Below are 57671 nucleotides of genomic sequence, written 5' to 3' on the forward strand. Positions count from 1 at the left end.
CTCGACGTCGAGGCCGGCGCGGAGGTCGAGTCCGTGGCCCAGGCGCATGGCGCGTTTGGCGGCGCGCAGGCCGACCGGGGAGTTCGACGCGATGCGGGCCGCGAGGGCCAGAGCGGCGGGGCGGGCGGTCTCGGGCTCGGGGGCCAGGTGGTCGACGAGGCCCAGGGCGAGGGCCTCGGGGGCGGGGACGCGGCGGGCGGTGAAGACGAGTTCGGCCGCGCGGGCGGCGCCGACGCGGCGCGGGAGGAGCTGGGTGCCGCCGCCGCCGGGGATGACGCCGACGGAGACCTCGGGCAGGCCGAGCACGGCCGTGGCGTCGGCGACGATCAGGTCGCAGGCGAGGGCCAGCTCGTAGCCGCCGCCGAGGGCGTAGCCGTGGACGGCGGCGATGGCGGGCATCGGCAGGTCGAGCACACCGGTGTACGCGGCGCGGGCGTAAGGCCGCTGGCGGCCCAGCTCGGCGTCGGTCAGGGAGTTGCGCTCCTTGAGGTCGGCGCCGACGCAGAAGGCCTTCTCGCTGGAGGAGCTGAGGACGGTGACGCTCACCGTCCGGTCGGCCGCGAGCGCGGCGCACGCGGCGGCGATGGCCTCGGCCATGGCCGTCGAGACGGCGTTCATGGCGGCGGGCCGGTCGAGCACCAGCTCGGCCACCCGGTCGCCGTGGCGCTCGACCCGCACCCACTCGCCGTACCGCACCTCACCCATCGGACCGCCTCCCGGTTAACGACCGTGAACCGGGCCATCCTCGCACGGGCTTCCCGCCACCGGGTCACTGCGGGGGCGCGGGGACCTCACGGGGTGCCAGGATGCCGTTGACGGCGAGCGACATCAGGCGGTCGAAGGTCTTCCTGTCCTCGGGGTTCTTCTCGGCGCACAGCACGATCGCCGAGGTCAGCTTGAGCAGGTCGGCCATCTCGATGCCGTCGCGGACCGCGCCGGACTCCTGCGCGCGGCTGAGCAGCGCGCCCCCGGATTCGCGCAGCTGCGTCTTGCACTGGAGCATCCGGCCGTCGGACTGGGCGAGGATCGCCGAGGACAGGCCGCGGTACATGGCGGAGTGCGCGCCCACCGCGCGCAGCCAGGAGAAGAGCGCGCCCGCGGGGTCGTCCGCGGTGATGAGGTCGTCGGCCCGCTCGCTGAGCGATTCCAGCTCGCGGATGAAGACCGCGTTCATCAGGGAGTAGCGGTCGGGGAAGTGCCGGTAGAGCGTGCCGATGCCGACGCCTGCGTGGCGGGCGATGTCTTCGAGGGCGACGTCCGTGCCGTGCACGATGAAGGCCTGCTTGGCCTCCTCCAGCAACCGGTCGTAGTTGCGCTGTGCGTCTGCCCGCATTTCCGTCCCGCCTCCCGGGTGCCGGGGATCGCTTCCCCGAATCCGATTGTAGAACCGGAGGAAGGCTCCGTATAGTTACCGGAGACGACCTCCGTTTGTCTTTCTCCGCTGGAGGCTTAGCAGCCATGTCCACGCACGCCGTGCGCGACCAGAGCTCGACCACAACCACCACCCGCGAGCCGGCCCCCTCCGGCATGCACGCATTCTTCGCCCTCGCCGCGATCCTCGGTACCCAGCTGATGCTGCTTCTCGACGCGACCGTGGTGAATGTCGCCCTGCCCGGCATCGGCACCCATCTGGGCTTCTCGCCCACCGGCATGTCCTGGGTGCTCAACGTCTACACCCTCGCCTTCGGCGGGCTGCTGCTGCTCGGCAGCCGGATCGGCGACCTGATCGGCCGGCGTACGGCGCTGGTCTGGGGCGTCGCGGCCTTCACCGTCGCCTCGATAGCCGGCGGTGTCGCCAACGACTCGACCACCCTGCTGATCGCCCGCGGCTTCCAGGGCGCCGCCGCCGCACTGGCCGCGCCCAGCACCCTCGCGCTGATCGCCACGTCCTTCCGCGAGGGCAGCGAGCGCAACCGCGCGCTCAGCGTCTTCTCGGCGATCTCCGGCGCGGGCTCCGCGGTCGGGCTGACCGTCGGCGGCATGCTCACCGACTGGGGGTCGTGGCGCTGGGTCTTCTTCGTCAACATCCCGGTCGGCATCGCCATCGTGCTGCTCGCGCCGCGCTTCATCAAGGAGACCGAGCGGCACCGCGGCGGCCGCTTCGACATCGCCGGCGCCCTGACCGGCACCCTCGGCATGGCCTCGCTGGTCTACGCCTTCATCCGGGTCGGCGAGAGCAGCTGGGGCGACACCCGGGCGGTGACCACCTTCGTGATCGCCGTCGCACTGCTCGCGGCCTTCCTGGTCAACGAGACGCGGGTGGAGCGGCCGCTGGTGGTGCTGCGGCTGTTCGCCAACCGCAACCGGGCGCTGGCCTACGCGGTGATGCTGCTGATGGTGGCCGGGATGTTCGGCACCTTCTACTTCTCGACGCAGTATCTGCAGACCTACCTCGGCTACAGCCCGCTCAAGACCGGCTTCGCCTTCCTGCCGCTGGCCGGGCCGCTCTTCGTGGCCGCCAGGATCGCCCCGCACGCGCTGGCCCGCTTCGGCGCCAAGCGGGTGGCGTCCGTCGGCTCGACGCTCACCCTCGCGGGCGCCGTCTGGATCACCCAGCTGAGCGCGTCGGACGGCTATGCGCAGGGCATCCTGCCGACGCTGATCCTGATGGGCGTCGGCATGGGCTGGACGGTGATGCCGCTGAACACCTTCATCCTGTCCGGTGTCGAGCCCAAGGACGCCGGGTCCGCGTCCGGTCTGCTGCAGACCATGCAGCAGGTCGGCGGCAGCCTCGGCCTGTCGGTGCTGGTCACGGTCTTCGGCACGGTGTCGCGGCGGCACACCCAGGACCCGTTCATCCACGGCGCCACGGCAGCCTTCACCCTGTCGGCGGTCTTCACCGGCATCGCGCTGGCACTGGTGCTCTCGCTCAGGCAGCCGCGCGCGCACGTCCTGAACTGAGCCCCGCGGGCGGCTACGACGCGGCGCGGCACCCCGGACCGGGGTGCCGCGCCGCGTCGTGCCCCACGGGTCAGTCCTTGATCTCGCAGATGACCGCGCCGGAGGAGACCGACGAGCCGACCTCCGCCTTGAGGCCGATGATCGTGCCCGAGCGGTGCGCGTTGAGCGGCTGCTCCATCTTCATCGCCTCCAGGACCACGATCAGGTCGCCCTCGGTGACCTGCTGGTTCTCCTCGACGGCGACCTTGACGATGGTGCCCTGCATCGGCGAGGCGAGCGAGTCGCCGGACGCCGCCACCCCGGCCTTGGTCGCGGCCCGCCGCTTGGGCTTGGCGCCCGCGGCAAGCCCGGTGCGGGCCAGCGTCATGCCCAGCGACGCGGGCAGCGACACTTCGAGGCGCTTGCCGCCGACCTCGACCACGACCGTCTCGCGGCCCTGGGCCTCCTCCTCGTCCACGGCGGGACCGGAGAAGGGCGGGATCGTGTTGACGAACTCGGTCTCGATCCACCGGGTGTGGATGGTGAAGGGGCCCTGCGGCGGCGCGAACGCCGTGTCCTTGACCACCGCGCGGTGGAAGGGGATCGCGGTGGCCATGCCCTCGACGTGGAACTCGCCCAGCGCGCGGGCCGCCCGCTGGAGCGCCTGCTCCCGGGTGGCGCCGGTGACGATCAGCTTGGCCAGCAGCGAGTCCCAGGCCGGGCCGATGACGCTGCCCGCCTCGACGCCCGCGTCCAGCCGCACACCGGGTCCGGTGGGCGCGCTGAAGCGGGTCACGGTGCCGGGCGCGGGCAGGAAGTTGCGGCCCGGGTCCTCGCCGTTGATGCGGAACTCGAAGGAGTGGCCGCGCAGCGGCGGGTCGTCGTAGCCCAGCTCCTCGCCGTCGGCGATCCGGAACATCTCCCGCACCAGGTCGATGCCGGAGACCTCCTCGGTGACCGGGTGCTCGACCTGGAGGCGGGTGTTGACCTCGAGGAAGGAGATCGTGCCGTCCTGGCCGACGAGGAATTCGCAGGTGCCCGCGCCGGCGTAGCCCGCCTCGCGCAGGATCGCCTTGGACGCGGCATACAGCTGCGCGTTCTGCTCCTCGGTCAGATAGGGGGCCGGGGCCTCCTCGACGAGCTTCTGGTGGCGGCGCTGGAGCGAGCAGTCGCGGGTGGAGACCACCACGACATTGCCGTGGGTGTCGGCCAGGCACTGCGTCTCGACATGCCGCGGGCGGTCCAGGTAGCGCTCCACGAAGCACTCGCCGCGCCCGAAGGCGGCGACCGCCTCGCGCACCGCCGAGTCGTACAGCTCGGGGACCTCCTCCAGGGTGCGGGCGACCTTCAGGCCGCGCCCGCCACCGCCGAAGGCGGCCTTGATGGCGATCGGCAGGCCGTGCTCCTCGGCGAAGGCCACGACCTCCTCGGCACCCGACACCGGGTCGGGTGTGCCGGCGACCAGCGGCGCACCGGCCCGCTGGGCGATGTGCCGCGCGGCGACCTTGTCGCCCAGGTCGCGGATCGCCTGCGGCGGCGGGCCGATCCAGGTCAGACCGGCGTCGAGCACCGCCTGCGCGAACTCGGCGTTCTCCGACAGGAAGCCGTAGCCGGGGTGCACGGCATCGGCCCCCGACTCGGCCGCCGCCGAGAGCACCTTCGCGACGTCCAGATAACTGGTGGCTGGTGTGTCGCCGCCCAGTGCGTACGCCTCGTCGGCCGCGCGGACATGCAGCGCGTCCCGATCGGGGTCCGCGTAGACGGCTACGCTGGCGATCCCGGCATCCCGGCAGGCACGGGCGACGCGTACTGCGATTTCACCGCGGTTGGCGATGAGCACCTTGCGCACGATGGCTCCCTCCATGAAACAAGCCGAGTTTAGGTACTGGCCACACTTGGTGCCGAGGCACCCCTGCACGTGAGCTTGCCCACACGGAGGGTGATCCACGGGCCACAACAACCCGTGAACGCCTGCTCAGTCCACGGTACGGCCCCGCTCCCGCCGATGTCCCGCACTACCGGGCGTGGGGGACAACTCGCTCGAAGTCCCCGCACGGAGCTGACGTTCTTTTGTGGAAACCCCACGAATAGTGCGGGGAAAGTTTGCGGCCGGCTTCCCCGGATGAGTGACGCCGCGCCCGCCGACGGCCGGCGTTCGACCGACTGGCGGGCGCCCGATCGGCGGCCGACGCGCGGCCGGTGACCCCCTGTCGGCGGCCGGCCGGTGCGAGAACCCTTGCCCGCGCTCTTACTCGTGAGTAGCCTGCGACGCGCAGGATCGGGCCGCGGAGGGGGACGAGTGTGCGCAGAGGTATAGCCGTCGGCACCGCCGTGGTCCTGGTGCTCGAAGCCCTCACGATCGGCTTCGTGAACTGGATCCTGGGCCTGGCCGTACGGCACCAGAAGATGTCGCTCGGCGGGCTCGACCCGGACGCCATGGCCGCCGGCTCGTGGGTGGGCGGCGGGCTGTTCGCCCTCTTCCTGATCGCCTGCGCGGTCCTGGTGGCCAGAATCGCGGCGCGCGACCGGATGACCGGCCGGGTGGGCCGCATCGTGCTCATCGTCTGCGCGGTGGTCCACGGCGTGGTCGGCGCGGTCGTGGTCGGCCTCGTCGGCTGGTACGCCTTCGTGGTGCTGATGCTGATCCTCGCCCTGCTGGTCGGCACCCTGCTGCTCTACGCGCCCGAGGACCGCCCGGACACCGCACCGCCCGCCGCGCCGCCGGCCCCGCCCGGCACCCCGGTCACGTCCACAGGTCCGTGATCCGCACCCCGAGGTCGGACAGCAGCGAACGCAGCAGCGGCAGCGACAGGCCGATGACATTGCCCGGGTCGCCGTCGACGCCCTCCACGAAGGGCGCGGAGCGGCCGTCCAGGGTGAAGGCGCCCGCCACATACAGCGGTTCGCCGCTGGCCACGTAGGCGGCGACCTCGGCGTCGTCCGGGGTGCCGAACCGCACGGTCGTGGACGCCGTCGCGGACACCCGGCGGCCGCTCGCGGTGTCGACCACGCAGTGGCCGGTGCGCAGCACGCCCGAGCGGCCGCGCATCGCCCGCCAGCGGGCGGTCGCCTCGGCCGCGTCGGCCGGCTTGCCCAGCGCCTCACCGTCCAGGTCGAGCACCGAGTCGCAGCCCACGACGATCTCGCCGCCGTCCAGCATGCCGCCGGACACCACGGCGGCGGCCTTCGCCTCGGCCAGCACCCGGGCCAGCTCGGCGGGGCTCTCCGCGCTGATCGCGTCCTCGTCCACCCCGCTGACCACGACCCGCGGGTCGAACCCGGCCTGCTTCAACAGGCCGAGCCTGGCGGGGGATGCGGAGGCGAGCACGAGCACGCGGCGATTCGACGTCATCGCACCATCGTAGGCAGCGCCGCCGACAGCCGGCCGCCCGCACCCGCACGGCCGGCGGGACTCAGAACCGCAGCGTCGCGAAGGCCATCATGAGGCCCGCGACCAAGGCGGCGACCACCATCGCCCGGCGCAGCATCCTCAGAGCGTGCCGCATCTCCTCGGAGTGCTCGTCGCCTTGATCGTCGGGCCACAACATGCCCCCCAGGTTGCTCCGGGGGCCATCGCGGCGCCTGAGTACGCGTACTCAGGCGCGTCGGACCGTCCGGGCCGGGTCGGCCCGGACGGTTCAGGCCCGGCCGCCGGGCCGGGCCGACATCCGCCACACGCCCGGACCCGGGGCGGGCAGCGCCCGCGGGAGGCTGCGGGCCGCCGCCGACCAGCCGGTGGAGCGGCCCTCGGGGTCCTCCTCCTCGGCTTCCAGCGCCGCGGCCCGCGCCTGGACCAGCGCCACGACGGCGGCCAGCTCCTCCGGTGTGGGCTTGCCGCGCTCCACCTTGATCACCACGGAATCGTTCCTTCCCGGTCGGTTCCCTGCCCTGATGCCCTACACGTCCCTTCTGCCCCCGCAGCCCCACCGCACCCGCCCTCCTACAGCGGGATGTTGCCGTGCTTCTTGGGCGGCAGGGTCTCCCGCTTGTTGCGCAGCGTCCGCAGCGCCTTGACCAGCTGCGCGCGGGTCTGGGAGGGCGCGATGACCGCGTCCATGTAGCCCCGCTCCGCGGCGATGTAGGGGTTGAGCAGGTGGTCCTCGTAGTCGGTGACGAGCTGCTGGCGCAGCTCGTCGGCCGCCTGCGGGCTGTCCGCCTCGGCCAGGGTGCGGCGGTGCAGGATGTTGACGGCGCCCTGCGCGCCCATCACGGCGATCTGGGCGGTGGGCCAGGCCAGGTTGAGGTCCGCGCCCAGGTGCTTGGAGCCCATCACGTCGTAGGCGCCGCCGTACGCCTTCCGGGTGATGATCGTGATCAGCGGAACCGTGGCCTCGGCGTAGGCGTAGATCAGTTTGGCGCCGCGCCGGATGATGCCGTCCCACTCCTGGCTGGTGCCGGGGAGGAAGCCGGGGACGTCGACGAAGGTGACCACCGGGATGTTGAAGCTGTCGCAGGTCCGCACGAAGCGCGCGGCCTTCTCGGAGGCGTTGATGTCCAGGCAGCCGGCGAACTGCAGCGGCTGGTTGGCCACCACGCCCACCGGGCGGCCCTCGACACGGCCGAAGCCGGTGATGATGTTCGGCGCGAAGAGGTCCTGGGTCTCCAGGAATTCGGCGTCGTCCAGCACGTGCTCGATGACCTTGTGCATGTCGTAGGGCTGGTTCGCCGAGTCCGGGATCAGCGTGTCCAGCTCCAGGTCCTCCGCGGTGACCTCCAGGTCCGCGGCGGCGGCGAAGGAGGGCGCCTCCTCCAGGTTGTTGCTCGGCAGGTACGACAGCAGCGCCTTGACGTATTCGAAGGCGTCCTTCTCGTCGCCGGCCAGGTGGTGGGCGTTGCCCGAGGTGGAGTTGTGGGTGCGCGCGCCGCCCAGCTCCTCCATGCCGACGTCCTCGCCGGTCACCGTCTTGATCACGTCGGGACCCGTGATGAACATGTGCGAGGTCTGATCCACCATCACCACGAAGTCGGTGATGGCCGGGGAGTAGACCGCGCCGCCCGCGCACGGACCCATGATCAGGCTGATCTGCGGGATCACCCCCGAGGCATGGGTGTTGCGGCGGAAGATCTCGCCGTACATCCCCAGCGAGGTGACGCCCTCCTGGATGCGGGCGCCGCCCGAGTCGTTGATGCCGATCACCGGGCAGCCGGTCTTCAGCGCGAAGTCCATCACCTTGACGATCTTCTCGCCGTAGACCTCGCCGAGCGCGCCGCCGAAGACCGTGAAGTCCTGCGAGAAGACCGCGACCGGACGGCCCTCGACGGTGCCGTAGCCGGTGACGACCCCGTCGCCGTAGGGGCGGTTGGCCTCCAGGCCGAAGCTGGTCGAGCGGTGCCTGGCCAGCTCGTCCAGCTCGGTGAAGGAGCCGTCGTCCAGCAGCAGTTCGATCCGCTCGCGGGCGGTCAGCTTGCCCTTGGCGTGCTGTTTCTCCACCGCACGCCCGGATCCCGCGTGGTTCGCCTCCTCGATGCGGCGGCGCAGGTCCGCGAGCTTCCCCGCGGTCGTGTGGATGTCGTACTCCGGCTCGGCCATGGAGGTTGGCTCTCCTGCTCTCGGCGGCGCTTCTTAACTCGTGAGTAACGCTGTGTTCCGTAGCGTAGTGGCGACTCTGGGGTACGGGCACTGCGGTGTTCACCACACTGCACCACCGTGCGCCCGCGCGGGCGGCGGCACCCCCGCGGCCCGGCGTGTCACCGGCGGCCGCGCTCGTAGGGTGGACGCATGACGTCCAGCCGCTGGTCCGACCTCGACCGACCGCCGCTCAACGCCGCGGCCCTGCGCCGGGCCGTGGTCACCGCCGATTCGCTGTGGACCGCGCTCGACGTGGCCGAGGCGACCGGCTCCACCAACAGCGACCTCGCCGCCAGGGCCGCCGCCGGCGCGGCGGAGGGCGCGGTGCTGGTCGCCGAGGAGCAGACCGCGGGGCGCGGCCGCCTGGACCGCCGCTGGTCGGCGCCCGCCAGGTCGGGGCTGTTCTTCTCGGTGCTGCTGCGGCCGGGCGAGGCCGCGCCCGCCCCCGAAGGCCGCGGCGGTACGGAGGCGGCCGCCGGCGTACGCGCACCGGTGCCCGTGCACCGCTGGGGCTGGCTGCCGCTGCTGGCCGGGGTCGCCACCGCCACGGCGCTCTCCCGGGCGGCCGGCGTCGACACGGCACTCAAATGGCCCAACGACCTGCTGGTCACCGTCGACGGCGAGGAGCGCAAGGCCGGCGGCATCCTCGCCGAGCGCAGCGGCGGCACCGGCGTCGTGATCGGCATCGGCGTCAACGTCTCGCTGCGCACCGCGGAACTGCCCGTGCCCACCGCCACCTCCCTCGCGCTGGCCGGCGCCCCCGGCACCGACCGCGACCCGCTGCTGCGGGCCGTCCTGCGCTCCCTCGCCGACTGGTACGACGCCTGGCGCGCGGCCGACGGCGACCCGGCCGCCTCCCGGCTCCAGCAGACCTACGCGGCCGGCTGCGCCACGCTGGGCCGCCAGGTGCGCGCGGAGCTGCCCGGCGGGCGCGAGCTGGCCGGCACCGCGGTCGCCGTCGACGGCGACGGGCGGCTGGTGATCGCCGGGCCCGAGGGCGAGCAGCCGGTCGGCGCCGGCGACGTCGTCCACCTGCGGCCCTCCAGGTGACGCCGGCCGCCGGTGTCCCGGTGAGAGTGAGCTGCGGCACACCTGCCGTATCGTGGACTCGCTGCGTCGTCTCGATGATCGGAAGGGCTGTGCGCAGGAGTTCCTCAGGGGCCGGGCGATGAGCGTGGACGACCCGGGCCCACCCGTTCCGGACGAGCCGTCCGACGTCGATCCTGGTGCGGAAGCCGACCCGGACGGCGAGGCCGTCACGGACACCGGCGAGCATCCGCTCGCCCTGCGGCTCGAACAGCTCATCCTCGGCGCACCCCGCCGCTACACCCCCTTCCAGGCGGCCCGCACCGCCGGGGTCTCCATGGATCTGGCCGCCCGCTTCTGGCGTGCCATGGGCTTCGCCGACATCGGGCAGGCCAGGGCGCTCACCGAGGCCGACGTGCTCGCGCTGCGGCGGCTCGCCGGCCTGGTCGAGGCCGGGCTGCTCTCGGAGTCGATGGCCATCCAGGTGGCCCGCTCCACCGGGCAGACCACCGCCCGGCTCGCGGACTGGCAGACCGACTCCTTCCTCGAAGGCCTCACCGAGCCGCCCGAGCCCGGCATGACCCGCGCGGAGGTCGCCTACCCGCTGGTCGAGCTGCTGCTGCCGGAGCTGGAGGAATTCCTCATCTACGTGTGGCGCCGCCAGGTCGCGGCCGCCACCAGCCGGGTCGTCCAGTCCGACGACGAGGAGGCCGTGGACCGCCGGCTCGCCGTCGGCTTCGCCGACCTGGTCGGCTTCACGCGGCTCACCCGGCGCCTTGAGGAGGAGGAGCTGGGCGAGCTGGTCGAGGCCTTCGAGACGACGGCCGCCGACCAGGTCGCCGCGTACGGCGGCCGGCTGATCAAGACCCTCGGCGACGAGGTGCTCTTCGTCGCCGACGACCCGGGTACGGCCTCCGAGATCGGCATACGGCTCATCGAGACGATGACCGGCGACGAGTCGATGCCGGCGCTCCGGGTGGGCATGGCCTTCGGCACGGTCACCACCCGCATGGGCGATGTCTTCGGCACGACGGTGAATCTGGCGTCCCGGCTGACCTCCATAGCGCCGCGGGACGCCGTCCTGGTCGACGGCGACTTCGCCGAGGCCCTCGGCGAGGCCGGGGACGCGCCGCTGTCGGAGGCGGACGTGGACGCGGCGGACTCGGAGAAATACCGCTTCGCGCTCCAGCCGATGTGGCGCCGCCCGGTCCGCGGCCTCGGCGTGGTCGAGCCGTGGCTGCTCACCCGGCGCGGGTGAGCGGCCCTCCGCACCGGGGGCGCTGACCGCCCCTCACGGCGGCTGCCGCTCCTCACGGGCTGGTCGCGCCCCGCGCGACGCCGACCGCAGACCCGCCGCTCCAGGGGGCAGCCCTAGGGTCGGCGGAGGTCTGCCAGCCGGGGGACGGTCGGGGGGCGCAGGGGGTGCGGGCGGCGGGGGGTGGGGACGGGTGGAGGCGCCTCGGCCGACGAAGCGGGGGCCACCGCGAGCTGGACGCCGCGGTCGGCGAGTGCCTGGAGTTCGGTCGCCGCGCGGTCGTCGCCGGGCGGCGGCTCGTCGGTCACCAGATGGGTGATCAGGTCGGTCGGCACCGTCTGGAACATGGTGTCGGACCCGAGCTTGGTGTGGTCGGCCAGGACCACGACCTCCGCGGCGGCCTGGACCAGCGCCCGGTCGACGCTGGCCGACAGCATGTTGGACGTGGACAGCCCGCGCTCGGCGGTGAGCCCGGCGCCGGACAGGAAGGCCCGGGAGACCCGCAGCCCTTGCAGGGACTGCTCGGCACCGCTGCCGACCAGGCCGTAGTTGGAGCCGCGCAGGGTGCCGCCGGTCATGACGACCTCGACCCGGTTGGCATGTGCCAGCGCCTGGGCGACCAGCAGCGAGTTGGTGACCACGGTGAGCCCCGGAACCCGGGCGAGCCGCCGGGCCAGCTCCTGCGTCGTGGTGCCCGCGCCGACGACGATGGCTTCGCCCTCGTCCACGAGCGAGGCCGCGAGATCGGCGATGGCCGTCTTCTCCGCGGTCGCTAGATGGGATTTCTGCGGAAAGCCGGACTCACGGGTGAAGCCACCCGGCAAGACCGCACCGCCGTGCCGGCGGTCCAGCAGTCCTTCTGCCTCCAGCGCCCGCACATCGCGGCGCACGGTCACTTCGGAGGTCTGGACGACGCGGGCGAGTTCCCGGAGCGATACCGCTCCGTTGGCTCGCACCATTTCGAGGATCAATTGGCGACGTTCTGCAGCGAACACGGAACCGACAGTAACCCCAACCACAGCTGCTTTCAGCGTTTTGCACCAGATGACGGAAGTTGCACGAGAATCAGACCGTCCCGTGCTATGCGCCGACCGTACGTTCGCTTGCGCCGCCCGCACGGCCCCCGCCCGTACGTCCGCCCCCCGCCCGTACGTCCCACGCGCGCCCCCGGGCGGGGCAGGGGCCGGGCCTACGACAGGCCTTGGTCCTGGCTGTCGGCCTTGCGGTTGTGCAGCTGCCGCGCGACCTCGGCGATCGAGCCGGACAGCGACGGGTAGACGGTGAAGGTGTTGGCGATCTGCTCGACCGTCAGGTTGTTGTCGACCGCGATCGAGATGGGGTGGATCAGCTCGCTCGCCTTGGGCGCGACGACCACACCGCCGACCACGATGCCGGTGCCCGGCCGGCAGAAGATCTTGACGAAGCCGTCCCTGATGCCCTGCATCTTGGCCCGCGGATTGCGCAGCAGCGGCAGCTTCACCAGCCGGGCGTCGATCCGGCCGCTGTCGACGTCGGCCTGGGAGTAGCCGACGGTGGCGATCTCCGGGTCGGTGAAGACGTTGGAGGACACCGTCTTGAGGTTCAGCGGGGCCACCGCGTCGCCCAGGAAGTGGTACATCGCGATACGGCCCTGCATGGCGGCGACCGAGGCGAGCGCGAAGATGCCGGTGACGTCGCCGGCCGCGTAGACGCCGGACGCGCTGGTGCGGGAGACCTTGTCGGTCCAGATGTGGCCGGACTCGGTGAGCTTCACGCCCGCCTCCACCAGGCCCATCCCGGAAGTGTTGGGGATCGCGCCGACCGCCATCAGGCAGTGCGTGCCGGTGATGACCCGGCCGTCGGTGAGCGTCGCCTCGACGCCGTCGCCGACCCGCTTGACGGACTGGGCGCGGGAGCGGGACATCACGTTCATGCCGCGCCGCCGGAAGACGTCCTCAAGGACCGCGGCGGCGTCCGGGTCCTCGCCGGGCAGCACCCGGTCGCGGGACGAGACCAGGGTCACCGTCGAGCCGAGCGCCTGGTAGGCGCCGGCGAATTCCGCGCCGGTCACACCGGAGCCGACCACGATCAGCTCGCGCGGCAGCTCGTCGAGGTCGTAGACCTGGGTCCAGTTGAGGATGCGCTCGCCGTCCGGCATCGCGTCGGGCAGTTCGCGGGGGCGCGCGCCGGTGGCGACCAGGACCGCGTCGGCGGTGAGCCGCCGCTCGGTGCCGTCTGCGGCGGTGACCACGACCGTACGGGTGCCCTCGGCGGTCTGCGGGCCGTCGAGCCGGCCGCGGCCGCGCATCACGGTGGCGCCGGCCCGGGTCACCGACGCGGTGATGTCGTGCGACTGGGCCAGCGCGAGGCGCTTGACCCGGCGGTTGACCTTGCCCAGGTCCACCCCGACGACCCGCGGGGCGCCGTGCAGCGGCGGGGTGTCGTCGGCGACGATGATGCCCAGCTCTTCGTACGACGAGTCGAAGGTCGTCATCACCTCGGCGGTGGCGATGAGCGTCTTGGACGGCACGCAGTCGGTCAGCACCGACGCACCGCCCAGCCCGTCGCAGTCGACGACGGTCACCTCCGCCCCGAGCTGCGCTGCCACCAGCGCCGCCTCGTAGCCGCCGGGTCCGCCACCGATGATCACGATCCTTGTCACGTACCCCATTGTCCCGCACGCGCCAAGTGTTCACCGCCAGGGGTGACCGCGGGTGTTCCTGCTCAGGGGCGCCCGTTCCCCGCGCGCTTCCTCACACCGGGGTCCGCGCCGCTCCCGTACCCTCGTCCTCATGTCGCTCTACGCCGCTTACGCAGGCAACCTCGACGCGCGGCTGATGACCCGCCGCGCCCCGCACTCCCCGCTGCGCGGCACCGGCTGGCTGAACGGCTGGCGGCTGACCTTCGGCGGCGAGCAGATGGGCTGGGAGGGCGCGCTCGCGACCCTGGTCGAGGACCCGGTCAGCCAGGTCTTCGTGGGTCTGTACGACATCGCGCCGGTCGACGAGGAGTCGATGGACCGCTGGGAGGGCGTGCCGCTGCAGATCTACCGGCGTACGACCGTACGGGTGCACACCCTGGACGGCGACCTGGCGGCGTGGCTCTACGTGCTCAACGACTACGAGGGCGGGCTGCCCTCGGCCCGCTACCTCGGCGAGATCGCGGACGCCGCCGAGTCGGCCGGGGCGCCCCACGACTATGTGATGGGGCTGCGCAAGCGCCCCTGCTGACCTGCCGCGAACCCGCGTACGGCGCCGGTTTCCGGCCATCGCGTGGCCGGGGCGGCGAGGGCCGCCGACTGTCGGATGCCGCTATTTCCGGAGTAGTCCATGTCAGGCCGTCTACGCGCGTAGGCCCTGACAGGTTACGCTCAGCGCGTGAACGCTTCTGTGAATCCCGACCCCTATGCCGCGGCCGACGCCGCCGCCGCCAGTCTGCGCGCGCTCACCGGCGCGCAGACGCACGACGTCGCCCTGGTCATGGGCTCGGGCTGGGTGCCCGCCGCCGACCAGCTCGGCACCGCGGACGCCGAGCTGCCGATCACCGAGCTGCCCGGTTTCCCGGCCCCCTCGGTGGCCGGCCACGCGGGCCGGGTCCGCTCGGTACGCGTCGGAGGCGTCCGTGCCCTGGTCTTCCTCGGCCGCACCCACCTCTACGAGGGACGGGGCGTCGCGAGCGTCGCGCACGCGGTGCGCACGTCGGTGGCCGCCGGCTGCAAGACGGTGATCCTCACCAACGGCTGCGGCGGCCTGCGCCCCGGCTACCGCCCCGGCCAGCCGGTGCTCATCAGCGACCACATCAACATGACGGCGACCTCGCCGATCGCCGGCGCGAACTTCGTCGACCTCACCGACCTCTACTCCCCCCGGCTGCGCGCCCTGTGCCGCGAGATCGACCCCAGCCTCGAAGAGGGCGTCTACGTCCAGCTCCCCGGCCCGCACTACGAGACGCCGGCGGAGATCGGGATGGTCCGCGCGATAGGCGGCGACCTGGTCGGCATGTCCACCACGCTGGAGGCGATCGCCGCGCGCGAGGCGGGTGCGGAGGTGCTGGGCATCTCCCTGGTCACCAACCTTGCCGCCGGGATGACCGGGGAGCCGCTCAACCACGAGGAGGTTCTGGCGGCCGGTCACGAGTCCGCGACGCGCATGGGCACGCTTCTGGCCGGCTTGCTGGCCCGCCTGTGACCTTGGCTCGCCCCACGCCGGGCGCCGGGCGCCCACGCCCTGCCCCTCGCGGTGCGCTGCCGGCCCGCGGCTGCCGTCATGGCTGGTCGCGCAGTTCCCCACCACTCCCTGCGGGGTGCCGTTACGGACTCCACAGTGCCGCTGCGTGGGTGGCTGGTCACGCAGTTCCCCACGCCCCCAGGTGGGTGTCTCTTGCGGTGCGTTGCTTGCCCGCGGCTGCCATCGTGGTTGCGCGCGCAGTTCCCCGCGCCCCTTTTGGCCTGCGTCCACCTGCGTCTGGCGTTTGCCCCTGCCAGGGGCTGGGCTCTGCGCAGAGGGCACGCGTTTTTCAGGGGCGCGTGGGAGTACCCCCAGGCGAAGCCCTGGGGGAGAACGGAGCGCCCCGCCGAAAAGGCGGGAAAGATGCGAACGCCACCGCAAGTGGCACCCACCCAGGGGCGCGTGGGGGTACCCCCAGGCGAAGCCCTGGGGGAGAACCGCGCGACCAACCACAGCGGACCGCAACTGTGAACGCAACAGGACGAGGCAGTACCCCAGGGGCGCGGGGAACTGCGCGACCAGCCACGATGGCGCCGCAGGCAAGCGACGCCACAGCAAGTGGCACCCACCCAGGGGCGCGTGGGGGTACCCCCAGGCGAAGCCCTGGGGGAGAACCGCGCGACCAACCACAGCGGACCGCAACTGTGAACCGGCATGGAGGCAACCGTGGAAGACCTGCTCGCTGAGGCTCAGGCGTGGGCAGCCGAGGACCCGGATCCGCAGACTCGGGCGGAGCTCGAGGACCTGCTGGTCCGGAAGGAAGTCGAGGAGTTGCGCGACAGGTTCGGCGGCACGCTGGAATTCGGCACCGCGGGCCTCCGCGGAGCGCTGGGCGCGGGCCCGAACCGGATGAACCGGGCCGTCGTGATCCGCGCGGCCGCGGGCCTGGCGGCCCACCTGCGCGGCAACGGCGGCACCGCCGCGGTCATCGGCTACGACGCCCGCCACAAGTCGTACGACTTCGCCCGCGACACCGCCGCGGTGATGACGGGCGCGGGCCTGCGCGCGTATCTGCTCCCCCGGCCGCTGCCCACCCCGGTGCTGGCGTACGCGATCCGCCATCTCGGCGCCGACGCGGGCGTGATGGTGACCGCGAGCCACAACCCGCCGCAGGACAACGGCTACAAGGTCTACCTGGGCGACGGCTCCCAGATCGTGCCGCCGGCGGACGCGGAGATCGCCGCCGAGATCGCGGCGGTCGGCCCGCTCGCGACCGTAACCCTGGCCGCGGACGGCTGGGAAGTGCTCGGCGAGGACGTGGTCGAGGCATATCTCGGGCGCGCGGTCGGAGTCCTCGCGGAGGGCGGCGCGCGCGAACTGTCCACCGTCTACACGCCGATGCACGGCGTCGGCCTGGAAACCCTGACCGCGGCCTTCGCACGGGCGGGCTTCCCCGCGCCGGTGGCCGTCGCGGAACAGGCCGCGCCCGACCCGGACTTCCCCACCGTCGCCTTCCCCAACCCGGAGGAGCCGGGGGCGATGGACCTGGCCTTCAAGGCCGCGCGGGACGCGAACCCCGATCTGGTCATCGCCAACGACCCGGACGCCGACCGGTGCGCGGTGGCTGTGCCCGACCCCGCCGCGGACGCGGGCTGGCGGATGCTGCGGGGCGACGAGTTGGGCGCGCTGCTGGCCGCGCACCTGGTGCGGCGGGGCGCCGCCGAGCCCGGCAGGGACGTCTTCGCGGCGAGCATCGTGTCGTCGTCGCTGCTGTCGAGGATCGCGGCCGCCGCCGGCCTCGGCTACGAGGACACGCTGACCGGCTTCAAGTGGATCGCCCGTGTCCCGGGCCTGCGGTACGGCTACGAGGAGGCGCTCGGCTACTGCGTCGACCCGGCCGGGGTCAGGGACAAGGACGGCGTCACGGCGGCGCTGCTGATCGCGGAGATGGCAGCCGAACTGCGGTCGGAGGGCCGTACGTTGGGCGATGTGCTGGACGAACTGGCCGTGGAGCACGGCCTGCACGCCACCGACCAGCTCTCGGCGCGGGTCGCCGACCTCTCCCTGATCAGCGACGCGATGGCGCGGCTGCGCGCCCACCCGCCGGCCGCGCTCGCGGGCCTGGACGTGGTGTCGGCCGAGGACCTCCAGCAGGGCGCGGGCGGCCTGCCCCCCACGGACGGCCTGCGCTACCGCCTCGCCGGGGACGCGGTGACCTCGGCCCGTGTCGTGGTCAGGCCGAGCGGCACGGAGCCGAAGATCAAGTGCTACCTGGAGGTCGTCGTCCCCGTGGGCACGGACGTGCCCGCCGCCCGCGCGCGGGCGGCGTCGCTGCTGGCCGCCCTCAAGCCCGACCTGGCCGCGGCGGCGGGCCTGTAGGCCGCGCAGGGGCGCGAGTCGGCCCCTGCGCGGTGCCGACCGCGCCCAGATACCTGGTGGACGAGCAGCCCGGCCCCGTGGCCCCGGCCCGTCCCGCCCTGCGCGGACCGGGCGGGGTGGGACGGGCTCAGCGCTTCCGGCCGCCGGGTGCGGCTAGCCGAAGCGGCCGTTGACGTAGTCCGCCGTGCGGGAGTCGACCGGGTCGCCGAAGACCTGCTCGGTGGCGCCGGTCTCGATGATGCGGCCGGGGGTGTCGTGGGTCGCCAGGAAGAACGCGCAGGACTGGGAGACCCGCTGGGCCTGCTGCATGTTGTGGGTGACGATGACGATCGTCAGGCGCCCGCGCAGCTCGGCGATGGTCTCCTCGACGCGCCGGGTGGAGGTCGGGTCGAGGGCCGAGCACGGCTCGTCCATCAGCAGCACGTCCGGTGAGACGGCCAGCGAGCGGGCGATGCAGAGCCTCTGCTGCTGGCCGCCGGAGAGCGATCCGCCCGGCGTGCTGAGCCGGTTGCGCACCTCGGTCCACAGGCCGGCCCTGATCAGGCTGGTCTCCACCAGGTGGTCGCGGTGGTCGCGGCTGACCTTGATCCCGGCGAGCTTCAGGCCGCTGGCGACATTGTCGTGGATCGACATGCCGGGGAACGGGTTGGGCCGCTGGAAGACCATGCCGATCCGGCGCCGCACGTCGGCCGGGCGGCGGCCGGACGCGTAGATGTCGGCGCCGTCCAGCAGCACCTCACCGGCCAGTGCCGCGCCACGCACCATCTCGTGCATCCGGTTGAGGATGCGCAAGTAGGTGGACTTGCCGCAGCCCGAGGGTCCGATCAGGGCGGTGACCTGGCCGGCCTGCATGCTCAGCGAGACCCGGTCGAGCACCTTGTGGGTACCGAACCAGGCGGACACCGCCCGGCTCTCCAGCGCGTAGAGGTTCGCGTCCGCGCCCCCTTCAGGGCCGCCGGACCCGGCGGTGGCCGGCCCCGGCCGGGACGGCGGTACGGGGGGAAGCACGACGGTGTCGGCCGCGTCGGGGTCGGCGGTGGACCCACGCGCTCCGGCTCCCACCGGAACGGGCTCCGCCTCCTGCGCCTGCCCGCCGGCAGCGCTGGTGTCGGTCATCGGTACTCCTTGGACGGTCGGTCGGGACGCGGGATGGGGACGCGGCGTGGTCGGGGGCGGTCGCCCCGGGCAGCGGGCAGGTGATCAGTAGAGGTTGGGCAGCAGGGCGGCGGCGTTCTCGTAGACGCACCACACCAGCGCGGCCAGCACCGGCGCGAAGATCAGGTAAAGGGCGCCGCGCGGTATTCGCCGCCCGGCGGCCGCGACCAGCAGGACCACCGCACCGAGCAGGCCCAGCGCCCAGAGCTGCACCGCGGGAAGGGCCGCGGTGTCGGAGGCGAGCGCGTGGTCGGTGTCGACGACGGCCGGACGGCCACCGGGGTTCGGCCGGCCGGTCCCGTTCAGCCGGGCGCCGACGAGCAGCGTGCGGGTGGGTATCCAGTCGGAGTCACCGGTGGCCAGGACCAGCCGGTCGGAGGCCGTGTCGGCGATCGGGTGGGAGCTGTCGCCGAAGGCGTTGACGGTGTAGGTGGACTCGCCCTGGCTTGTGGTGGTGTGGATGACGTCGCCGGTCCGCAGGTCGGTCAGGTCGGCGAACGGGGCGCCGAAGGTGGCGTGCCTCCCGAAGATCACACTGACGCCCTGCTGCCCCGGCAGCGCGGTGTCCCTGCGGTGGCCGGGGCCGCGCATCAGGTCGCGGCCGGTGGTCCCCTCGACGACCACGGCCTGGTGCAGTCCGATCGCCGGGATGTCGATGACGGCGACCGGTGCTCCGTCGGCGGCGGTGCCGACCGGGGCGACCGCGTTGGCGAGCTGGTGGGCGAAGGTTTTGTGCGCGGTGGACTGGAAGTGCCCCTCCTGGAGCCCCGAGGCGGCGAACAGGTAGCCGACGAAGCCCATCAGCAGCAGGCCGAGCAGGAGGCACGACAGGGCGGCCGTCACCGCTCCTGTCATCCGCAGGCCGAACCCGCGGGGCGAAGCGGCGGGGTCCGCCGCGCGGGGACGGCCGGGCGGCCCGGCGGGCAGGGGTGCGGGCCCGGACGTCCGGCCGCCGCCGGAGTCCGCCGCTTTCGCGAGAGTCGGCGTGCTCATGGCTGTGGATCCTCTTCTCTGGTGCGGCCGGACGCGGTGCGGTGTCGTCGGTCGGGGCGGTACGGGCAGCGGTGCGCCGCGGGGCGCGCCCCCGTCGTCCACCCGGTCATCCGCCCGGTCGCGGCCCGGGACCGGCGGCCGCCGAGCGGCGACGGCCGCGCAGGTAGTAGCCGAGTACCGGCGGCACGGTCACCACGGCGAGCAGTTCGAGGGCGGTCAGCGAGCTGAGCAGCCAGTCGTCGTTCCGGCCGGCCAGCGCGACCACGTCGGCCGGTACGGCAGATCCGCCGCCGCCCGCGGCGCCGCCCGAGCTGTCGGAGCCCGCGGTGGACACGACCTGGCCGGTCTGCGGGTCGATGACCTTGCCGGGGCCGCTGCCGCCGGAGGCACTGCCGCCGGAGGCGCTGCCGCCCGCGCTTCCGCCGCCTGTGGCGGTGGTGCCCGCGCTGCCGGACGACCCGCCGCCGCTCCCACCCGAGGTGCCGCCGCCGGACGAGCCGCTGCCGCCGGACGACCCGGCACCGGCCGTGACCGGCCTGCCGTGCTTCACGGTGCAGCTGAGCGGCGCGCCGGCCTTGTCGCAGGGGCTGGGCTGCGGGGCGTCGGTGAGGACGGTGAGCTTGCCGGCCGAGTTGAACGTCGGGTTGGCGCAGTTCGACAGCGTGTTGGGGTCGATACCACTGGCATTGCCCGGGATGTGGGAGACCTGGAGCAGGCCGCCCTTGACCAGCCCGCGCGGGATCGGCGAGTAGCCGAGCTGGCCTGCCTCGCCCTGCCCCGCGCAGAGGATGAAGCCGATGTAGCGACTGAGCGCCGACCCCTTCTTGGTGTCGAAGCGCGGAGGTATGCCCCGCTTCCCGCCCGTGCGCGGCACGATCAGGTAGCTGTAGCTGGAGATCGGGTACGAACGCGGGTCGCCCATGGTGTAGACGCCGTCGAGGTTCTGCTGGAGGAAGTTCGGGTCGCTGGGCGAGGTCTTGTCGTCCACCCCGCGGATCCTGGCGGCGGTCAGCGCCACGGCCACGTTGGACGGGCCGGGGAGGGTGTAGTAGCCGGCCGGGTTGAGGACCTTGACGACCGGCCAGTTGACCCGCTTGGCGTACGCGTACTCGTCGTAGCCGATCGTGCCCTCGCCGGTCTGCGACTGGACGTAGCTGGCCACGACGTCGGAGCCGTTCTGCGCGACCATCCGCCCGCTGGGCGGGTAGAACTCGGTGTAGTCGCCGCAGGTGCTGCTCAGGACGGACCGGCAGTAGGCGTCCCACTGGGCTTTGTGGGTGTGCTCCATGTAGCGGGTGAACTGCGCGGTCGCGCCGGAACCGTCGGACCGCACGACCGGGGTGATCGGGGTGTGCGGCAGGTTGGCGCCGTAGTCGTGCACGATCGCCGGGTCGTTCCAGTAGGTGATCTTGCCCGTGAATATCTTCACCAGCGTGTCGGTGGACAGTCGCAGGTTGGTGACCTGCTTGCCGGCGACCGTGAGGTGGTACATGAAGGCGGTGCCGCCTGCCGTCACCGGCACGTAGGAGAAGTCGTAGACCGGGTTCTCGGCGCCGTTGTACTGGCCGCCGGTGTTGCCCGCGTCGCCCGCGGTGCGGAAGGGCACGTCGGACGCGGTGAAGTCGTCCTGGCCCAGCGCCCACTGGGCGCGGCCGGCGGCCGAGCCGACCGCCGAGAAGTTGATGTTGATGCCCTGCGGCCCGACGTCCTGCCGCCACTGGTCGAGTGCCGGGCCGGCCCAGCTGGACCCGTCGCCGTTGAGCGAGGTGGCCGCGTCGGCCGTGCCGCTCTGCACCCCGAGCAGCGCCAGCGCGGCGGTCAGTACGGCGAGCAGCCGGGGCCAACGGCGGTACGCCCTGGGCGTTGTGGACATGGAGGCTCCTCCGGGCAGCGGGATGCCGAGGGTCGGAAGGACAGGGTCCGGCGGCCGGAGGGCGGCCGGCGACCGGCCCCCCTTGCGCAGGTCAGGGCCGCCGCTGAGTTCACGGCTGATCCGGCGCCGCCGGCGCCGGCTGAGGTCGCCCGGCCGGCGTCCGCCGAGGATCCGGGCGGTGACGAACAGCACCAGGACGACGGCCATCAGCGTCAGGGCCGCCGCGAAGGCCCGCGCCACCATGTCGGGCGCCGGGTACTTGACGTAGTTCCAGATGTACAGCGGCAGGCTGACCTGGTGGTCGGAGAACGGGTCGGCGTTCATCCCCGAGGTGAAGCCCGAGGTCAGCAGCACCGGCGAGGTCTCCCCCACACCGCGTGCCATGCCGAGCACCACGGCGGTCACCAGGCCGGGCCTGGCGGTGGGCAGCACCACGTTCAGCACGGTGCGCCACTGGCTGCCGCCCAGTGCGTACGACGCCTCCCGCAGGGTGCCCGGGACCAGTCGGATGACGACCTCGGCGGCGCGGGTCACGATCGGCATCATCATCACGGTCAGCGCCAGCGAGGCGGCGAAGCCGCTCTTCTGCAGGCCGAGGGTGAGGATGACCACGCCGAGGATGAACAGGCCGGCCACGATGGACGGCAGCGCCGTCATCGCCTCCACCACGGTGCGGACCGGGCGGGCCAGCCGGCCGCCGATCTCCGACATGAAGACCGCGGCGGCGATGCCCAGCGGGACGGCGAACAGCGTGGCCAGGCCGAGCTGTTCCAGCGAACCGACGATGGCGTTGAGCGCACCGCCCGAGGTGATCGGTGAGAGTGTGGCGGTGGACTGCATGGTCTGGGTGAAGAAGTTCAGGTGCGAGGCGGCGTGCTCGCCGCGGAAGAGCACGTAGCCGACCTGGTCGGCGATCAGCGCCACCACCAGCAGTCCCGCGGTAGCCACCGTGGTCTGGATCAGCCGGTCGCGGGCGGTCCTGGCGTCCCACATCAGGCGGGCGACACCCCAGGCCATGGCCAGGAAGTTCAGGTACCAGCAGAGCAGGAAGCCGAAGGCGCCGCTGAAGGGCAGCAGCCGTTCGTAGAGCAGCCAGGTGAAGGCCAGGGAGCCGCCGGCCGCGCCGATCAGGGCGCCGGTGCCGCCGTCACCCGCGCCGCCGAGCCGGACCCGGACCTCGGGGGCGGTCGCCGGGTCGGGCTGCGGGCGGGAGGCGGCCCCGCGCCCGGTCTCCTGCGGCGCTTTCCGCGCCGCGGGCTCCAACGTGGTCATGGGTGCGTACTCCTGCTCTGTGCGGTCCGCCGGGTGGGAGCCGGCCGGCGTCGGGTTCCCGGGCTCGGGTCAGGTGGACGGGTGACTTCTCCGGGTGCTGCTCCGGTGGGTCTGATGCGCACTGCGGCTCAGTCCGCCGTCGCCGCGCCGGACCTGGAGCGTCCGATGATCACCGCGGCCCCCACGTTGACCAGCAGCGTCAGCATGAAGAGCACCAGTCCCGCGGCCATCAGCGCGGACAGCGACAGCGGGTCGGACTCGCCGAAGCGCAGCGCGATCAACGCGGAGATCGAGTTGGCCCCGTTCTCCAGAACGTGCGAGGTGACGTGGAAGGAGGGCGAGATGATCAGCGCGACGGCGATGGTCTCGCCCATCGCCCGGCCGAAGCCCAGCATCACCGCACCGATCACACCGCCCCGCCCGAAGGGCAGCACCACGCTGCGGACCATCCCCCAGCGGGTGCTGCCCAGGGCGTAGGCGCCCTCCCGTTCGCCCTGCGGGGCCTGCGAGAAGACCTCCCGGCTGAGCGAGGTCATGATGGGGATGATCATCAGCGAGACCACCGTCCCCGCGATGAACGCGGACGAGGTGTACGAGGTGTCGATGTCGCCCGTGCGCACCTTGAGGAAGGGGACGGCCCCGCCCGGGTGCATGGTCAGCCAGCGGACGAAGCCGACGATGCGCGGCTGGAGGAAGAACAGCCCCCACAGCCCGTAGACGATGCTGGGGATCGCCGCCATCAGGTCCACCAGCGAGACCAGCGTGGAGCGGATGCGCACCGGGGCGTACTCGGAGATGTACAGCGCGGCGGCCAGCGAGACGGGGACGGCGATCACCAGCGCCACCAGGGCGATGATGATGCCGTCGGGGAGTACGGCGGCAATGCCGAAGACGTGCGACTGCGTCTGCCACTTCGACTCGGTGAAGAAGGACCAGCCGGCCACCCGCAGGGCTTTGAGGCCCCGGTAGAACAGGAAGAACGCGATGAGCCCCATGATCGCGAAGACCGAGAGACCCGCGCCCCGCAGCACCCACCGGAAGACCTGGTCGCCGGGCGCGACCGGTGCCGAGATGCTGCGCGGCCGGTCCGCCTCGCGCCAGTCGCCGCCGGGCTCGCCGACTCCTTCTGTGACGTCGGACGGCTCGGGGTCCGGGGCGGCGAATGCCATGATCGACTGCACTCCTCGGCTGGTTTCTGCGACGGGCGTCCGCCCACCGGGCGGTGCTGCGGCGCCCACCGGGCGGTGCTCAGCGGTGGCGACAGATACATTCGCGCGGCTACGGGAGACCGATGACGGTCCTGCGGGTGAACGCGGCCACAACAGGGGCGGGCGCGGGCGGGTCGCGGGCGGCGGGGGGAACCGCCGTCCGCGACCCGGCCGGCTCCGGGTCAGCGGCCCGGCCTGAGGCGGCCGAGCCCGCGCCGGGCCGCGGCGGAGGCGTCACGCGACCGCCGCCGCAGGGTCTCCCCGGCAGGGGTGCCGGTCAGGACGAGCACCGCCGGGGCGCCGAGCAGCAGGACCGCACCCGCGATCAGCAGCGCGGGCAGCACGAACCGCGCCCCGCCGGCCCGGTCCGGGTCGAGCGCTCCCGACGCGGCGGGTTGAGCGTCTTCCAGCGGCCCGCCGTTCCTGGCTGTCGGCAATCCGGCACCGCCGGACGCCGTCACGCCCCCGGCCGCGGTGCCGCCCGCGCCGCCGGATGCCGAGCCGCCGGTGGTCCCGCCACCGAGGCCGCCGGACGCCGAGCCGCCGCCGCCCGCACCGCCGGACGCGCCGCCGCCCGAACCTCCGCCCGCGGAACCCCCCGTGCCGGTCGGCCCGACCTGGTTGCCGGGCAGTGCGCCGTCCTGGCTCTGCACATGTCCGACGGCGGCCTGCGCCTGCTTGTGCTGGGAGGCTGTCAGGTCGAGGAATCCGGCCGCGAGTTGTCCCGGCTGGAAGCCGTACACCTGCCCGGCGGACGGGTCGGTGGCGCGGGAGACGAACTGGCCGATCCTGTCCGCCTTCTTCTGCGGCAGCCCCTTGGTCGGCAGCATCGCGTACTGCACCGCCGCCAGCGGGTAGGCGGCCGCGTCCCTGCTGAAATCGGTACGGGGCTTCCCGTACGGCAGTGTCTGGGTCCCGGTCCTGGCGTCCACCGGCATGTCGTCGACGGCGGCCTGCAGACCGTCCGCGGTCGGGGCGACGAACGAGCCCGCCGGATTCTGCAGTTCGGCCTCAGGCAGCGAGAACGTCTTGGCCTGCCCGGAGTCCACGATGCCGAGCACCACCCGCTGTCCGGTCAGCTGGGCCTCGCAGTGCCCGTCCTCCCGTGCGCCGCCCGCGCGGAAGGTCACGGTGTTGCAACTGGGCTGGGCGTTGAGTACATGCCGTGCCACCTGGCCGAGACCGCCGATCAGCGGGTTCCACTCCAGCTGCTTGCGGTAGGACACACCCAGGCCGCCGTTGTCGTACTTCCCGGTCGCGTCCTGCGGGACGAACGAGTCGATCGGGTAACCGGGGTAGGCCGGCCGCAGGTAGAAGGTGTCCAGGTGCATGCCCCACGGGTCGGGCATCCCTTGGAGGAACTGCTCCGCCTTGGGGTCCGCCGCGATCCAGGAGGTCAGCTGCTGCACCAGGTCGGTGGTGCCGCCCACGACGACGGGCAGCGAGTACGGGTTGCCGCAGGCCGGCCAGTTCGGCCCGTTCTGCGGGTCGCTCGGGTTCAGCTGGACGAACTCCGGGTCGTCGAAGAGGCAGGCGGGGTTGCCGTCCACCGAGGCGAACGCGGGATCCCCCGGCTTGACGCCCTGGTCGCCGACGTAGGACTGGGTGAGCAGCTTGGCCAGCAGCCTGGCGTTGAGGCGCATGTGCGTGATCTGCGCGCCGGTCTTGTCGTCGTCCACCACGAAGACCACCGAGATCCCGGTGTTCGCCAGCGGCGCGTAGACGTACGGGCGCGGCGCGTCACCGGTGTCGGGGAGCGCGGTGAGCGCGACGTCGCTGCCCAGCTTCTGCAGGAACTGCGCCCTGGCCTGCGGCTCGCCGCCGCTGGGGGTGTACTGGACGCTGAGCGGCGAGGAACCGTTGCAGAAGCCGGAACGCCACTGCTGCATCGCCCGGTTGGCCATCTCCAGGCCTTGGACGGTGAAGTCGGCCGCGGTCGCCCTGCAGTCCGTCGGCGTGGTCGCGAACGTCAGCGGCACGGTCACCCGGTTCGCCCAGGCGCACGACTCGCCGTCGGCGTAGCCGGTCTGGAAGTCCTGCCCGGTGATGACGCTGTCGGTCGCCTCCACGTCGGTGTCGAAGGTGTGGTCGTCGCACTTGGCGGCACTGCCGGCGGCGTCCACGTCCCATGCGTCGCCGCCGTAGTTGGCCTCCACCACGAGCGAGCAGGGGTGGTGGGGGTCGCAGCCCAGTGTCTGGCTCTGCTCGGCGGTCCACACCTCTATATCGGCCGAGCCGGTGCCGTCGGCGTGCGTGAAGGACACCTGTGCGTTCGTCGGGAACTCCGGCGCGGTGCTGCCCGCCCCGGGCTGCGTCTGGTCGAAGCCCTTGGCGGCGTCGGCGTTGTACAGGCTGCTGCCGTAGCAGTCGGTGATCTTCGGTGTGGTCCCCCGGCACTGGTAGACCCGTACAGGGAACGCGTGCGCGGCGTCGTTGGGCCGGATGAACATCGGGTCGTTGGTGGTCGGCGTGAACCCGCTCCATGAGACGTGCACGACCTGGTCGGTGAGGTTGGTGGTCTGGCTCACCGTGACCGAGCCCGGCTGCCCCTTGGTCTGGGTGTCCGGGTCCCATCGCTCGGGGCCCGGCACCGTCGTCCCGGTGGCGGCCTGCGCGGTCGGGGCCGTGTGCGCGCCCGGCGGCAGCGCGGCGAGGAACCCCAGCAGCAGTACGGCGCACGGCACCATCGCAAGGACTCTGCGAAACCTCCCCCCGGTGCGGGGCGTGCGATGCGCTCGCTGTTCCATGACGGGCGTTCCCTTCTGCGTTCCCTGCGGGGTTCCTGCGGGGTTCCTTGCGGCGATTCAGCGGCGATTCCCGCCGCGTTCCTTGCGACCCGCGGAAAACCACGCAGGCTCCGCCCCATTGCGCCCGCAGCGGGTGACGAATGACGGTCCATCAGGTGTACGAGGCGACAACACCGCCGCGCGCGGGGCGGACGCCACGGGGTCCGCTCCGCGCGCGGGCGAGCCGATCTGCGTTCAGCTCGCAGGGGTGAAGGTGAGCACCAGTGAGCCGACCGAGTCGCCGGCCGCGAAGAAGCCGGTCTTCAGCTTGGTGTTGAGGAAGTCGGCGCCCGCCGGGTCCAGGTCCACCTCGGAGGCGTTGAAGACCGCGCCCGTGCCGACCTTGTCCACCCGGATGTCGCCCGTCGGCACGAACAGCGGCACGGCGGTGGTCCCGCCCGTGGGGACGCCGGTGATCTGGTCGTTGTAGAGGTCGTAGGAGAGCTGGGAGAAAGTCACCGAGCGCAGCGTCTTCGCGTCCAGCACCAGCAGCGCGCCGCCGAACTGGGCGGTCCCGTAGTAGCCGGTCAGGTTGGCGTCGCCGCCGGTGACCGGGAAGGTGGCGGAGACACCGGTCGTACCGGAGTAGGACGCGGTCGCCGAGGGCAGCGGCACGGCGATGATGCCCTGGGCGGCGGCGTTCACCAGGAAGGTGTTGCTCTCCGAGATGACCGCGCTGCCGGAGGCCGGCGTCGCAGCGGACGCCTGGCCGGCGAAGCCGAGGGCGAGCAGGGAGGCCGCGGCAAGTGCGAGCGACGTGGCGTTGCGCAGGTTCTTCATGGTCTCTCCTGGATAGCTGGGACTTCGATGGGGCCGGGCCGGCGCCGGAAGGATGTCTGGCGCCGGCCCGTCGAGAGGTGGAGAAGGGGTCGGTCAGGGTGTTCCGTCGGTCAGGGTGTTACGGGTGGGTGATCGCGCCGCACAGGGCCAGCGGGAGGAACCCGTAGCTCTTGAGGTCGGCCTGCGCGGTGGCGTTCTTGCAGATCCAGCCGGTCGAGCTGAAGATCGCCTTCAGCGCGGTGGCGTGCGCGTCACCGGCGGTCCAGTCGGCGTCGCGCACGACGTTGTAGACGCTCCTGCCGTAGGCGCTGGTGGCGAACGACGAGGTGATCACGTGCGTGGTGGGGTCGACCGGCACGATGATCGGCGTCTGGCTGGTGCCGCCGATGTTACGGACGGTCAGCGGGCCCTGGACGTCGTTGCCGGAGCCGTGGCCGCCGTAGACCTGGCCGATGTAGTGGGCGACGGAGTAGGGGACCACCGCGTTGTTGTCGTGGAGGAGCACGTTGCTGCCCTCGTTCTCCTCGACGGTGGTGTTCACGCACGACGGCTGCGGGTCGGCGTTGGACAGGCCGAGCACGTTCATGAAGAACGAGCGGGTACCCGAGCCGTTCTGCGGCAGGAAGGGCTTGATCGTGGCGTTCGGCGCCACCCAGGTGCCACCGACGTCCGTGATCTGGTTCCAGTTGGTGATGCTGCAGTTGTAGATGCCCTTGAGGTCCGCGGTGCTCAGGTTCGGCGGGGCGTTGCCACCGGACTGCGCGGCCCAGGTCACCGCGTCCTTGGCGTAGGCGATGAAGTCGTCGGTGGTCAGCTGGCCGGCGGCCGGGCCGCCCGAGGAGCGGGCGAAGTCCACAGTGGTCTTCGTGGTGTTCTGCAGCGCCGTGACACCCGCACCGGAGCCGTTCGGACGCGGGTTGAGCGAGGTCGCACCGGTCTTGGTGGTGATCGGGGAGGTGCCCGTCGCGTCCCAGCTGTAGAGCTTGGGGGTGCCGGTGTAGTCGGCGGAGAACTTGTTGAAGAGGGCCTGGGTGGTGTCCGAACCCACACCGACGATGTCGGTGGCAGCGGGGGTGACGCCGGCGGGGGGGTCGGCGGAGGCGGGGCCGGCCAGCGTCACGAGGGAGACGAGCGCGGCGGCGGAGAGCAGAGCGACAGCAGTCTTACGCATGGTGCGTTTCCTCCAGGAGGAAGTGGCTTGCATGTCGGACCGGATCCTTGTCGGACCCGGTGCGGGAGCCACACCCGAACGGCTCCCAGCGGCACCGAGCTTCACCGACGGCCGACCGGGCGCCAAGTACCGTGCGTCGCGGCCGAGTCGGCCCGCCCGGTGCGCGGGCCGACCGCCCGTAGCGGCGTTTGCGCTGCTCGCAGGCCGTACGCCGGCTGCTTGGGGAGCGCCCTCGCGAGCAGCGCACGGCACCGTACGTGCTTCTCGCGGTGGGGCTTTGAGCCAGTTCGGGATACCTCTCGTTCACCGTCGCTGTGACCCTCGCCGTCGCTGTCGCCGCACCCGTCGCCCTCGCCGTCGCCCTCAGCGGCTCGCGGTGAGGACCCCGGCCCACGCCTCCGGCGACAGGTCGTCGAGCGCGCGCAGGAAACCCTCCATCCCCTTGCGACACTGGTCCTGCCGCAGATAGCTCCGGGCGCTGGAGGCGATCGGATCGCCCTCCCGGACCCCCGCCCTGCGCGCGGGCAGCCGGGCCGTCCACGACCAGCGGCCGAGGCGTTGCACCACGGCGTACTGCAGCACCCGCCGGTCGGCCCTCAACTCCCGCAGTGCCGACGCGAGTTCGCGCTCGTCCCGATACCGGGTCGCCGAGCACGCCATGTGCCTTCCGTTCGCGGCCACCAGCGACCAGCCCACCGTGCCCGCCGCGTCGTGCGACGTCAGCAGCCTGGGCCGGCGCCGCGCCCGCTCGATCCCGCCGGTCACGTCCCCGTCCTCGCCGCGGAGTCCCGACCACTGCGCCACCATCTCCTGCTACGTCCTTCCGTCGGGCCGGGGCGGCGGTCGAGCCGGTGGAGAACCGGCCCGACGTCGTGGAGCCGGGATCAGGCCTGCGCCGACGCCCGCTGCTCCTCGTCCCCCGACGGGGCGCCCAACAGGGCGATGAACTTTCGGAACGCGCCCTGGCAGGTGGCGTAGCGCTCATAGGCCCGCGGTGAACGGGCCAGCGCCCGCCCGTGCGGACCGGGCACCGTCCACACCCAGCCGACGCCCTCCTTCTCGTGCAGGATCCGCGCGAGGTGGTCCGCACCGTCGTCCCGGAGCGCCACGCACGCGCTGAACGCGTCCTGGGCCGTTCTGAAATGGGCGGGAGAGACGGCCACGACCCGTCCGTTCTGAGCCTTCAGCCGCCACTCGTACAGTCCGTCCACGGACTTCTCCGCGGTGAAACGCCCCCTGCCTCTTCGCGCCTGCTCTCCACCCGACATCTCCACAAGCTCCATTGGCATTCCCCTCACCCGAGTGACCTCCTGCCGCGTCGCTGCCCGTTCCCGGCCAGGAGGTACGAGGACTCCCGGCCGGGAGGTACGAAGGCGGGGCGCAACCGAGCGCTACGCGCGGAGATCGAGGGCGGAGCCGCTCCCCGGCGGCACCGCGGAAACCGGACCGCCGCCACTGCGGAGGGCCGGTGGAACAGCCGATCGGGCACAACGGAACGGGCGACGACAAGTCCCCCGCCGACACCCGCTGCTCACGCCCGTGTTCGCATCGTCACGGAACGACGCTCCGGGGGTACGGTGGCCGGGCATGCACGTCAAGGTGAACAACAGCACCCGTAGGGGCAACTTCGGCTCAGTCCGCGCCGCCGCGGAGCGCCGCGTCGGCCGCGCCGAGCCCCAGCAGCAGGACTCGGAACCTCTCTAACGCCGCCTGGCACGTCGAGTGCCGCTCGTAGGCACGCGCGGACACCGCGTGCACCTGGCCGTCGGGGCCGCGCAGCCGCCAGACCCAGCCGTTGGACTCGGCGGCGTGCCGGACTCCGCCGGCCAGGCCCGCCGCCTGCTCGCACAGCACCGCGAACGCGGCTCTGCAGTGCGCGTCGTCCGGATAGGTCCGCGCCCCCAGCGCGATCACCCGGCCGTTGTTGGCGGTCAACCGCCATGAGAACCGACCGTCCTCGTCGACATCGATCCGGCACCGAGTACCCGTCCCCTTGGTACTCGCACCCCCGACTTCCCCTGACACCACGCCACCCACCCCTTGCCCTCGCCTTTACAGCTCGTGCAGCACGGGCAATGTATGTGGCAGGTGATAGTTCAGCAGTGCCTCACAGGTTGCCTGCGGCATCCTTCACCGTGAAGTTGCCCCTCGTTCACGAACGGTCACTATGGGTGGCGAGAACGCTTCCATGCTGGGCTCGGGGGGGGTTGGAAGTGCCTCTTGCGGTGGGTCGCTCGGCTGCGGCGCCGTCGTGGTCGTGCGCGCAGTTCCCCGCGCCCCTTTGGGCTTGCGTCCTCTTGCGGCCAGGGCGTTGGCACCTGACAGGGGGCAGGGGCGTTGCCCTCCGGGCGGAGGGTGAGCGTTTTTTGGGGGCGCGGGGAACTGCGGGACAAGCCCACCACCGGTGGAAGGTCCGGGGAACAGGGGGCGAGGAGTCCCCCGGGGCTAGCCGATGGCCAGGAGGACGATCAGGACGATCGCGCCGGCCGCCGCGGGGGCCAGGACCTCCCAGCACCAGCGCACCACCGGCGCGGTGGCCTCCTCGGCGCCCGCCGGGGTCTCGGCCCGCTCGGCCAGCTCACGGAGTTCGGAGAGCGCCTGGTCCGACCAGGCACGGATGGTCGGGTCGACGCCCGGAGCGGGTCGCGGCGTACGGCCGTACGCGGGCCGGCGCCCCGCGCCCGGCGTGAAGGCGTCGTCACCGGCCGCCTTCACCTTCGCATCCTGCCGAGCGGCCCGCTTGCGCGCGCGCAGCGAGACCGGGATGGCCCAGAGCTGGTACTTCTTGCCGCCCGCCAGCAGCTCGGTGGAGTACGAGGAACGCACCGCGTCCACTCCGGCCCACGGCACCGTGATCGACCGGAACGGATTCCTGATCCGGATCCGGTCGGAGTTCGCGAAGACCGCGGGGCGCAGCGTGAGCCCCACGATCAGCGGCAGCGCGAGCAGCAGGGCCGCGATGGCCAGCCACGGGGTGTGGCCCTTGCCGTTGGCGATGGCGTCGCCGCCGAGCCAGCCGGCGACGGCGATCAGGCCCACCCCGCCGACCATGCCGGCCATCGAGCGGTAGACGCGGTCGGCGTACTGGGGCTGTCCGGTACCGGTGCCGCCGGTCGGCGGCTTCGGGGGGTCGGACCTGGGACTCGTCATAACGATCGATTGTGCCCGACGCTGATGCCCTGCCGGGCCACGACCCGGTTGCGTTCCCGTCTCGACGTACCGTCGCCTCACCGGGGCGGGCCCCGTGATCCCCGGGCGGCCTCTTGCGGTGCGCTGCTTGCCTCCGGGCCGGTGGGGGCATCTCGCGCGGTTCCCCGCGCCCCTGGGGTGGGTGCCGCGTCCTGTCGCGATCACAGTCCCGGTACGTCGTGGCTGGTCGCGCAGTTCCCCGCGCCCCTGGGGTGGGTGCCGCGTCCTGTCGCGATCACAGTGCCGGTGCGTCGTGCTTGCGGGCGACGTTCCCGGCGCTCCTGGGAGACGCTCGCCCGCGTGGGCACGCCCCCCGGGAGGTCGGGAGGGTACCCTCCCGAGGTGGGTTCGGGGCGGAGGTGCGCGGGTGGTGTATCGCTACGCGCGTAGATATGCTGGGCTGGTGACCATGTCCTCAGTTATTCCCGCATATGGCCCCGACGCCCCCGGGCGGCTGGCCGGCCTCGCCGATGTCACGGCGTCGGACGCCGCGCTGCGGCGGTTCCTGCACGGGCTGCCCGGCGTCGACGCCGTCGGCCTCGAAGCCAGGGCCGCAGGCCTCGGCACCCGGTCGATCAAGACGACGGCGAAGGCGTACGCCATCGACCTGGCGATCTCGATGATCGACCTGACGACCCTGGAAGGGTCGGACACCCCCGGCAAGGTCAGGGCGCTGTGCGCCAAGGGCCGCAGGCCTGATCCGACGGATCCGGGGACGCCGCACGTCGCGGCGATCTGCGTGTATCCCGACATGGTCGCCGTGGCGCGCGAAGCGCTGGGCGAAGGCTCGGGGATCAGCGTCGCGTCGGTCGCGACCGCCTTCCCGGCCGGGCGCGTGGCGCGGCCGGTCAAGCTCGCCGACACCGCGGACGCGGTCGCCGCGGGGGCCGACGAGATCGACATGGTCATCGACCGCGGCGCCTTCCTGTCGGGTCGCTACATGGAGGTCTTCGAGGAGATCAGGGCCGTCAAGCAGGCCTGCGCGAGGCCTGACGGGACCGCCGCCCACCTGAAGGTGATCTTCGAGAACGGCGAGCTGTCGACGTACGACAACATCCGCCGCTGCTCGTGGCTGGCGATGCTGGCCGGCGCGGACTTCATCAAGACCTCGACCGGCAAGGTCGCGGTGAATGCCACCCCGCCGAACACGCTGCTGATGCTGGAGGCGGTGCGGGACTTCCGCGACGCGGTCGGCGTGCAGGTCGGCGTCAAGCCGGCCGGCGGCATCCGCACGTCGAAGGACGCGATCAAATACCTGGTGATGGTCAACGAGACCCTCGGTGACGACTGGCTCTCGCCCGACTGGTTCCGCTTCGGCGCCTCCAGCCTGCTCAATGATCTGCTGATGCAGCGGCAGAAGCTCAGCACCGGCCGGTATTCCGGCCCCGACTACGTCACGGTGGACTGATCGTCATGGCCAACCACAACACCCAGCGGAAATTCGCCTACGCGCCCGCGCCCGAGTCGCGCGCGGTGGTCGATCTGGCCCCGTCCTACGGGCTGTTCATCGACGGCGAGTTCACCGACGCCGCCGACGGCACCGTCTTCAAGACCGTCTCGCCGTCCAGCGAGGAGGTGCTCGCCGAGGTCGCCAGGGCCGGCGACGCCGACGTGGACCGGGCCGTGAAGGCGGCCAGGAAGGCGTTCCTGAGCTGGAGCGCGCTGCCGGGCGCCGAGCGCGGCAAGTACCTGTTCCGTATCGCCCGCATTCTCCAGGAGCGCTCGCGCGAGCTGGCCGTCCTGGAGTCGCTGGACAACGGCAAGCCGATCCGCGAGACGCGTGACGTCGATCTCCCGCTGGTCGCCGCGCACTTCTTCTACTACGCCGGCTGGGCCGACAAGCTCGCTCACGCCGGTTACGGCCCCGACCCGCGCCCGCTGGGGGTGGCCGGGCAGGTCATCCCGTGGAATTTCCCGCTGCTGATGCTGGCCTGGAAGATCGCGCCCGCGCTGGCCGCGGGCAACACGGTGGTGCTGAAGCCGGCCGAGACGACACCGCTGTCCGCGCTGTTCTTCGCCGACATCTGCCGGCAGGCGGGCCTGCCGCGCGGGGTGGTCAACATCCTGCCCGGTTACGGTGACGCGGGCGCCGCGCTGGTCGCGCACCCGGACGTCGACAAGGTCGCCTTCACCGGCTCAACCGAGGTCGGCCGGGCCATCGCCCGTACGGTCGCGGGGTCGCGCAAGAAGGTCACGCTCGAACTGGGCGGCAAGGCCGCGAACATCGTCTTCGACGACGCGCCGATCGACCAGGCCGTCGAGGGCATCGTCGACGGCATCTTCTTCAACCAGGGCCATGTGTGCTGCGCCGGGTCGCGGCTGCTGGTGCAGGAGTCGGTGCAGGAGGAGGTGCTCGACGCGCTCAAGCGGCGGATGGGCACGCTGCGGGTCGGCGACCCGCTGGACAAGAACACCGACATCGGGGCGATCAACTCCGCGGAGCAGCTGGCCAGGATCACCGCGCTGGCCGAGGCGGGCGAGGCCGAGGGCGCCGAGCGCTGGGCGCCGGCCTGCGAACTGCCCTCCGCCGGCTACTGGTTCGCGCCGACCCTCTTCACCGGTGTCACCCAGGCCCACCGGATCGCCCGCGAGGAGGTCTTCGGCCCGGTGCTGTCCGTCCTGACCTTCCGCACCCCGGCCGAGGCGGTCGAGAAGGCCAACAACACGCCGTACGGCCTGTCGGCCGGCATCTGGACCGAGAAGGGCTCGCGCATCCTGTCGATGGCGAGCAAGCTGCGGGCCGGCGTGGTGTGGGCCAACACCTTCAACAAGTTCGACCCGACCTCGCCTTTCGGCGGTTACAAGGAGTCCGGCTACGGCCGGGAAGGCGGCCGGCACGGCCTGGAAGGCTACCTGGCCGGAGCGGCCGACCACGCGGCGGGCGAACTCGCGAGCGAGAAGGAGAGCGCGACCAATGAAGGTGTCTGAGCAGCAGTCGCGCCTTGCGGTGTTCAAGACCTACAAGCTTTACGTGGGAGGCAGGTTCCCGCGTTCCGAGAGCGGCCGGGTGTACGAGGTGACGGACTCCAAGGGCGGCCATTGGCTGGCCAACGCACCGCTGTCGTCGCGCAAGGACGCCCGTGACGCGGTGGTCGCGGCCCGCAAGGCGGTGCCCGGCTGGTCCGGCGCGACGGCGTACAACCGCGGGCAGGTGCTCTACCGCGTCGCGGAGATGCTGGAGGGCCGCCGCGAGCAGTTCGCCCGCGAGGTCGCCGACGCCGACGGGCTGTCGAAGTCCAAGGCCGCCGCGGCGGTGGACGCGGCGGTGGACCGCTGGGTCTGGTACGCCGGGTGGACCGACAAGATCGCCCAGATCGCGGGCGGCGCCAACCCGGTGGCCGGCCCCTTCTTCAACCTCTCCACCCCGGAGCCGACCGGCGTGGTGGCGGTGCTGGCCCCGCAGGAGTCCTCGCTGCTCGGCCTGGTCTCCGTGCTGGCCCCGGTGATCGCCACCGGCAATGCGGCCGTCGTGGTCGCCGCCGAGGGCGCCCCCCTCCCGGCGCTGTCCTTCGGCGAGGTCCTGGCCTCCTCCGACGTGCCCGCCGGTGTGGTGAACATCCTCTCCGGCCGCACCGCGGAGCTGGCCGCACCGCTGGCCGCCCACCAGGACGTCAACGGCCTGGACCTGACCGGCGCGGCCGCCGCGCTCGCGGTGGACCTGGAGGTGGCGGCGGCCGACACGCTCAAGCGCGTCCGCCGCCCCTCCCCCGCGCCGGAGGACTGGACCGCCGACCCCGGTACGGGCCGCCTGACGGCCTGGCTGGAGACGAAGACGGTGTGGCACCCGATCGGCGTCTGACGCCGGTCGTCCCACGGCGGTCGTCCGACGCCCGTCGCCGGCTGCCGGTCGTCAGCCGCCGGTCACCGCGCCGCTCGCCGGGCCGATGACCGGCATGCTGCCCAGCGAGCCGCCGTGCGTGACCTGGTCGGTGACGGCGGTGGTGGACAGCGGCTGGAAGTCGGCGACCTGCGTGCTGAGGCCGTTGTCCAGCGGGTCCACGCCGGTGTCCGAGAGCGGGTCGAGGGGCAGCCGGCGGACCGGGTCCACCCCGGACGCCACCGCCCCGGTCACGCTCTGGACCGGCAGCGTGTCCGGCGGGAGCGCGGAGTCGAGGGCGGTCGCCCCGGCGGGGGCGGCCGGGGTGGCCGCCAGCGCGGCACCGGCCGGCGCGAGGGTCGCGGCGGCCGCGGTCAGGGTGAGGGCGAGGGCGGTACGCAGGGAGGGCATGGGCACCTGGGCTCGTTCGGGGGCGGAGACGTGCTTTCCGGTCTCAGCGTAACGGAACGGGTGCGGTGCGTAGTTGTCCGACGGCGGGGGATCACCCGGGCGGGGATGCGGGAGAATGGTTTCCCGTGAGTTCACTTCCCGCCCGCGTGATCCTGCTCGCCGGGCCGTCCGGCTCGGGCAAGTCCTCGCTCGCCGCCCGCGCCGGACTCCCGGTGCTCGCCCTCGACGACTTCTACAAGGACGGCGACGACCCGTCGCTGCCCGCCCTTCCCGGCGGGACCGGGACCGACTGGGACGACCCCGGGTCGTGGAATTCCGCGGCCGCGGTGGCGGCCGTCGCCGCCCTGTGCGCGGAGGGCGCCGCGGACACCCCCGTCTACGACATCAGCGCGAGCGCCGCCACCGGCCGCACCCGGCTGGACCTGGGCGGTGCGCCGCTCTTCGTCGCCGAGGGGATCTTCGCCGCGGAGATCGTCGGCCGCTGCCGTGAGCTGGGCCTTCTCGCCGACGCGATCTGCCTGCGCGGGCGCCCTTCCACGACCGCCCGCCGCCGTTTCCTCCGCGACCTTCGCGAGGGGCGAAAGGCGGTGCCTTTCCTCCTCCGACGCGGCTGGCACCTCATGCGCGCCGAGCGCGCCATCGTCGCCCGACAGGTCGCGCACGGCTGCCATCCCTGCGACGCGCCCGCCGCACTGACCCGCATCCACGCCATTCCCGTCCGGGAGGTCGTCGCCCCCTAGGGCCGCGGGCCTGTGTCCGACCCGCGGCCGGCGCCGCGTGGGCGCTGCTGCGTCGGGCGGCGCCCCCAGGGGCGCGGGGCTGTGTCCGACCCGCGGCCGGCGCCGCGTGGGCGCTGCTGCGTCGGGCGGCGCCCCTCAGGGGCGCGGGGAACTGCGCGCTCAGCCGCCTACCGGCCGGTGGTCCGGCACGGACCGAACAGCCCCTTTGGGACGGTGACGACCCGCGCGCCCGGTGGGGGCTGGTCGCGCCCACGCGGCGCCAGCCGCAGATCAGACGCAGCCCCGCGCCCCTGTAAGGCGCCGCCTTACGCGGACGGTGCCCGGGGCTCCCCCGGGGAGGGACGCCGCCCTGCGGAAGGGTGGCCGGGCACGGGCGCAGCCGGGGGCCGGACGGCATCCCCCCTGCCGTCCGGCCCCCGGACCCCCGTCTGGTTGGTCTAGGCGACGAGCTCGCCGAAGGCGTCGTCCTCGTCGCGGCCGAAGCTCAGCGCCTCGTCGTCGCGCATCCTGCGCAAAGAGCGCCAGATGCTGCTCTTGACCGTGCCGACGCTGATCCCGAGTATGTCGGCGATCTCCGGGTCGGTGCGGCCCTCGTAGTAGCGGAGCACCAGCATCGTGCGCTGCTGCTCGGGCAGGCGGGCGAGGGCCTGCCACAGCACGGCGCGCAGCTCGGTGCCGCCCATCTCGTCGGTGTCGCCGACCGTCTCGGGCAGCTCCTCCGTCGGGTATTCGTTGAGCTTGCGCCGCCGCCAGGCGCTGATGTGCAGGTTGGTCATGGTGCGGCGCAGGTAGCCGCCGACGGCTGCCTTGTCGCTGATGCGGTCCCATGCGCGGTAGGTGGAGAACAGCGCGCTCTGCAAAAGGTCCTCGGCAGCGAAGCGGTCCCCGGTGAGGTGGTACGCGGTCGCGTAGAGGGAGGCGCGGCGCTCCTGGACGTAGGCCGTGAACTCCGCCTCCGCGTCGGTGGAGGGCGCCGGCGCGGCCGGCTCCAGCGGTGTGATGTACGCGGGCCGCTGCCTGGCCACCGTGTTGCCCGAGGTGCGTCCGGCGCCGCGGGCGTACCCCCGTCCGCTCGCGGCGCCGGACATCTCGGTGGTCCTGGCAACGGAATGCGCACGCGTCGAGTGGACCGCGGCGGTGGTGGTGCTGAGCAGTGCGTTCATGTCGCGCCCCCGTCGATGGAACCTGCAGCGTGGTTTCCGGCGTCGCAGCCTGTGCGGCGTGCGCTCTTCCGATGTGGCTCCAGATTGCCGGGCCAGTTTCATGGGGCTGTCCGCCGAGTGTCACAGGCCCGCAACAGAGCTCCCGCACCGCGGGGGTGCCTGGGGCACGAGTTGTCCCCGCACTTCATCAGGCCACCAGAGGTAGGCAACAATGTCCGGCGTGCCCTTCCTGTTGCTGATCGAGGATGACGACGCCATCCGTACCGGTCTCGAACTCGGACTGTCCCGCCAGGGTCACCGCGTGGTGGCCGCGGCGACGGGCGAGGACGGCCTGAAGCTCCTCAAGGAGCAGCGTCCCGACCTGATCGTGCTCGACGTGATGCTGCCGGGGATCGACGGCTTCGAGGTGTGCCGGCGTATCCGGCGCACCGACCAGCTGCCGATCATCCTGCTCACCGCGCGCAGTGACGACATCGACGTGGTGGTCGGACTCGAGTCCGGCGCCGACGACTATGTGATCAAACCCGTGCAGCCGCGGGTGCTCGACGCGCGGATCCGCGCGGTGCTGCGCCGCGGCGAGCGGGACAGCACCGATTCCGCCGCCTTCGGCTCGATCGTCATCGACCGCAACGCGATGACGGTGACCAAGGACGGCGAGGATCTGCAGCTCACCCCGACCGAGCTTCGGCTGCTGCTCGAACTGAGCCGCCGGCCCGGCCAGGCGCTGTCCCGCCAGCAGCTGCTGCGGCTGGTGTGGGAGCACGACTACCTCGGCGACTCGCGCCTGGTGGACGCCTGCGTCCAGCGGCTGCGCGCCAAGATCGAGGACGTGCCGTCGTCGCCGGCCCTGATCCGTACCGTCCGCGGTGTCGGCTACCGCCTGGACACGCCGCAGTGACCTCTGGTCCAGGCGGTGGCAGGTGGGGGTCGGGCATCCTGCGCTGGACGAGCCTGCGGCTCCGGCTGGTCGCCGTCTTCGCCGCGGTCGCGCTGACCGCCGCGGTGTCGGTGTCCGGTATCGCGTACTGGCTGAACCGCGACGCCGTGCTGACCCGTGCCCAGAACAGCGCGCTGAGCGACTTCCGCGACTCGTTGCAGCGCAATGCCGCGCTGCTGCCGGTCGTGCCGACCTGCCAGTCGCTGCAGTCCGCGGCGAGTCGTATCGGCGGCCCCGACACCTACCAGGTGGTGCTGATCAGCACCGGGCCCGACAGCCAGGAGTGCGCGGCGCCGTCGAACCGGGACGTCTTCACGCTCGACGACGTGCCGGGGACGCTGCAGAAGGCCGTCAACACGGTGCACAAGAAAGACCGGAAGTACCACCTGCACTGGGAGCGGATCTCCTTGCAGGGCCGGCCGTACCTGGTGGCGGGCGCGCGGATCAACGGCGACGGGCCGACCGGCTACATGCTCAAGTCGCTGGACGCCGAGCGCAAGGACCTCAACTCGCTGGCCTGGTCGCTCGGCATCTCCACGCTGCTGGCGCTGATCGGCTCCGCGCTGCTCGCGCAGGCCGCGGGCGCTGCGGTGCTGCGTCCGGTGCGGCGGCTCGGCGAGGCCGCGCAGCGGCTGGGCGAGGGGCATCTGGACACCCGGCTGAAGGTGTCGGGCACCGACGAGCTGGCGGAGATGTCGCGGACGTTCAACAACGCGGCGGAGGCGCTGGAGACCCGCGTCGAGGAGCTGAGCGCCCGGGAGGCGGCGAGCCGCCGCTTCGTCGCGGACATGTCGCACGAGCTGCGTACCCCGCTGACCGCGATCACCGCGGTCAGCGATGTGCTGGAGGACGAGGCGGAGGCGCTCGACCCGATGATCGCGCCCGCGGTACGCCTGGTGGTCAGCGAGACCCGGCGGCTGAACGAACTGGTGGAGACGCTGATGGAGGTCACCCGGTTCGACGCGGGGACGGCGAAGCTGCGGGTGGACGAGGTGGACGTCGGTGAGCAGGTGATGGCCTGCATGGACGCCAGGGCCTGGCTGGACTCGGTGGAGCTGGACACGCCCCGCGGGCTGCTCGCCACGCTCGACCCGCGCCGGCTGGACGTGATCATGGCGAATCTGATCGGCAACGCGCTCAAGCACGGCGGTTCGCCGGTCCGTGTCACCGTCCGCGGCGGCGATGACGACGACGGCGACATCGAGGTCGCGGTCACCGACCACGGGCCCGGCATCCCCGAGGACGTGCTGCCGCACGTCTTCGACCGCTTCTACAAGGCCGACGCCTCCCGGGCCCGCTCGGAGGGCAGCGGCCTGGGCCTGTCCATCGCGATGGAGAACGCCCATATCCACGGCGGCGACATCACCGCCGCGAACGACCCCTCCGGCGGTGCCGTCTTCACGCTGCGGCTGCCCCGCCGCCCGCGTGAGGACGAGGCCTCGGACGCGGTCAACGGGGGCCCCGCCGAGGGCCCGTCGGGCGGTACGCGATGAGCCGGCGTCCCCGCGCCGCGCTGCTCGCGGCCCTGTCACTGGCCGTCGGCCTGACCGCCGGCTGCGGCATCCGCACGACCTCCGTCCCCGTCGACGCGGGCCCCGCGCCCTCCCGGGTGTCCTGCGCGGTGCCGGCCCCGGAGAATTCGCCCGACGCGACGGACGCGCAGGTCGTGCAGGTCTACCTGGTGTGCGGGATGCAGACCACGCCGGTGCCGCGGACGGTCTCCGTACGCCCCCGCCCGGCCGACCGGGTCGAGCAGGTCAGGGAACTGGTCGCCCAGCTCCAGCGCAGCGTCCTGGCGGCCGAGGCGAAGGCCGACTTCAGCACGGCCGTCCCCGGCACGCTGGAGGTCAACGGGCCCGAGCCCGGCGACCCCTCCGACGCGCTGCGCCTCGGGCAGCCGATCGAGGACCTGCCGTCCTTCGCGCTGGCCCAGATCGTCTGCACGATCGCCGCGAGCCCGCTGGCCTCCGCCGGCCACAGCGTCGTCCTCGGCGGCACCGAGCACGGCGCGAAGCTCCGCCGCTACACCTGCACTCCCGACCTGCGGACGCGCCCCCAGGCCGCGGACAGCGCCGGCACCGAGCCCTGACCGGGCACCCCCGGGAGCGGGCGGGGACGTGCGGGGGGTCACACCGGGGCGACGGGAACCGGAGGGTCGGGATCCCGCGTCTTGGGCCGTGTGCAGCACGATGGCTCTACGTACCGGGTGCGCGCGGCCGGGCTCCTGCTGACCGCCGCGTATCTCGCTTTCGCCGCCTGGATGCTGCTCCGCCCGCACTACGTGGCGTGGGTGCCGTCACCGAACCTGCGGCCCTTCAGCACGATCAGGGCGGACCTGCGGATGGGACCGGGGCAGGCGGCACGCCACCTGCTGGCGGGTCTCGGCCTGCTCGCCCCGCTCGGCATACTGCTGCCGATGGCCGGCGGCCGGATCGAGACCACGGGCGTGGCGTCCTTCGTGCGTACGGTCTTCGCCGGGCTGATGGTCTCGATCTCGGTCGAGTTCACCCAGACCATGGTGCCGGGCCAGCTCTTCGACGTCGACGCGCTGATCCTCAACACGGCCGGGGTCGCCCTGGCCCACCTTCTCGTCGTCCCCCCGGTCCGCCGCCGCCTGCGCCGGCGGGACGCCCTCCAGGGGCGCGGGAAATCGCGCGACCAGCCCGCCACCGTCGCGCGGGTCGTCACCGACCCGAAGGGACAGTTGCTGTCGCAACCGGACCACCGGCCGGTGGGCGGCTGAGCGCGCAACTCCGCGCGTCCCCGCAAGGCGCGGCCTCACGAGGCGTCAGCCGCCGAGGGGCAGGCCTCCGAGGAGCCCCGAGACGGGGGCGACCTGGTTGCCGTCGAGGTGGTTGCCGGAGGGCAGCAGCCGGTTGCCCCTGAGGGCCGACGTGCCGCTGGTGAGGGCGTTCTGGGCGCCGGCGGTGGACTGGGCGGCGGCGCCGGGGACCAGGTTGGTGGCGGGGCCGAATCCGCCGAGCACCACGGGGGCCGCGGCGGACGCGCTGCCGACACCTGCGGCGGCGAAGGCCAGGCCGAGTGCGCCGACCGCGAGAGTCTTCTTCGTTCGAGTCTGCATGACTCCGGAACGTAGCCATCTTCTCACTCGCCGTGCAACCGGCGTGGCGGTCCCGCGCCGCCCGCACAAACTCCCGGGCGGCGCCCGCCGCTCAGCTCTCGCCGAGGGCGGAACCGCTGGCCAGCGGCCTTTCCGCGGTGGCCTGGTCGAAGAGCCATTCGGCCTTCAACTCGGCGAAACCGGGCTTGATCACCTCGTTGATCATGGCCAGACGTTCATCGAAAGGGATGAACGCCGATTTCATCGCGTTGACGGTGAACCACTGCATGTCGTCGAACGTGTACCCGAACGCCTCGACCAGGTGCTCGAACTCCCGGCTCAGGCTCGTCCCCGACATCAGGCGGTTGTCGGTGTTGACCGTCACCCGGAAATACAGCCGCCGCAGCAGGCCGATCGGATGCTCGGCATACGAACTGGCCGCCCCCGTCTGCAGGTTGGACGTCGGGCACATCTCCAGCGGTACGCGCTTGTCGCGCACGTACGACGCCAGCCGGCCGAGCGAGACCTGGCCGCCGGGCCCCGCCTCGATGTCGTCGATGATCCGCACCCCGTGGCCCAGGCGGTCCGCGCCGCACCACTGGAGCGCCTGCCAGATCGACGGCAGGCCGAACGCCTCGCCTGCGTGGATCGTGAAGTGGTTGTTCTCCCGCTTCAGGTACTCGAACGCGTCCAGGTGGCGGGTGGGCGGGTAACCGGCCTCAGCGCCCGCGATGTCGAAGCCGACGACGCCCGAGTCGCGGTAGGAGTTGGCCAGTTCGGCGATCTCCTGCGAGCGGGCCGCGTGCCGCATCGCGGTGAGCAGCGCCCCCACCCTGATCCGGTTGCCGTCCGCGCGCGCCCGCCGCTCGCCCTCGCGGAAGCCGGAGTTGACCGCCTCCACGACCTCTTCGAGGGTGAGCCCGCCCTCAAGGTGCTGCTCCGGCGCGTAGCGCACCTCGGCATAGACGACGCCGTCGGCCGCCAGGTCCTCGGCGCACTCGGCGGCGACCCGGATCAGAGCATCACGGGTCTGCATCACCGCACAGGTGTGCGCGAAGGTTTCCAGGTACCGTTCGAGTGAGCCGGAGTCGGCGGCCTCCCTGAACCACGTCCCGAGCTTGTCGGGTTCGCTCTCCGGGAGGGCGTCATAGCCCGTCTCACGTGCGATGTCGATGATGGTGCCGGGGCGCAGGCCACCGTCGAGGTGATCGTGCAGCAGCACCTTGGGGGCGCGTCGGATCTGTTCCCGGGTCGGAACGCCCGGTTTCGGCTTCTGCATGGTCGAAACTCTACGCCCTACGCGCGTAGAACTCGCGGAGAGGCCAAATATTTTCCGCCCGGCCATACTGTGCACACCCCTGTGTCTGCCATCGTTGCGCCATGGCTTCACAAGCATTACCGGCGCGTGGCGCACGGCTCGGGCGCCCGGTCGCGCCCGGCCTCGTGCCGGCGTCGCGACAGCGCGAGAGATCCGACGAGGGTGCCGCCGGCGCCTTCGTCCGCGCCGTCGTGCTCGCGCTCCCGGGCGGTGACGCGCTCAGCACGCGGCGCCGCTCCCCCGTGGCCGCCGCCGTCATGTGGCCGCTGGCCAGGCACCTGGTACGCCAGGGACACGCCGACGGAGTCGCCGCCCACGTCGTCCACTACCGCTTCCGCGGCTGGAACGGCGGCCACGCGCACCCCGCCGAGGACGCGGAGTGGGCCGTGGGCGAGGCGATCCGGCGCTACGGCGACGTGCCCGTGTGCCTCGTCGGCATGGACATGGGGGCGCGCGCCGCGCTCCACGCCGCCGGGCACCCCGCGGTGGTCTCCGTGGTGGCCCTCGCGCCCTGGCTCCCGGGCGGGCCGGAGCCCGAGCCGGTCAAGCAGCTCATCGGCCGCCGGGTGCTGCTCGTGCACGGCACGCAGGACGACTCCACCGACCCCGACCTGTCCTACCGCTTCGCGGAACGGGCCAAGAAGGTCAACCGGCAGGTCTGCCGCTTCGAAGTCCACTCCGACGGGCACGGTCTGCACCAGCATCGGGCCGAGGTCTTCGCCCTCGCCACGGACTTCGTCCTCGGCTCGCTCCTCGACCGCCCTTACGCGCGCCCCGTCGCCGACGCGCTGGCGGCTCCGCCGCCGCTGGGGCTGCGCATGCCCCTGGCCACGGGTTTCGGCCGCGCCCTGCGCGCGTAGCGCGGCCTTTCCTGACCGCATCTCCACCGGCGTTACGCATCCCGCAGCGCCGCTGTGTGGGGGCTTGTCGGGCAGTTCCCCGCGCCCCTGGGTGATTGCCCCTTGCGGTGCGTTGCTTTCTTCCCCGCCTCTTCGGCGGGGCGCTCCGTTCTCCCCCAGAACTTCGCCTGGGGGTACCCCCACGCGCCCCTGAAAAACGCGTGCCCTCCTGCGCAGAGCCCAGCCCCTGGCAGGGGCAGGAGGACGGAGGCCCCAAGGGGCTCGGGGAACTGCGAGACCAGCCCCCACCAGGGCCGCAGGCAGGCAACGCGCCGCAAGGGGCAGCCCCGGCGCGGGGGCGGCGGGTCAGGCGATGCGGTCGAGGATGAGCGGGGGCGCCTGGAAGGTGCCGGCGGGTGAGACGGAGAAGGCGCCGGCCAGGGCCTCTTCCGCGTACGGGAACTTTTCCGGCGTGTCCGTGTGGAGGGTCAGAAGGGGCGCACCCTCCTGGACGTGGTCGCCCGGACGGGCGTGGAGCTCGACGCCGGCTCCCGCCTGGACGGAGTCCTCCTTGCGGGCGCGCCCGGCGCCGAGCCGCCACGCGGCGACACCGACGGCGTAGGCGTCGAGCGCGGTGAGCACCCCGGTCGCGGGGGCCGCGATGACGTGCCGCTCACGGGCGGTGGGCAGCACGGCGTCCGGGTCGCCCCCCTGCGCACGGATCATGCGGCGCCAGACGTCCATCGCGGAGCCGTCCGCGAGGGCCTTGGCGGGGTCGGCGTCCGGGAGGCCGGCGGCGGTGAGCATCTCGCGGGCCAGGGCGAGGGTGAGTTCGACCACGTCGGCGGGGCCGCCGCCCGCCAGGACCTCGACGGATTCGCGGACTTCGAGGGCATTGCCCGCGGTCAGGCCGAGCGGTACGGACATGTCGGTGAGGAGCGCGACGGTGCGCACACCGTGGTCGTTGCCGAGACCGACCATCGTGGCGGCGAGTTCGCGGGCGTCGTCGAGGGACTTCATGAAGGCCCCGGAGCCGACCTTGACGTCGAGCACGAGCGACCCGGTGCCCTCGGCGATCTTCTTCGACATGATGGACGAGGCGATCAGCGGGATCGCCTCGACCGTGCCGGTGACGTCCCGCAGGGCGTAGAGCTTCTTGTCGGCGGGCGCGAGGCCGTCCCCGGCGGCGCAGATGACCGCGCCGGTGTCGCCGAGCACGGCGAGCATCTCCTCGTTGGACAGTGCCGCCCGCCAGCCGGGGATGGATTCGAGCTTGTCGAGGGTGCCGCCGGTGTGGCCGAGGCCGCGTCCCGACAGCTGCGGCACCGCGGCGCCGCACGCGGCGACCAGCGGGGCCAGCGGGAGGGTGATCTTGTCGCCGACGCCGCCGGTGGAGTGCTTGTCGGCGGTGGGCCTGGCGAGGGAGGAGAAGTCCATCCGCTCGCCGGAGTCGATCATCGCGGCGGTCCAGCGGGCGATCTCGGCGCGGTCCATGCCGTTGAGCAGGATCGCCATGGCGAGCGCGGACATCTGCTCGTCGGCGACCGCGCCGCGGGTGTAGGCGTCGACGACCCAGTCGATCTGTTCGTCGCTGAGCCGGCCGCGGTCGCGCTTGGTGCGGATGACGGTGATGACGTCCATGAATGTCCTCGCGAAGTGGGGCCGCCGCCCCGGCCCGCCCGGTCGGGCGGATCGGCGCGGCGGCCGGTGGTCTGGGCGGGCCGGCGGCGGCACGGCGGCCGGCCCGCGGTAAGGACCCGCGGTAAGGAGGCGTGCCCCTTACCGCCGGAGGTCCTCCGCCCCGAAGGCGTCGGGCAGGATCTCGCGCATCGGGCGTACGCCGGACGCGGTGTCGACCAGCAGCCCGGGGCCGCCGTTCTCCCACAGCAGCTGGCGGCAGCGGCCGCACGGCATGAGCAGGGTGCCGTGGCGGTCGACGCAGGTGAAGGCGGTCAGGCGGCCGCCGCCCGAGGCGTGCAGGGCGGAGACCAGGCCGCATTCGGCGCACAGGGCGACCCCGTAGGCCGCGTTCTCGACATTGCAGCCGACGACGGTGCGGCCGTCGTCGACGAGTGCCGCGGCGCCGACCGGGAAGCCGGAGTAGGGCGCGTAGGCCCGCTTCATGACGTCCTGGGCGGCGCCGCGCAGCGCCTCCCAGTCAACGGTGGCGGGGAGTGTCATCCGCCTTGTCCCTTCCGGTACGGCAGCCCGTCCGCCTTGGGCATCCGCAGGCGTTGTGCGGACAGGCCCATGACCAGCAGCGTGGCCACGTAGGGCGACGCCTGGACGATCTCGTCCGCGACGGTGTCGGTGGTCAGGTACCAGACTGCCAGCAGCACGGCGAAGCCCAGTGCGAAGCCCGCCGACAGGTACGCCTTGCGGACGTACTTCCAGATCGCCATCGCCAGCAGCAGCACCGCGAGCAGCAGGAGCAGCGCGTGGACGGAGTCGCTGCCGCTGCGCAGCTGGAGGCTGTCGGCGTAGCCGAACAGGCCCGCGCCCATGGCGAGGCCGCCGGGGCGCCAGTTGCCGAAGATCATCGCGGCGAGGCCGATGTAGCCGCGGCCGCTGGTCTGGCCTTCGAGGTAGAAGTGCGTGCCGATGGCGAGGAAGACGCCGCCGAGCCCGGCGAGGCCGCCGGAGATCATGACGGCCACGTATTTGTACAGGTAGACGTTGACGCCGAGGGATTCCGCGGCGACCGGGTTCTCACCGCAGGAGCGCAGCCGCAGGCCGAAGGACGTACGCCACAGCACGAAGAAGGTGGCGACGAAGAGCAGCACGGCCAGCAGCGTCAGCGAGGAGATGTTGGTGACCAGGCCGCCGACGATGCCCGCCAGGTCGGAGATCAGGAACCAGTGGTGCTTCTCCAGGCCGGCCAGCCAGTGGGACAGGCCTGGCACGGTGAAGGACTTGATGTCGTTGATGGGTGGCGACTGCTTGGGCGTGCCGCCCTCGGTCGCCGCCTTGCCGACGTTGAAGATGCGCTTGGCGAGGTAGGCGGTGACGCCCGCGGCCAGGATGTTGATGGCCACACCGGCGATGATCTGGTCGACGCCGAAGGTGACGGTGACGATCGCGTGCAGCAGGCCGCCCGCCATGCCGCCGAGGATGCCGGCGATGACGCCCATCCACGGGTTAAGGCTCCAGCCGGCCCAGGCGCCGAAGAAGGTGCCGAGGATCATCATGCCTTCGAGGCCGATGTTGACCACGCCGGCCCGCTCCGACCACAGGCCGCCGAGGCCGGCGAGCGCGATGGGTACGGCGCCGGTCAGGGCGCCGGCCATCTGCCCGGAGGAGGTCACGTCGTCGGCGCCGGCGATGGCGCGGACCGCGGAGACCACGATCAGCGCGGCGGCCACGATCAGCATGATCACCGGGACGGAGAGCCGGGTCCTGCCTGCCTTGGCACCGGCGGTCTTGGACGCGGCGGGCGGCGGGGTCTGGGTAGCGGTGGCAGTCACGCCGTCACCTCCTGCTTGTCGTCGGAGCCGGCCGCGGCGAGTTCCGCTCCGACCTGGCGCTGCTGCCGTGCGAGCCCGTAGCGGCGCACCAGCTCATAGGCGATGACGACGGCGAGCACGATGGCGCCCTGGATCACGCCGACGATCTCCTTGTCGTAGCCCTCGAACTCCAGGCCGTTGGAGGCGCGCTCCAGGAAGGCCCAGAGCAGCGCGCCGATCGCGATGCCGATCGGGTTGTTGCGGCCGAGCAGCGCCACCGCGATACCGGTGAAGCCGATGCCGGCCGGGAAGTCGGTGCTGAACTGGTAGGACTGGTTGAGCAGCGTCGACATGCCGACGAGGCCGGCCATCGCGCCGGATATCAGCATGCTGACGATGACCATCTTCTTCACGCTGACGCCGCTGGCCTGCGCCGCGGACTCCGAGCGGCCCACCGAGCGCAGGTCGAAGCCGAAGCGGGTGCGGGACAGCACGAACCAGTAGACGACGCCCGCGAGGCCGGCGAAGACGATGAAGCCGACGACCGGGTCGGTCTGGGTGGTGAAGTTGAAGAGGTGGCTGCCGGACGGGATCGGCTTGGTGGTGATGGTGTTGGCCAGCTTGTCGGTGACCCCGAGTCTGCCGTCCTGCAGGAAGTAGCCGATGACGATACCCGCGATCGAGTTGAGCATGATCGTGGAGATGACCTCGCTGACCCCGCGGGTCACCTTCAGCACACCGGCGATCGCCGCCCACGCGGCGCCCACCACCATCGCGGTCAGGATGATGACCGGGATCTGGATGAAGCCGGGGATCGACATCGAGCCGCCGACGGCGGCGGCGAAGAAGGCGGCCAGGCGGTACTGGCCGTCGACGCCGATGTTGAACAGGTTCATCCGGAAGCCGATGGCCACCGCGAGACCCGACAGGTAGTAGGGGGTCGCCTTGTTGAGGATGTAGACCTGGCTGTCGGACTTGCTGCCGTAGGTCAGCATCACGTTGAAGGCGTGGAAGGGCTCCTTGCCGCTGGCCAGCAGCACCAGCCCGGTGACGATCAGCGCGCCCAGCACGGAGAGCACCGGTGCGGCCAGGCCCAGCAGGACCCGGTCCTTGTCGAACTTCTTCATCGGTCCTCTCCCCCGGATCCGCCGGACTCGCCGAGCGCTACCGGATCTTCCTGCTGGTGTGCGAGGTGGCCCGCGGCCGCTCCGGTCATGGCCGAACCCAGCTCCTCCGGGGTGATGGTGGCGGGGTCGGCGTCGGCGACCAGCCGGCCGCGGTACATCACCCGCAGGGTGTCGGAAAGGCCGATCAGCTCGTCCAGGTCGGCGGAGATCAGCAGCACCGCCAGGCCCTCCCGGCGGGCGGCCCTGATCTGGTCCCAGATCTGCGCCTGCGCGCCGACGTCCACGCCCCGGGTGGGGTGCGCGGCGATCAGCAGCTTGGGCAGGTGGCTCATCTCGCGGCCGACGATCAGCTTCTGCTGGTTGCCGCCGGACAGCGACGCGGCCGTCACCTCGATGCCGGGGGTGCGGACGTCGTACTCCGCGACGATCCGCTCGGTGTCGCGGCGGGCGGCGCCCGGGTCGATGAGGAAGCCGCGGCTGTTGGGGCGCTCGGTGACATGGCCGAGGATGCGGTTCTCCCACAGCGGCGCTTCGAGCAGCAGGCCGTGCCGGTGGCGGTCCTCGGGGATGTAGCCGACGCCGTCCTCGCGGCGGCCGCGGGTGGGCATCCGGGTGATGTCCCTGCCGTCCAGCGTCAGCACCCCGGCGTTCAGGCCGCGCATGCCCATGACGGCCTCGACGAGTTCGGCCTGCCCGTTGCCCTCGACACCGGCGATGCCGAGCACTTCGCCCTTGTGGATGGTGAAGGCGATGTCGTCGAGTACGGTCCGCTCGACGCCCTCGGAGTCGGTCTCGAACATCCGCAGGCCCTGCACGGTGAGCATCGGCTCGGTCGTGACGGTGGACTCGCGGGTCTCCGGCGAGGGCAGCTCGCTGCCGACCATCAGCTCGGCGAGCTGCTTGGCGGTGGTCTTCTTCGGGTCGGCCTCGCCGACGGTGGTGCCGCGCCTGATGACGGTGATCTGGTCGGCGACGGAGAGCACCTCGCCGAGCTTGTGCGAGATGAAGATCACGGTCAGGCCCTCGGACTTGAGCCCGCGCAGGTTCTCGAACAGCGCGTCGACCTCCTGCGGGACCAGCACCGCGGTCGGCTCGTCCAGGATCAGGATGCGGGCGCCGCGGTAGAGGACCTTGAGGATCTCCACCCGCTGGCGGTCGGCCACGCCCAGGTCCTCGACCAGCACGTCGGGCCGCACCCCGAGCCCGTAGGCGTCGGATATCTCGGCGATACGCGCGCGGGCGCGGCCGCCGATGCCGTACGACTTCTCGCTGCCGAGGACGACGTTCTCCAGCACGGTGAGGTTGTCGGCGAGCATGAAGTGCTGGTGCACCATGCCGATACCGCGGGCGATGGCGTCGCCCGGGTCGCCGAAGACGGCCTGCTCGCCGTGGATCGCGATGGTGCCCTCGTCCGGCTTCTGCATGCCGTAGAGGATCTTCATCAGGGTGGACTTGCCGGCGCCGTTCTCGCCCACGAGGGCGTGCACGGTGCCGCTGTGCACGGTGATGTCGATGTCGTGGTTGGCGACGACACCGGGGAACCGCTTGGTGATGCCGCGCAGTTCGACGGCGGGTGGACTCGTGGACGCGTTGATGGCGCACTCTCCTCGGGGGAAAGGCCGGGGCGGTGGCGGGGCTGGCTGGGGGCGGCGCTCGGGGGTGGTGGTTGAACGTATCGCGGGAGTGAAAGCGGAAGGTATCGCGCGGGAAACGCTACGCGCGTAGCTGCGGCTTTTCACAGCACGGATTCGTCACGACCGGCCGGACCCGGGCGGAAACCGCCCCGGACCGTGACCGAGGCCCGGCGGGGGGCTGCTGCCGCAGCATCCCCCCGCCGGGCCTCGTCGGCCGTGTCCGCTCACCCGGTCACGGGGTGGAGCTGACCTTGATCTGGCCGGAGACGATCTTCTGCTTGGCCGCGTCGATCTGCGCCTGGACGTCGGAGAGGAAGCCGCCGGAAGTGGCGAGCGACACACCGCCGTTGGCGAGGTCGTAGGAGTTGGTGCCGACCTTCGGCTTGTTGTCCTTCTTCACCGAGTTGATCAGGTCGTAGACCGCCACGTCGACGTTCTTGATCGCCGAGGTGAGCAGGCTGTTCTTGTACTTCGCCAGCGCCGGGTCCTGGTACTGGTCGGAGTCGACGCCGATCGCCCAGGCACCGGACTTGCCGGCGACCTTCTGGATCGAGCCGTCACCGGACAGACCGGCGGCGGTGTAGATGACGTCGACGCCCTTGTCCAGCATGCCCTGGGCCTTGGCGGCGGCCGACGTCGCGTCGTTGAAGCCGCGCGGGTCGGTCTTGTACAGGTACTCGCGGGTCAGCTGGACGCTGGGCTTGGTGTCCTTGACGCCCTGGGCGAAGCCCGCGTCGAAGGTGCCGATCAGGGTGTTCTGCACACCGCCGATGAAGCCGACCTTGCCGGTCTTGGACTTCAGCGCCGCGGCCACACCGGCGAGGTAGGAGCTCTGCTCGGTGGCGAAGACCATGCTGTCGACGTTCGGGGCGTCGACGACGGAGTCGACCAGGCCGAAGGTCACGTTCGGGTACTTCTTGGCGACCGTGGTGACGGCGGTACCGTAGGTGTAGCCGACCGCGACGACGGGGTTGTAGCCGGCCGCGGCCAGCGAGTCGAGACGCTGCACGCGGTCCGACTCGGTCTCGCCGTTGCTGGCGGTCAGCTCCTTGGAGTCGAGCTTCAGCTCGCCGTCGGCCTTGTCCAGGCCGCGGGCCGCGGAGTCGTTGAACGAGTGGTCGCCACGGCCGCCGACGTCGTAGGCCATGCCGACACCCTTGGACTTGGCGCCGCCACCGGCCGAGCTGCTGCTGCTCCCGCTGCTCGACGGCTTGCTGCTGTCCGACGTGGTGCTGCTTCCGCACGCGGTCGCGGTCAGCGCGAGAGCCGCGGACACCACACCCGCGGCAGCGATCTTGGATACCCGGCGCAAGAGGGTCCCCTTCGGTTCGGAGCGCCGTCCGGCGCTGGCTAAGCGGGAGCTTAACGCGCGTAGATGTCAGGTAAAGACCGAATGAAGGCCTGTTATCGGATCGACGCATTTCCACCAGGTGAAACTCCCGTAGCCATCCCCTCACCCGGTGTCAGACCAGCAGCGCAACCCCGGTGAAGAGCTCCACGCCGACCTTGATCGCGCCCTCGTCCACGTCGAAATCACCCTGGTGCAGATCGCGCTTCGCGGTGTCCCCCACCGGCCGCACCCCGAGCCGGGCCAGCGCGCCCGGCACCCGCTCCAGATACCACGAGAAGTCCTCGCCGCCCAGGCTTTGCTCGGTGTCCTCCACCGCGTGCAGGCCGCGCCTGGCGGTCATCGCGTCCCGCAGCAGCTCGGTCGACACCGCCTCGTTCACCACCGGCGGCACCCCGCGCTGGTAGGTGATCTCGCACTTGGCGCGGTACATCGCGGCGACCTGGTCGATCACCTCGTGCACCAGGTCGGGCGCCTCGTGCCAGGCCGCCAGGTCCAGGCAGCGGACGGTGCCCTCCAGCTCGGCGTGCTGCGGGATGACGTTCGCCGCGTGGCCGGCCGCGATCCGGCCCCACACCACGCTCAGGCCCGAGCGCGGGTCGGCGCGGCGGGTCAGCACGGTCGGCAGCTCGGTGGCCAGCTTGGCGGTCGCCATCACCAGGTCGGTGGTCAGGTGCGGGCGGGCGCTGTGGCCGCCGGGCCCGTCCAGGGTGAGCAGCAGCTTGTCGGCCGCCGAGGTGATCGGCCCCTGCCGCAGGCCGATCCTGCCGACCTCGACCTTGGGGTCGCAGTGCACGGCGAAGATACGTTCCACCCCGTCGAGCACGCCGGCCTTCACCGCGTCGAGCGCGCCGCCGGGCATGACCTCCTCGGCCGCCTGGAAGACCAGCCGCACCGGACGGGGCAGCCGGCCCTGCGCGGCCAGCTCCGCGAGCACCAGGCCCGCGCCCAGCACGACGGACGTGTGCACGTCGTGCCCGCAGGCGTGCGCCCGGCCCTCGACGGTCGAGCGGTATTCCACGGTCTTGGTGTCGGGCACCGGGAGCGCGTCGATGTCGGCCCGCAGCGCGAGCCGCCCCCGCTCCGGGTCGTCGGGCCCGATGTCGCACATCAGCCCGGTCCCGCCGGGCAGCACCACCGGGTCGAGCCCGGCGAGCTCCAGCCTGGCCCTGATCTTCTCGGTGGTCCTGAACTCCTGCCGGCTCAATTCCGGGTGCCTGTGCAGGTCACGGCGGAAAGCGATGAGCTCATCGCGCAGTTCTTCGGACAGCGCACCGGATGTCGCTGTGGGTGAGTCGTTCACCCCAGTCAGGGTAGGCCCCATGACCGGCTCCTCTGGGCTGATCGGACAAAAACAAGTGCGTCTGGAGGAGAAGAAGTCGCCTGTTCGGCGCATACCCGGTCATCCTCAGGGGTATGTCCACCCTTTTGGGGTGAGGACATGAACACACCCATACTCGCTCAACGAGCATCCGCCCGCGAGGCAACGCGGACCGGCACCGCCGGTGAGCCCTATGGCCCAAGCAGGCGGGCGTAGAGGTCGAGCAGCGGGGCGGACTCCGTCTGCCAGGACCATTCGCGCAGGACGTCGACGCGGTCGTACGCCTTGCGGTAGCGCCGCGGGTTGGTCAGCACCGCGCCGACCGCGCGCACGAAGTCGGCGGTGTCGCCCGCGCGGAAGACCTCGCCATTGCCCAGCTCCAGGGTGGCCGCGGCCATCGCGCGCACATCGCTGACCACCACGGGGAGACGGGCGTGCGCGTACTCGAAGTAGCGGGTGGCCAGCACCGACTGGTGGTGCGGGAGCTTGTGGACCGGCAGGACGCCGATGTCCGCCGAGGCCAGGAAGGCCGGGATCTCCGCGACCGGGACGTACGGCAGCACATGCAGCCGGGCGTGGACGCCGAGTTGGGCGGCGCGGAAGCGCAGCGCCGCCAGGTCCGGGTGCGACGGGTCGGGGACGACGAAGGCCGCGTGCAGGTCGTACAGCTTGGGCAGCGCCTCGATGACGGTCGCCGGGCCCCGGTCGGGCGTGACCGGACCCGCGTGCACCAGCAGCGGTACGTCGGGCGCCAGCCGGCAGCGGTCGCGCACGCCGTGCGGATGCCGGGCCGCGGCCTTGGCCAGCGGCGGCGCGTTGCGCACCACGGCGGGGGTCGCCGGCAGCCGGTGCCTGGCCCGCAGCTCACGGGCCAGGCCCTCGCCGACGGTGACGACGCCGTCCGCCTCCCGGGCGAACGACCGCTCGTGCGCGTCCCCGGCCACATTGGCCCTGCGGGTCGGGGCGGGGGTGCGCGGCGGGACGTCCCACACCACCTCGACACGGTGCCCCGTCCCCTCCGCGCGCAGCGCCGCCCTGATCGCCACTCCCAGCGCGCGGTGCCCCAGCGCGTGGATGAGGTGCGGGCGCACCTCGTCGAGCACTGGGCCGTAGGCGACCTCCTCGTCCAGCAGGCCCGGGTCGAGCCGGCGCCAGGCCCTGCGGCCGAGCAGCAGCCGGGTCAGGTCCGTCATCAGGTTGTCCAGCCGGGCGTCCGGATGGCGCCGCCGGCGTACGGCCGCCAGGTACTGCGCCGCCCGCACCCGCGTCCAGCCGGCCCGCACCCCGTAGCGCACCCAGGCCAGCGCGTGGCCGCACCGGGCCAGCGCCAGCAGCGGGAGCGGGCGGTGCACCAGGTTCAGCTCCGCCGACCGGGTCACCAGCAGCGCCCGCGCCGCCTCGACCCGCACCGTGCGGTGGTCGTGCGCGCCGGCACTGCGGTAGGCCAGGGGCCAGCGCAGCCCCGGGCGCGGGCGCCGCACCCGGTGATTGCCCAGCACGCCCTGGACGACGACCTGCCGTACGTCGATGCCGCGCGGCGCCACGGTCGCGGGTGCCTGCCCCACGAGCGTGACACGGTAGCCCGCGGCCTGGGCCGCCGCCGCCACGCGCAGGGCGCGGGAGTCGCCGTCGACGCCGCCGATGGTGACGACCGCGACATCGCGTGGGGCCTGGGCCCCGGACACGGAGGAGTCCGGGCTGCTGCCCGGGGCCGCGATCGCCCTCGGGGCCGCGTCGCTCGGGGCCGAGGTGTGTGCGGGCTCGGTGCCGCGTAAAGGTCCCGCCATTCCCGTATTCAATCCTACGGAGATGATCATTGGGTTACGTCCGGCTGGACGCGGAGCGAACGAGGCGTCAGCTGACGCCCGTGCGATTGCACTGCGCTGCTTGCCCGCGGGTCCAGGTGGCTGCCCCTTGCGGTGCGTTGCCCGCCTGCGGCCAGCCCAAGGGGCGGGAAAGAAGGCAACGCCACCGCAAGTGGCAATCACGTGACGCCTGGACGCTGACGGGCGGTCAGGACGACGGGGTGGCCGCCGGGGGCAGGTTGTGGAGGTCGCGGGCCGAGTGGGTGATGTCGGTCAGGAATGTGTGGGCGCGGGGCGCGGCGCCGGCCGTGAGCCAGGCCGGGTCGATGTCCACCACGGTGATGCTGACGCCCGTGCCGTCGAGGACGAGCGGCAGCGTGTGGACGACCGTCGACGGGAAGGACAGGACGCGGCGGCCCGTCGGCCCGCGGCGGGCGACGAGTTCGAGCGGGAGATCGGGGCGGACGATCTCCAGGCCGGTCTCGGCGGCCAGCCGGTGCAGCTTGTCCGGCGCCTCCTTGCGGTGGGCGAAATACCGCTTCGCCCCGTGGGCCGCGGCGAGTTCGGTGACCACCGACATGTAGTGGCCGGGGTCCACGACGCCCGTCTCGACCAGCGACGTCCCGATCAGGTCGGTGCCGTCGAGCACGCTCGGCGGCCCGAAGCGGCTGCGGGTCCACGCGAAGCGGTTGGTGCGCAGCGCCATGCCGGGCGGCGGTGTCGCGGGCATGGCGCTGAAGAGTTCGACGTGCCGCCGGCGGCCGGGGGTGAGCCGGCGCCGGGCGGCGGACGCGAAGATCCCGAAGGCGGCGTCCACCGGGGAGCGGCGCCGCCCGCTGCGGTGCCACCGCACCAGCCGGCCGCCTCGGGAGAGGATCTCGGTGAATTCCATCGTCGCGGTGCCGTCGTCCACGACGGTGAGCCGCTTGGCCCGGCACAGCGGCAGCAGTACCTGCACGAGCCGGGAGAACGGGTCGCCGATGACCAGCAGTTTGACGCGGATCAGCAGCGGCGCGAGTGCGATCGCCGTGCGCAGCAGCCCGCCGCGGCCGCCGCGGGCCTCGTACCAGCGGACGACCGCGCCCTCGTCGCGGGCGAGTTCGGCCATCCGCCGCAGTTGGCCGCGGCTGGTGGGGTCGGCGGGCGAGAGCACCACCACGGTCAGCGGCAGCGCGGCCGGCTCCCGTACGGCGGCGCCGTCGTGGGCGCGGCCGTCACGGGCGGCGGGGATCGCGGGCGGATGTATGTGCGCCCACTCCAGGACGTTGAGCAGCTGAACGGGTGACTCGACCAGCGCTACGGCCCCGGTGCCCGGTTGGGGCGTCGGGAGGGTGCCGGAGGCGGGGGTGTCGGTCATCGACTCGTTCCTTGTCCTCACTCGTGGTCGTCCTGGTGCTTCCTGCGGTCTCCGCCGCCCGTAGCGTGTCCGCGGATCAGACGGACGCGGTCTCCGAGGCGGCCTCGGCGGCCTCGGTCTCGGCGACGACGCCGGCGACGCGGCGCAGCTTCTTCATCGGGCCCAGCTCGCCGTCGTAGACCTTCTTGACGCCGTCGCCGAGGGAGGTCTCGATGATGCGGATGTCGCGGACCAGCCGCTCCAGGCCGGTCGACTCGACCGAGGCGGCCTGGTCGGAGCCCCACATGGCGCGGTCGAGGGTGATGTGCCGCTCGACGAAGACGGCGCCGAGCGCGACGGCGGCCAGCGTGGTCTGCAGGCCGACCTCGTGGCCGGAGTAGCCGACGGGGACGTTCGGGTACTCGTTCTGCAGGGTGTTGATCATCCGCAGGTTGAGCTCTTCGTGCTTGGCCGGGTAGGTCGACGTGGCGTGGCAGAGCACGATGTTGTCGCTGCCGAGCACCTCGACGGCGTGCCGGATCTGCCGGGGCGTCGACATGCCGGTGGACAGGATGACCGTGCGGCCGGTGGCGCGCAGCGCGCGCAGCAGGTCGTCGTCGGTCAGGCAGGCGGACGCGACCTTGTGCGCGGGCACGTCGAACTTCTCCAGGAAGGCGACGGACTCGACGTCCCACGGGGAGGCGAACCAGTCGATGCCGCGCTTGCGGCAGTATTCGTCGATCGAGCGGTAGCCGGCCTCGTCGAACTCCACGCGGTGGCGGTAGTCGATGTACGTCATCCGGCCCCACGGGGTGTCCCGCTCGATCTCCCACTGGTCGCGCGGGGTGCAGATCTCCGGGGTGCGCTTCTGGAACTTGACCGCGTCGCAGCCCGCGGCGACGGCCGCGTCGATGAGGGCGAACGCGTTCTCCAGGTCGCCGTTGTGGTTGATGCCGATCTCGCCGGTCACGTACACGGGCTGGCCGTTGCCGATGTGGCGGGAGCCGACCGGGCGGAGATTGGAGGGGAGGGAAGCGAGAGGAGAGGTCACGGGGGAGTTCCTTACGGTGTTCGGGACTGACGGGGGTGAGGTGGCCGGGTCAGCGGGCCAGAGTGGGGCCGAGCAGCCACGCGGCGATCTCGCGGATCGCGCCGTGGCCGCCGTCGGCCGTGGTGATCGCACGGGCAGCGGCCCGCACGACGTCATGGGCCCCCGCGACGGCGACGGGCCAGCCGACCAGGCCGAAGCACGGCAGGTCGTTGACGTCGTTCCCGGCGTAGAGCACCCGCTCGGGCGCGATGCCGTTCTCCTCGCACCACTGCTTGAGCGCGAGGTCCTTGCGGTCGATGCCGTGCAGGACGGGGACGTTGAGCTTCCTCGCTCGGGCGGCGACGACCGGGTTGGTCTCGGTGGACAGGATGAGGACGGGAAGTCCCGCACGGCGCAGGGCCGCGATCCCGAGCCCGTCACCGCGGTGCACGGTGACGGCCTCATGTCCGTCCGAATCGATCAGCACCCGGTCGTCGGTCTGGGTGCCGTCGAAGTCCAGTACGACCGCGTCGACGTCGTCGCGGGTCGGGGTGGCCGCTGTCGGGTCGATCAGCGGGGCCAGGGCGCGGGCGCGCTGGAGGTCGGCGGGCTCGTCGATCTCCAGCACCTTCGCGGGATCGGTGCGGACCAGGGCGGTGC

51 protein-coding genes (2 of these 51 cut by a window edge) are annotated in these 57671 nt (G+C 72.4%); 16 read left to right on the top strand and 35 right to left on the bottom strand.

The genetic code is table 11. The annotated features are described in order from the left end of the window. Positions 1-705 carry the 5' portion of an enoyl-CoA hydratase-related protein gene (locus OG900_15075; protein WUH91298.1) on the bottom strand. Its footprint begins 96 nt before the window's first position, so the window shows 705 of its 801 coding nt (coding positions 1-705); its start codon is at positions 703-705; its stop codon lies off the left edge, out of view. Positions 706-769: 64 nt separating this feature from the next. Beyond that, a complete protein-coding gene (locus tag OG900_15080; GenBank protein WUH91299.1) occupies positions 770-1333 on the bottom strand; it encodes a TetR/AcrR family transcriptional regulator in 564 nt (187 codons plus the stop codon). 125 nt (positions 1334-1458) lie between these two features. On the opposite strand from OG900_15080, the gene OG900_15085 reads away from it, so the two are divergent. Continuing rightward, complete coding sequence (locus tag OG900_15085; GenBank protein ID WUH91300.1) at positions 1459-2901, top strand: MFS transporter; 1443 nt, start codon at positions 1459-1461, stop codon at positions 2899-2901. A gap of 70 nt (positions 2902-2971) precedes the next feature. Here the strand turns inward: OG900_15085 and OG900_15090 are convergent, their stop codons facing one another. Then, positions 2972-4729: a biotin/lipoyl-binding protein gene (locus OG900_15090; protein WUH91301.1), complete on the bottom strand. Its 1758-nt coding sequence runs from the start codon at positions 4727-4729 to the stop codon at positions 2972-2974. A gap of 452 nt (positions 4730-5181) precedes the next feature. Between OG900_15090 and OG900_15095 the strand changes: the two genes are divergently transcribed. Continuing rightward, positions 5182-5643, top strand: coding sequence for a hypothetical protein (locus OG900_15095; GenBank protein WUH91302.1), 462 nt, complete (start codon positions 5182-5184; stop codon positions 5641-5643). Here the strand turns inward: OG900_15095 and OG900_15100 are convergent. The 4 genes from OG900_15100 to OG900_15115 all read right to left on the bottom strand — a co-directional run bounded on the left by OG900_15100 (position 5624) and on the right by OG900_15115 (position 8410). Further along, positions 5624-6232, bottom strand: a complete 609-nt coding sequence (locus tag OG900_15100) for a Maf family nucleotide pyrophosphatase (protein ID WUH91303.1) — start codon at positions 6230-6232, stop codon at positions 5624-5626. The two genes, OG900_15095 and OG900_15100, sit on opposite strands and share 20 nt — an antisense overlap. Before the next feature lie 61 nt (positions 6233-6293). Next, entirely contained in the window at positions 6294-6428 is a 135-nt protein-coding gene (locus OG900_15105; protein WUH91304.1) for a hypothetical protein, read from the bottom strand. A 90-nt stretch (positions 6429-6518) separates the two neighbouring features. Beyond that, positions 6519-6737, bottom strand: coding sequence for an acyl-CoA carboxylase subunit epsilon (locus tag OG900_15110; protein ID WUH91305.1), 219 nt, complete (start codon positions 6735-6737; stop codon positions 6519-6521). Positions 6738-6820: 83 nt separating this feature from the next. Continuing rightward, on the bottom strand, positions 6821-8410 hold the full coding sequence (locus tag OG900_15115) for an acyl-CoA carboxylase subunit beta (GenBank protein ID WUH91306.1): 1590 nt from the start codon (positions 8408-8410) through the stop codon (positions 6821-6823). 189 nt (positions 8411-8599) lie between these two features. On the opposite strand from OG900_15115, the gene OG900_15120 reads away from it, so the two are divergent. Beyond that, on the top strand, positions 8600-9499 hold the full coding sequence (locus tag OG900_15120; protein ID WUH91307.1) for a biotin--[acetyl-CoA-carboxylase] ligase: 900 nt from the start codon (positions 8600-8602) through the stop codon (positions 9497-9499). Between the two features lie 118 nt (positions 9500-9617). Further along, the gene (locus OG900_15125) at positions 9618-10733 is read left to right on the top strand and encodes an adenylate/guanylate cyclase domain-containing protein (protein WUH91308.1); all 1116 of its coding nucleotides are present in this window, start codon (positions 9618-9620) and stop codon (positions 10731-10733) included. A 113-nt stretch (positions 10734-10846) separates the two neighbouring features. On the opposite strand, the gene OG900_15130 is transcribed toward OG900_15125, so the two are convergent. Beyond that, positions 10847-11725 (bottom strand): DeoR/GlpR family DNA-binding transcription regulator, encoded by an 879-nt coding sequence (locus tag OG900_15130; protein WUH91309.1) that lies wholly within the window; start codon positions 11723-11725, stop codon positions 10847-10849. 194 nt (positions 11726-11919) lie between these two features. Then, positions 11920-13380 carry an NAD(P)H-quinone dehydrogenase gene (locus OG900_15135; GenBank protein WUH91310.1) on the bottom strand — a complete coding sequence of 487 codons (1461 nt, stop codon included), beginning with the start codon at positions 13378-13380 and terminating at the stop codon, positions 11920-11922. 121 nt (positions 13381-13501) lie between these two features. Between OG900_15135 and OG900_15140 the strand changes: the two genes are divergently transcribed. The 3 genes from OG900_15140 to OG900_15150 all read left to right on the top strand — a co-directional run bounded on the left by OG900_15140 (position 13502) and on the right by OG900_15150 (position 17254). Then, positions 13502-13939: a gamma-glutamylcyclotransferase gene (locus OG900_15140; protein ID WUH91311.1), complete on the top strand. Its 438-nt coding sequence runs from the start codon at positions 13502-13504 to the stop codon at positions 13937-13939. 147 nt (positions 13940-14086) lie between these two features. Then, positions 14087-14896 (top strand): purine-nucleoside phosphorylase, encoded by an 810-nt coding sequence (locus OG900_15145; GenBank protein ID WUH91312.1) that lies wholly within the window; start codon positions 14087-14089, stop codon positions 14894-14896. A 693-nt stretch (positions 14897-15589) separates the two neighbouring features. Continuing rightward, positions 15590-17254 carry a phospho-sugar mutase gene (locus OG900_15150; protein WUH91313.1) on the top strand — a complete coding sequence of 555 codons (1665 nt, stop codon included), beginning with the start codon at positions 15590-15592 and terminating at the stop codon, positions 17252-17254. A gap of 153 nt (positions 17255-17407) precedes the next feature. Here OG900_15150 and OG900_15155 read toward each other — a convergent pair whose 3' ends face one another. From OG900_15155 to OG900_15205, 11 genes are all read right to left on the bottom strand, one after another. Further along, the gene (locus OG900_15155) at positions 17408-18370 is read right to left on the bottom strand and encodes a phosphate ABC transporter ATP-binding protein (protein ID WUH91314.1); all 963 of its coding nucleotides are present in this window, start codon (positions 18368-18370) and stop codon (positions 17408-17410) included. A gap of 84 nt (positions 18371-18454) precedes the next feature. Then, entirely contained in the window at positions 18455-19402 is a 948-nt protein-coding gene (locus OG900_15160; GenBank protein ID WUH91315.1) for a sortase, read from the bottom strand. 106 nt (positions 19403-19508) lie between these two features. Continuing rightward, positions 19509-22547: a phosphate ABC transporter permease PstA gene (gene pstA, locus OG900_15165; protein WUH91316.1), complete on the bottom strand. Its 3039-nt coding sequence runs from the start codon at positions 22545-22547 to the stop codon at positions 19509-19511. Between the two features lie 128 nt (positions 22548-22675). After that, a complete protein-coding gene (gene pstC, locus OG900_15170) occupies positions 22676-23716 on the bottom strand; it encodes a phosphate ABC transporter permease subunit PstC (protein ID WUH91317.1) in 1041 nt (346 codons plus the stop codon). Between the two features lie 221 nt (positions 23717-23937). Continuing rightward, entirely contained in the window at positions 23938-26442 is a 2505-nt protein-coding gene (locus tag OG900_15175) for a hypothetical protein (GenBank protein WUH91318.1), read from the bottom strand. A 294-nt stretch (positions 26443-26736) separates the two neighbouring features. Beyond that, complete coding sequence (locus OG900_15180; protein ID WUH91319.1) at positions 26737-27321, bottom strand: hypothetical protein; 585 nt, start codon at positions 27319-27321, stop codon at positions 26737-26739. Between the two features lie 118 nt (positions 27322-27439). Continuing rightward, on the bottom strand, positions 27440-28492 hold the full coding sequence (locus tag OG900_15185; protein ID WUH91320.1) for a substrate-binding domain-containing protein: 1053 nt from the start codon (positions 28490-28492) through the stop codon (positions 27440-27442). 363 nt (positions 28493-28855) lie between these two features. Beyond that, on the bottom strand, positions 28856-29299 hold the full coding sequence (locus OG900_15190; protein ID WUH91321.1) for a hypothetical protein: 444 nt from the start codon (positions 29297-29299) through the stop codon (positions 28856-28858). A 77-nt stretch (positions 29300-29376) separates the two neighbouring features. Continuing rightward, on the bottom strand, positions 29377-29703 hold the full coding sequence (locus tag OG900_15195) for a hypothetical protein (protein WUH91322.1): 327 nt from the start codon (positions 29701-29703) through the stop codon (positions 29377-29379). A gap of 421 nt (positions 29704-30124) precedes the next feature. Next, the gene (locus tag OG900_15200) at positions 30125-30517 is read right to left on the bottom strand and encodes a DUF1508 domain-containing protein (GenBank protein WUH95766.1); all 393 of its coding nucleotides are present in this window, start codon (positions 30515-30517) and stop codon (positions 30125-30127) included. A gap of 420 nt (positions 30518-30937) precedes the next feature. Further along, positions 30938-31642, bottom strand: coding sequence for a PH domain-containing protein (locus OG900_15205; protein WUH91323.1), 705 nt, complete (start codon positions 31640-31642; stop codon positions 30938-30940). 448 nt (positions 31643-32090) lie between these two features. Between OG900_15205 and deoC the strand changes: the two genes are divergently transcribed. Genes deoC through OG900_15220 form a run of 3 tightly spaced genes read left to right on the top strand, consistent with a single transcriptional unit; the run spans position 32091 to position 35480 of the window. Beyond that, entirely contained in the window at positions 32091-33089 is a 999-nt protein-coding gene (deoC, locus tag OG900_15210) for a deoxyribose-phosphate aldolase (protein WUH95767.1), read from the top strand. Between the two features lie 5 nt (positions 33090-33094). Next, entirely contained in the window at positions 33095-34609 is a 1515-nt protein-coding gene (locus OG900_15215; protein WUH91324.1) for an aldehyde dehydrogenase family protein, read from the top strand. After that, positions 34596-35480, top strand: a complete 885-nt coding sequence (locus OG900_15220) for an aldehyde dehydrogenase family protein (GenBank protein WUH91325.1) — start codon at positions 34596-34598, stop codon at positions 35478-35480. The genes OG900_15215 and OG900_15220 overlap by 14 nt, the downstream gene beginning before the upstream one ends. Before the next feature lie 51 nt (positions 35481-35531). On the opposite strand, the gene OG900_15225 is transcribed toward OG900_15220, so the two are convergent. Then, positions 35532-35909 (bottom strand): hypothetical protein, encoded by a 378-nt coding sequence (locus OG900_15225; protein WUH95768.1) that lies wholly within the window; start codon positions 35907-35909, stop codon positions 35532-35534. A 125-nt stretch (positions 35910-36034) separates the two neighbouring features. Between OG900_15225 and OG900_15230 the strand changes: the two genes are divergently transcribed. Further along, the gene (locus OG900_15230) at positions 36035-36649 is read left to right on the top strand and encodes an ATP-binding protein (protein ID WUH91326.1); all 615 of its coding nucleotides are present in this window, start codon (positions 36035-36037) and stop codon (positions 36647-36649) included. A 437-nt stretch (positions 36650-37086) separates the two neighbouring features. Here OG900_15230 and OG900_15235 read toward each other — a convergent pair whose 3' ends face one another. Next, entirely contained in the window at positions 37087-37812 is a 726-nt protein-coding gene (locus OG900_15235) for a SigE family RNA polymerase sigma factor (GenBank protein ID WUH91327.1), read from the bottom strand. 220 nt (positions 37813-38032) lie between these two features. On the opposite strand from OG900_15235, the gene OG900_15240 reads away from it, so the two are divergent. From OG900_15240 to OG900_15255, 4 genes are all read left to right on the top strand, one after another. Next, positions 38033-38710 carry a response regulator transcription factor gene (locus OG900_15240; protein WUH95769.1) on the top strand — a complete coding sequence of 226 codons (678 nt, stop codon included), beginning with the start codon at positions 38033-38035 and terminating at the stop codon, positions 38708-38710. Beyond that, complete coding sequence (locus OG900_15245; GenBank protein WUH91328.1) at positions 38707-40242, top strand: HAMP domain-containing histidine kinase; 1536 nt, start codon at positions 38707-38709, stop codon at positions 40240-40242. The genes OG900_15240 and OG900_15245 overlap by 4 nt, the downstream gene beginning before the upstream one ends. After that, positions 40239-40838 (top strand): hypothetical protein, encoded by a 600-nt coding sequence (locus OG900_15250; GenBank protein ID WUH91329.1) that lies wholly within the window; start codon positions 40239-40241, stop codon positions 40836-40838. The genes OG900_15245 and OG900_15250 overlap by 4 nt, the downstream gene beginning before the upstream one ends. A 90-nt stretch (positions 40839-40928) precedes the next feature. Beyond that, entirely contained in the window at positions 40929-41492 is a 564-nt protein-coding gene (locus tag OG900_15255) for a VanZ family protein (GenBank protein WUH91330.1), read from the top strand. A gap of 45 nt (positions 41493-41537) precedes the next feature. On the opposite strand, the gene OG900_15260 is transcribed toward OG900_15255, so the two are convergent. Both OG900_15260 and OG900_15265 read right to left on the bottom strand, forming a co-directional pair. Further along, positions 41538-41831 carry an ATP-binding protein gene (locus OG900_15260; protein WUH91331.1) on the bottom strand — a complete coding sequence of 98 codons (294 nt, stop codon included), beginning with the start codon at positions 41829-41831 and terminating at the stop codon, positions 41538-41540. A gap of 91 nt (positions 41832-41922) precedes the next feature. Continuing rightward, the gene (locus tag OG900_15265) at positions 41923-43089 is read right to left on the bottom strand and encodes an adenosine deaminase (GenBank protein ID WUH91332.1); all 1167 of its coding nucleotides are present in this window, start codon (positions 43087-43089) and stop codon (positions 41923-41925) included. Positions 43090-43190: 101 nt separating this feature from the next. On the opposite strand from OG900_15265, the gene OG900_15270 reads away from it, so the two are divergent. After that, on the top strand, positions 43191-43988 hold the full coding sequence (locus OG900_15270) for an alpha/beta hydrolase (GenBank protein WUH91333.1): 798 nt from the start codon (positions 43191-43193) through the stop codon (positions 43986-43988). Between the two features lie 345 nt (positions 43989-44333). Here OG900_15270 and OG900_15275 read toward each other — a convergent pair whose 3' ends face one another. The 11 genes from OG900_15275 to OG900_15325 form a co-directional block, all read right to left on the bottom strand. Beyond that, positions 44334-45608, bottom strand: a complete 1275-nt coding sequence (locus OG900_15275; GenBank protein ID WUH91334.1) for a thymidine phosphorylase — start codon at positions 45606-45608, stop codon at positions 44334-44336. A 138-nt stretch (positions 45609-45746) separates the two neighbouring features. After that, positions 45747-46148: a cytidine deaminase gene (locus tag OG900_15280; GenBank protein ID WUH91335.1), complete on the bottom strand. Its 402-nt coding sequence runs from the start codon at positions 46146-46148 to the stop codon at positions 45747-45749. After that, a complete protein-coding gene (locus OG900_15285; GenBank protein WUH91336.1) occupies positions 46145-47431 on the bottom strand; it encodes an ABC transporter permease in 1287 nt (428 codons plus the stop codon). The genes OG900_15280 and OG900_15285 overlap by 4 nt, the downstream gene beginning before the upstream one ends. Beyond that, positions 47428-48537, bottom strand: a complete 1110-nt coding sequence (locus OG900_15290) for an ABC transporter permease (GenBank protein ID WUH91337.1) — start codon at positions 48535-48537, stop codon at positions 47428-47430. Before OG900_15290 ends, OG900_15285 begins: the two co-directional genes overlap by 4 nt. After that, entirely contained in the window at positions 48534-50132 is a 1599-nt protein-coding gene (locus tag OG900_15295; GenBank protein WUH95770.1) for an ABC transporter ATP-binding protein, read from the bottom strand. The genes OG900_15290 and OG900_15295 overlap by 4 nt, the downstream gene beginning before the upstream one ends. Before the next feature lie 271 nt (positions 50133-50403). Beyond that, entirely contained in the window at positions 50404-51483 is a 1080-nt protein-coding gene (locus tag OG900_15300) for a BMP family ABC transporter substrate-binding protein (GenBank protein ID WUH91338.1), read from the bottom strand. Between the two features lie 151 nt (positions 51484-51634). Beyond that, a complete protein-coding gene (locus OG900_15305) occupies positions 51635-52843 on the bottom strand; it encodes an amidohydrolase (GenBank protein WUH91339.1) in 1209 nt (402 codons plus the stop codon). Positions 52844-53031: 188 nt separating this feature from the next. Then, positions 53032-54627 (bottom strand): glycosyltransferase, encoded by a 1596-nt coding sequence (locus OG900_15310; GenBank protein ID WUH91340.1) that lies wholly within the window; start codon positions 54625-54627, stop codon positions 53032-53034. A gap of 226 nt (positions 54628-54853) precedes the next feature. Next, complete coding sequence (locus OG900_15315; GenBank protein ID WUH91341.1) at positions 54854-56002, bottom strand: hypothetical protein; 1149 nt, start codon at positions 56000-56002, stop codon at positions 54854-54856. Between the two features lie 76 nt (positions 56003-56078). Next, complete coding sequence (locus OG900_15320) at positions 56079-57032, bottom strand: N-acetylneuraminate synthase family protein (GenBank protein ID WUH91342.1); 954 nt, start codon at positions 57030-57032, stop codon at positions 56079-56081. A 49-nt stretch (positions 57033-57081) separates the two neighbouring features. Beyond that, positions 57082-57671: the end of an acylneuraminate cytidylyltransferase gene (locus OG900_15325; protein WUH91343.1), read on the bottom strand. Its footprint extends 652 nt past the window's final position; only the last 590 of its 1242 coding nucleotides appear in the window; the start codon falls outside the window, past its right edge — the gene reads right to left on this strand; the stop codon is at positions 57082-57084.

The organism is Streptomyces sp. NBC_00433, from assembly GCA_036015235.1.
Lineage (GTDB): Bacteria > Actinomycetota > Actinomycetes > Streptomycetales > Streptomycetaceae > Actinacidiphila.

Bases quoted from the DNA above. Each gene is read 5' to 3' on its own strand.
- OG900_15080 (WUH91299.1), bottom strand. From the start codon at position 1,333: ATGCGGGCAGACGCACAGCGCAACTACGACCGGTTGCTGGAGGAGGCC.
- OG900_15085 (WUH91300.1), top strand. From the start codon at position 1,459: ATGTCCACGCACGCCGTGCGCGACCAGAGCTCGACCACAACCACCACC.
- OG900_15100 (WUH91303.1), bottom strand. From the start codon at position 6,232: ATGACGTCGAATCGCCGCGTGCTCGTGCTCGCCTCCGCATCCCCCGCC.
- OG900_15105 (WUH91304.1), bottom strand. From the start codon at position 6,428: ATGTTGTGGCCCGACGATCAAGGCGACGAGCACTCCGAGGAGATGCGG.
- OG900_15115 (WUH91306.1), bottom strand. From the start codon at position 8,410: ATGGCCGAGCCGGAGTACGACATCCACACGACCGCGGGGAAGCTCGCG.
- OG900_15120 (WUH91307.1), top strand. From the start codon at position 8,600: ATGACGTCCAGCCGCTGGTCCGACCTCGACCGACCGCCGCTCAACGCC.
- OG900_15125 (WUH91308.1), top strand. From the start codon at position 9,618: ATGAGCGTGGACGACCCGGGCCCACCCGTTCCGGACGAGCCGTCCGAC.
- OG900_15135 (WUH91310.1), bottom strand. From the start codon at position 13,380: ATGGGGTACGTGACAAGGATCGTGATCATCGGTGGCGGACCCGGCGGC.
- OG900_15140 (WUH91311.1), top strand. From the start codon at position 13,502: ATGTCGCTCTACGCCGCTTACGCAGGCAACCTCGACGCGCGGCTGATG.
- OG900_15150 (WUH91313.1), top strand. From the start codon at position 15,590: ATGGAGGCAACCGTGGAAGACCTGCTCGCTGAGGCTCAGGCGTGGGCA.
- OG900_15155 (WUH91314.1), bottom strand. From the start codon at position 18,370: ATGACCGACACCAGCGCTGCCGGCGGGCAGGCGCAGGAGGCGGAGCCC.
- OG900_15160 (WUH91315.1), bottom strand. From the start codon at position 19,402: ATGAGCACGCCGACTCTCGCGAAAGCGGCGGACTCCGGCGGCGGCCGG.
- pstA (WUH91316.1), bottom strand. From the start codon at position 22,547: ATGACCACGTTGGAGCCCGCGGCGCGGAAAGCGCCGCAGGAGACCGGG.
- pstC (WUH91317.1), bottom strand. From the start codon at position 23,716: ATGGCATTCGCCGCCCCGGACCCCGAGCCGTCCGACGTCACAGAAGGA.
- OG900_15175 (WUH91318.1), bottom strand. From the start codon at position 26,442: ATGGTGCCGTGCGCCGTACTGCTGCTGGGGTTCCTCGCCGCGCTGCCG.
- OG900_15180 (WUH91319.1), bottom strand. From the start codon at position 27,321: ATGAAGAACCTGCGCAACGCCACGTCGCTCGCACTTGCCGCGGCCTCC.
- OG900_15185 (WUH91320.1), bottom strand. From the start codon at position 28,492: ATGCGTAAGACTGCTGTCGCTCTGCTCTCCGCCGCCGCGCTCGTCTCC.
- OG900_15190 (WUH91321.1), bottom strand. From the start codon at position 29,299: ATGGTGGCGCAGTGGTCGGGACTCCGCGGCGAGGACGGGGACGTGACC.
- OG900_15205 (WUH91323.1), bottom strand. From the start codon at position 31,642: ATGACGAGTCCCAGGTCCGACCCCCCGAAGCCGCCGACCGGCGGCACC.
- deoC (WUH95767.1), top strand. From the start codon at position 32,091: ATGTCCTCAGTTATTCCCGCATATGGCCCCGACGCCCCCGGGCGGCTG.
- OG900_15215 (WUH91324.1), top strand. From the start codon at position 33,095: ATGGCCAACCACAACACCCAGCGGAAATTCGCCTACGCGCCCGCGCCC.
- OG900_15220 (WUH91325.1), top strand. From the start codon at position 34,596: ATGAAGGTGTCTGAGCAGCAGTCGCGCCTTGCGGTGTTCAAGACCTAC.
- OG900_15225 (WUH95768.1), bottom strand. From the start codon at position 35,909: ATGCCCTCCCTGCGTACCGCCCTCGCCCTCACCCTGACCGCGGCCGCC.
- OG900_15235 (WUH91327.1), bottom strand. From the start codon at position 37,812: ATGAACGCACTGCTCAGCACCACCACCGCCGCGGTCCACTCGACGCGT.
- OG900_15250 (WUH91329.1), top strand. From the start codon at position 40,239: ATGAGCCGGCGTCCCCGCGCCGCGCTGCTCGCGGCCCTGTCACTGGCC.
- OG900_15260 (WUH91331.1), bottom strand. From the start codon at position 41,831: ATGCAGACTCGAACGAAGAAGACTCTCGCGGTCGGCGCACTCGGCCTG.
- OG900_15265 (WUH91332.1), bottom strand. From the start codon at position 43,089: ATGCAGAAGCCGAAACCGGGCGTTCCGACCCGGGAACAGATCCGACGC.
- OG900_15270 (WUH91333.1), top strand. From the start codon at position 43,191: ATGGCTTCACAAGCATTACCGGCGCGTGGCGCACGGCTCGGGCGCCCG.
- OG900_15275 (WUH91334.1), bottom strand. From the start codon at position 45,608: ATGGACGTCATCACCGTCATCCGCACCAAGCGCGACCGCGGCCGGCTC.
- OG900_15280 (WUH91335.1), bottom strand. From the start codon at position 46,148: ATGACACTCCCCGCCACCGTTGACTGGGAGGCGCTGCGCGGCGCCGCC.
- OG900_15290 (WUH91337.1), bottom strand. From the start codon at position 48,537: ATGAAGAAGTTCGACAAGGACCGGGTCCTGCTGGGCCTGGCCGCACCG.
- OG900_15305 (WUH91339.1), bottom strand. From the start codon at position 52,843: ATGGGGCCTACCCTGACTGGGGTGAACGACTCACCCACAGCGACATCC.
- OG900_15310 (WUH91340.1), bottom strand. From the start codon at position 54,627: ATGGCGGGACCTTTACGCGGCACCGAGCCCGCACACACCTCGGCCCCG.
- OG900_15315 (WUH91341.1), bottom strand. From the start codon at position 56,002: ATGACCGACACCCCCGCCTCCGGCACCCTCCCGACGCCCCAACCGGGC.